The 55196-nt window shown below is 58.9% G+C and carries 58 protein-coding genes and 4 pseudogenes (1 of these 62 running past the window's edge); 26 read left to right on the forward strand and 36 right to left on the reverse strand.

Features of this window, described 5'->3' with window-relative positions; all coding sequences use genetic code 11:
• Positions 1-350 (reverse strand): annotated as a pseudogene (locus tag AC5I5B_RS11375) (hypothetical protein); the annotation flags it as partial.
• A 121-nt stretch (positions 351-471) separates the two neighbouring features.
• Between AC5I5B_RS11375 and AC5I5B_RS11380 the strand changes: the two are divergent.
• Complete coding sequence (locus AC5I5B_RS11380) at positions 472-717, forward strand: helix-turn-helix domain-containing protein (protein WP_495752667.1); 246 nt, start codon at positions 472-474, stop codon at positions 715-717.
• 67 nt (positions 718-784) lie between these two features.
• On the opposite strand, the pseudogene vapC reads toward AC5I5B_RS11380, so the two are convergent.
• Together vapC and vapB are read right to left on the reverse strand one after the other, a co-directional pair.
• Positions 785-1184 (reverse strand): annotated as a pseudogene (vapC, locus tag AC5I5B_RS11385) (type II toxin-antitoxin system tRNA(fMet)-specific endonuclease VapC).
• Positions 1184-1414, reverse strand: a complete 231-nt coding sequence (gene vapB, locus AC5I5B_RS11390; protein ID WP_495752730.1) for a type II toxin-antitoxin system VapB family antitoxin — start codon at positions 1412-1414, stop codon at positions 1184-1186. Before vapB ends, vapC begins: the two are co-directional and overlap by 1 nt.
• Positions 1415-1920: 506 nt before the next feature.
• Here vapB and AC5I5B_RS11395 point away from each other — a divergent pair.
• The 4 genes and pseudogenes from AC5I5B_RS11395 to AC5I5B_RS11410 form a co-directional block, all read left to right on the forward strand.
• Entirely contained in the window at positions 1921-2097 is a 177-nt protein-coding gene (locus AC5I5B_RS11395; RefSeq protein ID WP_495752668.1) for a hypothetical protein, read from the forward strand.
• A 35-nt stretch (positions 2098-2132) separates the two neighbouring features.
• Complete coding sequence (locus tag AC5I5B_RS11400; protein ID WP_495752669.1) at positions 2133-3206, forward strand: DUF3991 and toprim domain-containing protein; 1074 nt, start codon at positions 2133-2135, stop codon at positions 3204-3206.
• Between the two features lie 192 nt (positions 3207-3398).
• On the forward strand, positions 3399-4004 hold the full coding sequence (locus AC5I5B_RS11405) for a DUF1419 domain-containing protein (protein ID WP_495752670.1): 606 nt from the start codon (positions 3399-3401) through the stop codon (positions 4002-4004).
• Positions 4005-4103: 99 nt separating this feature from the next.
• A pseudogene (locus AC5I5B_RS11410) lies at positions 4104-5759 on the forward strand (lactate dehydrogenase); the annotation flags it as partial.
• Between the two features lie 494 nt (positions 5760-6253).
• On the opposite strand, the gene AC5I5B_RS11415 reads toward AC5I5B_RS11410, so the two are convergent.
• A complete protein-coding gene (locus AC5I5B_RS11415) occupies positions 6254-6589 on the reverse strand; it encodes a hypothetical protein (RefSeq protein ID WP_495752671.1) in 336 nt (111 codons plus the stop codon).
• Between AC5I5B_RS11415 and AC5I5B_RS11420 the strand changes: the two genes are divergently transcribed.
• Together AC5I5B_RS11420 and AC5I5B_RS11425 are read left to right on the forward strand one after the other, a co-directional pair.
• Complete coding sequence (locus tag AC5I5B_RS11420) at positions 6588-8345, forward strand: ParB N-terminal domain-containing protein (protein WP_495752672.1); 1758 nt, start codon at positions 6588-6590, stop codon at positions 8343-8345. The genes AC5I5B_RS11415 and AC5I5B_RS11420 overlap by 2 nt on opposite strands.
• Positions 8342-9236: pseudogene (locus AC5I5B_RS11425) on the forward strand (DUF7007 domain-containing protein). The gene AC5I5B_RS11420 and the pseudogene AC5I5B_RS11425 overlap by 4 nt, the downstream one beginning before the upstream one ends.
• A gap of 539 nt (positions 9237-9775) precedes the next feature.
• On the opposite strand, the gene AC5I5B_RS11430 reads toward AC5I5B_RS11425, so the two are convergent.
• Positions 9776-9937 carry a hypothetical protein gene (locus AC5I5B_RS11430; RefSeq protein WP_162693438.1) on the reverse strand — a complete coding sequence of 54 codons (162 nt, stop codon included), beginning with the start codon at positions 9935-9937 and terminating at the stop codon, positions 9776-9778.
• Here AC5I5B_RS11430 and AC5I5B_RS11435 point away from each other — a divergent pair.
• From AC5I5B_RS11435 to AC5I5B_RS11445, 3 genes are all read left to right on the forward strand, one after another.
• A complete protein-coding gene (locus tag AC5I5B_RS11435) occupies positions 9930-10517 on the forward strand; it encodes a hypothetical protein (RefSeq protein ID WP_495752673.1) in 588 nt (195 codons plus the stop codon). The two genes, AC5I5B_RS11430 and AC5I5B_RS11435, sit on opposite strands and share 8 nt — an antisense overlap.
• A gap of 270 nt (positions 10518-10787) precedes the next feature.
• On the forward strand, positions 10788-11774 hold the full coding sequence (locus AC5I5B_RS11440) for an ArdC family protein (protein WP_495752674.1): 987 nt from the start codon (positions 10788-10790) through the stop codon (positions 11772-11774).
• 588 nt (positions 11775-12362) lie between these two features.
• Positions 12363-12671 (forward strand): DUF736 domain-containing protein, encoded by a 309-nt coding sequence (locus AC5I5B_RS11445; protein WP_495752675.1) that lies wholly within the window; start codon positions 12363-12365, stop codon positions 12669-12671.
• A gap of 145 nt (positions 12672-12816) precedes the next feature.
• Here the strand turns inward: AC5I5B_RS11445 and AC5I5B_RS11450 are convergent, their stop codons facing one another.
• On the reverse strand, positions 12817-13911 hold the full coding sequence (locus AC5I5B_RS11450) for a phosphonopyruvate hydrolase (RefSeq protein ID WP_495752676.1): 1095 nt from the start codon (positions 13909-13911) through the stop codon (positions 12817-12819).
• A gap of 147 nt (positions 13912-14058) precedes the next feature.
• Here AC5I5B_RS11450 and AC5I5B_RS11455 point away from each other — a divergent pair, with 147 nt between their 5' ends.
• Positions 14059-14373 carry a hypothetical protein gene (locus AC5I5B_RS11455; protein WP_495752677.1) on the forward strand — a complete coding sequence of 105 codons (315 nt, stop codon included), beginning with the start codon at positions 14059-14061 and terminating at the stop codon, positions 14371-14373.
• A 144-nt stretch (positions 14374-14517) separates the two neighbouring features.
• Here the strand turns inward: AC5I5B_RS11455 and AC5I5B_RS11460 are convergent, their stop codons facing one another.
• The 3 genes from AC5I5B_RS11460 to AC5I5B_RS11470 form a co-directional block, all read right to left on the reverse strand.
• Positions 14518-14802 carry a helix-turn-helix transcriptional regulator gene (locus tag AC5I5B_RS11460; protein WP_495752678.1) on the reverse strand — a complete coding sequence of 95 codons (285 nt, stop codon included), beginning with the start codon at positions 14800-14802 and terminating at the stop codon, positions 14518-14520.
• Positions 14803-14819: 17 nt separating this feature from the next.
• Positions 14820-15050: a hypothetical protein gene (locus tag AC5I5B_RS11465; protein ID WP_495752679.1), complete on the reverse strand. Its 231-nt coding sequence runs from the start codon at positions 15048-15050 to the stop codon at positions 14820-14822.
• Positions 15051-15263: 213 nt separating this feature from the next.
• Positions 15264-16169 carry a LysR family transcriptional regulator gene (locus tag AC5I5B_RS11470; protein ID WP_495752680.1) on the reverse strand — a complete coding sequence of 302 codons (906 nt, stop codon included), beginning with the start codon at positions 16167-16169 and terminating at the stop codon, positions 15264-15266.
• Positions 16170-16363: 194 nt separating this feature from the next.
• On the opposite strand from AC5I5B_RS11470, the gene AC5I5B_RS11475 reads away from it, so the two are divergent.
• Positions 16364-16576, forward strand: a complete 213-nt coding sequence (locus tag AC5I5B_RS11475; RefSeq protein ID WP_495752681.1) for a helix-turn-helix domain-containing protein — start codon at positions 16364-16366, stop codon at positions 16574-16576.
• Positions 16577-16837: 261 nt separating this feature from the next.
• Complete coding sequence (locus tag AC5I5B_RS11480; protein ID WP_495752682.1) at positions 16838-17524, forward strand: XRE family transcriptional regulator; 687 nt, start codon at positions 16838-16840, stop codon at positions 17522-17524.
• A gap of 102 nt (positions 17525-17626) precedes the next feature.
• Here AC5I5B_RS11480 and AC5I5B_RS11485 read toward each other — a convergent pair whose 3' ends face one another.
• Complete coding sequence (locus tag AC5I5B_RS11485; protein WP_495752683.1) at positions 17627-18898, reverse strand: type II toxin-antitoxin system HipA family toxin; 1272 nt, start codon at positions 18896-18898, stop codon at positions 17627-17629.
• Positions 18895-19122, reverse strand: coding sequence for a helix-turn-helix transcriptional regulator (locus AC5I5B_RS11490; protein ID WP_495752684.1), 228 nt, complete (start codon positions 19120-19122; stop codon positions 18895-18897). The genes AC5I5B_RS11485 and AC5I5B_RS11490 overlap by 4 nt, the downstream gene beginning before the upstream one ends.
• Positions 19123-19439: 317 nt before the next feature.
• On the opposite strand from AC5I5B_RS11490, the gene AC5I5B_RS11495 reads away from it, so the two are divergent.
• Genes AC5I5B_RS11495 through AC5I5B_RS11515 form a run of 5 tightly spaced genes read left to right on the forward strand, consistent with a single transcriptional unit; the run spans position 19440 to position 24521 of the window.
• Positions 19440-20657, forward strand: coding sequence for an ABC transporter ATP-binding protein (locus AC5I5B_RS11495; RefSeq protein ID WP_495752685.1), 1218 nt, complete (start codon positions 19440-19442; stop codon positions 20655-20657).
• Positions 20654-21571, forward strand: coding sequence for a carbohydrate ABC transporter permease (locus tag AC5I5B_RS11500; RefSeq protein ID WP_495752686.1), 918 nt, complete (start codon positions 20654-20656; stop codon positions 21569-21571). The genes AC5I5B_RS11495 and AC5I5B_RS11500 overlap by 4 nt, the downstream gene beginning before the upstream one ends.
• A complete protein-coding gene (locus AC5I5B_RS11505; protein WP_495752687.1) occupies positions 21568-22413 on the forward strand; it encodes a carbohydrate ABC transporter permease in 846 nt (281 codons plus the stop codon). Before AC5I5B_RS11500 ends, AC5I5B_RS11505 begins: the two co-directional genes overlap by 4 nt.
• 54 nt (positions 22414-22467) lie before the next feature.
• Positions 22468-23733 carry an extracellular solute-binding protein gene (locus AC5I5B_RS11510; RefSeq protein ID WP_495752688.1) on the forward strand — a complete coding sequence of 422 codons (1266 nt, stop codon included), beginning with the start codon at positions 22468-22470 and terminating at the stop codon, positions 23731-23733.
• 20 nt (positions 23734-23753) lie between these two features.
• Positions 23754-24521, forward strand: coding sequence for an HpcH/HpaI aldolase family protein (locus AC5I5B_RS11515; RefSeq protein WP_495752689.1), 768 nt, complete (start codon positions 23754-23756; stop codon positions 24519-24521).
• A gap of 19 nt (positions 24522-24540) precedes the next feature.
• Here AC5I5B_RS11515 and AC5I5B_RS11520 read toward each other — a convergent pair whose 3' ends face one another.
• From AC5I5B_RS11520 to traC, 11 genes are all read right to left on the reverse strand, one after another.
• Positions 24541-25368, reverse strand: coding sequence for a class I SAM-dependent methyltransferase (locus AC5I5B_RS11520; RefSeq protein ID WP_495752690.1), 828 nt, complete (start codon positions 25366-25368; stop codon positions 24541-24543).
• Positions 25365-26507, reverse strand: a complete 1143-nt coding sequence (locus AC5I5B_RS11525) for an aminotransferase-like domain-containing protein (protein WP_495752691.1) — start codon at positions 26505-26507, stop codon at positions 25365-25367. The genes AC5I5B_RS11520 and AC5I5B_RS11525 overlap by 4 nt, the downstream gene beginning before the upstream one ends.
• A gap of 58 nt (positions 26508-26565) precedes the next feature.
• Positions 26566-27168, reverse strand: a complete 603-nt coding sequence (locus tag AC5I5B_RS11530) for a CDP-alcohol phosphatidyltransferase family protein (protein WP_495752692.1) — start codon at positions 27166-27168, stop codon at positions 26566-26568.
• Positions 27168-27953: a phosphocholine cytidylyltransferase family protein gene (locus AC5I5B_RS11535; protein ID WP_495752693.1), complete on the reverse strand. Its 786-nt coding sequence runs from the start codon at positions 27951-27953 to the stop codon at positions 27168-27170. The genes AC5I5B_RS11530 and AC5I5B_RS11535 overlap by 1 nt, the downstream gene beginning before the upstream one ends.
• The gene (locus AC5I5B_RS11540) at positions 27950-29182 is read right to left on the reverse strand and encodes an aminotransferase class I/II-fold pyridoxal phosphate-dependent enzyme (RefSeq protein WP_495752694.1); all 1233 of its coding nucleotides are present in this window, start codon (positions 29180-29182) and stop codon (positions 27950-27952) included. The genes AC5I5B_RS11535 and AC5I5B_RS11540 overlap by 4 nt, the downstream gene beginning before the upstream one ends.
• Before the next feature lie 43 nt (positions 29183-29225).
• A complete protein-coding gene (aepX, locus tag AC5I5B_RS11545) occupies positions 29226-30119 on the reverse strand; it encodes a phosphoenolpyruvate mutase (RefSeq protein ID WP_495752695.1) in 894 nt (297 codons plus the stop codon).
• 167 nt (positions 30120-30286) lie between these two features.
• Positions 30287-30994, reverse strand: a complete 708-nt coding sequence (locus AC5I5B_RS11550; protein ID WP_495752696.1) for a GntR family transcriptional regulator — start codon at positions 30992-30994, stop codon at positions 30287-30289.
• Positions 30995-31244: 250 nt separating this feature from the next.
• Positions 31245-31511, reverse strand: coding sequence for a WGR domain-containing protein (locus AC5I5B_RS11555; protein WP_495752697.1), 267 nt, complete (start codon positions 31509-31511; stop codon positions 31245-31247).
• 213 nt (positions 31512-31724) lie between these two features.
• Positions 31725-33641: a Ti-type conjugative transfer system protein TraG gene (gene traG / locus AC5I5B_RS11560; RefSeq protein WP_495752698.1), complete on the reverse strand. Its 1917-nt coding sequence runs from the start codon at positions 33639-33641 to the stop codon at positions 31725-31727.
• Positions 33628-33843: a type IV conjugative transfer system coupling protein TraD gene (gene traD, locus AC5I5B_RS11565; protein WP_495752699.1), complete on the reverse strand. Its 216-nt coding sequence runs from the start codon at positions 33841-33843 to the stop codon at positions 33628-33630. Before traD ends, traG begins: the two co-directional genes overlap by 14 nt.
• 4 nt (positions 33844-33847) lie before the next feature.
• Positions 33848-34144 (reverse strand): conjugal transfer protein TraC, encoded by a 297-nt coding sequence (gene traC, locus AC5I5B_RS11570; protein ID WP_495752700.1) that lies wholly within the window; start codon positions 34142-34144, stop codon positions 33848-33850.
• Between the two features lie 254 nt (positions 34145-34398).
• Between traC and traA the strand changes: the two genes are divergently transcribed.
• From traA to AC5I5B_RS11590, 4 genes are read left to right on the forward strand one after another with little or no spacing between them, the layout of a single operon-like run.
• The gene (traA, locus tag AC5I5B_RS11575; protein WP_495752701.1) at positions 34399-37707 is read left to right on the forward strand and encodes a Ti-type conjugative transfer relaxase TraA; all 3309 of its coding nucleotides are present in this window, start codon (positions 34399-34401) and stop codon (positions 37705-37707) included.
• Positions 37704-38270 carry a conjugative transfer signal peptidase TraF gene (gene traF, locus AC5I5B_RS11580; protein ID WP_495752702.1) on the forward strand — a complete coding sequence of 189 codons (567 nt, stop codon included), beginning with the start codon at positions 37704-37706 and terminating at the stop codon, positions 38268-38270. The genes traA and traF overlap by 4 nt, the downstream gene beginning before the upstream one ends.
• On the forward strand, positions 38260-39420 hold the full coding sequence (locus AC5I5B_RS11585) for a conjugal transfer protein TraB (protein WP_495752703.1): 1161 nt from the start codon (positions 38260-38262) through the stop codon (positions 39418-39420). The genes traF and AC5I5B_RS11585 overlap by 11 nt, the downstream gene beginning before the upstream one ends.
• Positions 39421-39434: 14 nt before the next feature.
• On the forward strand, positions 39435-40034 hold the full coding sequence (locus AC5I5B_RS11590; protein ID WP_495752704.1) for a TraH family protein: 600 nt from the start codon (positions 39435-39437) through the stop codon (positions 40032-40034).
• Between the two features lie 203 nt (positions 40035-40237).
• Here AC5I5B_RS11590 and AC5I5B_RS11595 read toward each other — a convergent pair whose 3' ends face one another.
• Complete coding sequence (locus AC5I5B_RS11595; RefSeq protein WP_495752705.1) at positions 40238-40450, reverse strand: helix-turn-helix domain-containing protein; 213 nt, start codon at positions 40448-40450, stop codon at positions 40238-40240.
• 98 nt (positions 40451-40548) lie between these two features.
• Here AC5I5B_RS11595 and AC5I5B_RS11600 point away from each other — a divergent pair, with 98 nt between their 5' ends.
• Positions 40549-40911: a transcriptional repressor TraM gene (locus tag AC5I5B_RS11600; protein ID WP_495752706.1), complete on the forward strand. Its 363-nt coding sequence runs from the start codon at positions 40549-40551 to the stop codon at positions 40909-40911.
• Position 40912: 1 nt separating this feature from the next.
• On the opposite strand, the gene AC5I5B_RS11605 is transcribed toward AC5I5B_RS11600, so the two are convergent.
• The 13 genes from AC5I5B_RS11605 to traI form a co-directional block, all read right to left on the reverse strand.
• Entirely contained in the window at positions 40913-41614 is a 702-nt protein-coding gene (locus AC5I5B_RS11605; protein ID WP_495752707.1) for an autoinducer binding domain-containing protein, read from the reverse strand.
• Between the two features lie 219 nt (positions 41615-41833).
• A complete protein-coding gene (gene trbI / locus AC5I5B_RS11610; RefSeq protein WP_495752708.1) occupies positions 41834-43132 on the reverse strand; it encodes an IncP-type conjugal transfer protein TrbI in 1299 nt (432 codons plus the stop codon).
• A gap of 13 nt (positions 43133-43145) precedes the next feature.
• Positions 43146-43583, reverse strand: a complete 438-nt coding sequence (gene trbH / locus AC5I5B_RS11615) for a conjugal transfer protein TrbH (RefSeq protein WP_495752709.1) — start codon at positions 43581-43583, stop codon at positions 43146-43148.
• A gap of 3 nt (positions 43584-43586) precedes the next feature.
• Positions 43587-44399: a P-type conjugative transfer protein TrbG gene (gene trbG, locus AC5I5B_RS11620; RefSeq protein WP_495752710.1), complete on the reverse strand. Its 813-nt coding sequence runs from the start codon at positions 44397-44399 to the stop codon at positions 43587-43589.
• A 17-nt stretch (positions 44400-44416) separates the two neighbouring features.
• Positions 44417-45079, reverse strand: a complete 663-nt coding sequence (locus AC5I5B_RS11625) for a conjugal transfer protein TrbF (protein WP_495752711.1) — start codon at positions 45077-45079, stop codon at positions 44417-44419.
• An 18-nt stretch (positions 45080-45097) separates the two neighbouring features.
• On the reverse strand, positions 45098-46279 hold the full coding sequence (gene trbL, locus AC5I5B_RS11630) for a P-type conjugative transfer protein TrbL (protein ID WP_495752712.1): 1182 nt from the start codon (positions 46277-46279) through the stop codon (positions 45098-45100).
• Positions 46276-46419, reverse strand: a complete 144-nt coding sequence (locus AC5I5B_RS11635) for a hypothetical protein (RefSeq protein ID WP_495752713.1) — start codon at positions 46417-46419, stop codon at positions 46276-46278. The genes trbL and AC5I5B_RS11635 overlap by 4 nt, the downstream gene beginning before the upstream one ends.
• Positions 46413-47219: a P-type conjugative transfer protein TrbJ gene (gene trbJ, locus AC5I5B_RS11640; protein WP_495752714.1), complete on the reverse strand. Its 807-nt coding sequence runs from the start codon at positions 47217-47219 to the stop codon at positions 46413-46415. Before trbJ ends, AC5I5B_RS11635 begins: the two co-directional genes overlap by 7 nt.
• A complete protein-coding gene (locus tag AC5I5B_RS11645) occupies positions 47191-49647 on the reverse strand; it encodes a conjugal transfer protein TrbE (RefSeq protein ID WP_495752715.1) in 2457 nt (818 codons plus the stop codon). The genes trbJ and AC5I5B_RS11645 overlap by 29 nt, the downstream gene beginning before the upstream one ends.
• A 10-nt stretch (positions 49648-49657) precedes the next feature.
• The gene (locus AC5I5B_RS11650; RefSeq protein WP_495752716.1) at positions 49658-49942 is read right to left on the reverse strand and encodes a conjugal transfer protein TrbD; all 285 of its coding nucleotides are present in this window, start codon (positions 49940-49942) and stop codon (positions 49658-49660) included.
• Positions 49942-50316: a TrbC/VirB2 family protein gene (locus AC5I5B_RS11655; RefSeq protein WP_495752717.1), complete on the reverse strand. Its 375-nt coding sequence runs from the start codon at positions 50314-50316 to the stop codon at positions 49942-49944. Before AC5I5B_RS11655 ends, AC5I5B_RS11650 begins: the two co-directional genes overlap by 1 nt.
• On the reverse strand, positions 50306-51277 hold the full coding sequence (gene trbB / locus AC5I5B_RS11660) for a P-type conjugative transfer ATPase TrbB (RefSeq protein WP_495752718.1): 972 nt from the start codon (positions 51275-51277) through the stop codon (positions 50306-50308). Before trbB ends, AC5I5B_RS11655 begins: the two co-directional genes overlap by 11 nt.
• Positions 51278-51279: 2 nt before the next feature.
• Entirely contained in the window at positions 51280-51906 is a 627-nt protein-coding gene (traI, locus tag AC5I5B_RS11665; RefSeq protein ID WP_495752719.1) for an acyl-homoserine-lactone synthase, read from the reverse strand.
• A gap of 323 nt (positions 51907-52229) precedes the next feature.
• Here traI and repA point away from each other — a divergent pair, with 323 nt between their 5' ends.
• The 3 genes from repA to repC form a co-directional block, all read left to right on the forward strand.
• Entirely contained in the window at positions 52230-53483 is a 1254-nt protein-coding gene (gene repA / locus AC5I5B_RS11670) for a plasmid partitioning protein RepA (RefSeq protein ID WP_495752720.1), read from the forward strand.
• Positions 53484-53577: 94 nt separating this feature from the next.
• Positions 53578-54585, forward strand: coding sequence for a plasmid partitioning protein RepB (gene repB, locus AC5I5B_RS11675; RefSeq protein WP_495752721.1), 1008 nt, complete (start codon positions 53578-53580; stop codon positions 54583-54585).
• A gap of 167 nt (positions 54586-54752) precedes the next feature.
• A protein-coding gene (gene repC / locus AC5I5B_RS11680; RefSeq protein WP_495752722.1) for a plasmid replication protein RepC crosses the window boundary here: on the forward strand, positions 54753-55196 show its beginning. 768 nt of this gene lie beyond the right edge of the window; only the first 444 of its 1212 coding nucleotides appear in the window; its start codon is at positions 54753-54755; its stop codon lies beyond the right edge, outside the window.

Below are 55196 nucleotides of genomic sequence, written 5' to 3' on the forward strand. Positions count from 1 at the left end.
AAAATGGCCGCGTGAATTCTACGACCAAGCCCCGCTAAGAACGGGGGGATTACCGGACGTCCCCCGGTTTCTTTCAGCAATCGCGCTTCAAGATCGCGGCTTTCCCGCTCGGCGGCGAGACGCCGCTGATAACGGTCAAACCAGCGCGGCCAGAGTTCCTTGATGTGGAATGGCTCGGCAACCGTCCGCAACGGAACCTCATCGAGCAATATCGGCAGAATACGGGCTGCCGCCGGTAGAAGATTGCGCCTGTTGATCGCACTTGACTGATTTTCGACGATGGTCTCATCAGGGAATTCACGTGCGCGCAAAAATTTGGGTAAAGTTCTGCTATTCTCAGAATCAGCCATGATCCAAGCTCCAGCTAGCTAGATTGTGGTCAGGTCAGGGAAGGTGTGCCTAGCACCTCCTTGACCGTCATAATTTACAAACTCGAGTCTGACCTCGCGCATAGATTAAGTCAAGGTGTTAATGTTAACTGCAGATCAAGTCCGCATGGCTAGGGCAGCACTGAAGTGGGGCGTAAGGGATCTTGCGGTTCGCGCCAACATAACGCCCACAACCGTTACTCGGATAGAAACTGGAAAACCGAGCTATCCATCGACTCTTCTCGCGATTCGGACTGCTTTCGAGGAAGCCGGACTTACATTTATCGATGAAAACGGCGGTGGCGTCGGCGTGCGCTTCGCAAAACCCGCATCAGAGACAAATCTGTAAAACAGCTCGCCTCATCGCGCGATGCGAGCCGTCCCAATGCTCAACGGTGTATCCGTAGGCATCACAATCATCCGGTCCAGTCTTCGACCCTTAACCCTGGTACGCGATCAAATTCACGACGGTTGTTTGTGACCAGAATCAGCCCTCGGGAGCGAGCGTGTCCCGCGATCAACTGATCATAAAGACCGATCGGAGTTCCGCTGCGCGCTAACTCGGCCCGGAGTTGGCCCGTGTGGCTTGCTGCCATTTCGTCGTATGACAGCACCTCGAGCCGGGCAGCGAACCCCTCTACAACGGCCAGATTTTTTTCCGGACTGGCTGACTTTTCCGCCCCATAGACCAACTCCATCAGGCTGACCGAGCTCACATAGCTGGACATGATGACGGTTGAACGCTTCGCGCACCTGCTGCGGCCGGTTCTTGATCGTAAAGATGTAGATGTTGGTATCCAACATGTACTTCGGCATTAGAACGCTTCGCGTTCCTGTAAAGCAGGCTGATCACGCTCACTCATGAAGTCGGATGTTACCGTTGCTCCTTCAAACCAGCTGTCCCATATCTCGCCAGCAGGCGCAATGATACGAGTGCGTCCCAAGGTGACAATATCGACGCGCTTGACGTCATCCGGAAGAGCGACCGCCTTTGGCAGACGGATAGCCTGGCTTCGGTTGCTCCGAAATACTGCGCCCTGCTCCATTTGCGTTCCTCCGAGTTCCATTGGCAGCGACATATCTAGTGCGCCAGATGGGATATGCCAATTGGATATACCCGCAAACGCGGTTCTATACACAAGGTCGATTTGTTTCACCGGACGGCAGCCCTTGTTATAAGGAATTTTCTTTTTCCTTGTAACGCTCTCTCCACCCAAGCGCGGCACCCGGCAAGCGCGGCCCCTCTTTCCCGTTGTCTCATTTTGAATCGATGCCGCCGGATCGCTGGCAATCTTCTTTCCTGAAGATGGATGCTTGTCGGACAGGCGCAATCCGTATCCATTCTCTTCGTGGCACACCAGGGAGCAGCCCAATCCCGCTCTTTTTTGATGGTCTCCTGGCCCGGAACCGGATCTTCCACGATCAACCCGCAAGGGGTCCGCTAGCAGGCTGCGGCCGCTTGTCTGCGCCTGCGCGGTGATCGCGCCCGTCTCCGGGCCTTGTTTGGAGCCATCGAGCGGGAATTGGCCCGCTCCCGGATGGAGCCTCTCAGATGTCGCACGATCTTTCCCTCGCACAGTCCCACGCCTTCCAACTCTCCCGCGACCTGATGGTCCCGGTCACTGTCTTCAAAGTCGACGGGGAGTACGGCGTTCTCCCCTCTGACGAAATCGACGCGAACGACGATCTCGACATCGTCCACGAATTTTTCCCCTGGCCGGCGCATTGAGCCGGCCATGCCGTTCCGGCTGGCACCGGTGCCGCTTGCGAACGGGCGCCCGCAAGGGAGGCTTCGCCGCGGCTGGCAACTACCAGTTCTGGCAGTTGTCAGCCGCGCCCTTGCGTCCTCCGCTCTTCGCGGCTGCGGGAGTGTCGTCCGCATTCCGTGGAAAAGGAAGGAAAGGCGATCGTGATGCGATCGGAGCTAAAATGAAACGAGAAGAGATAGAGGCGCTACGCGCCAAGGTCAGTTGCGAGGCCATTCTGGAGCAAGCTGGCTACCAAATCGACATGAAGGAAAGCACACGGCGCGCCGTCAAATACCGCCGAGGCGGCGAACTCGTGATCGTGACCCACGAAGGAAGTGGATGGTTCAATCCATTAGGAGACGAAAAGGGCGATATCTTTCGGCTCGTCATGTTTCTTGATGGGACATTCTTTCCGGAGGCTGCCCGGCGGGTTGCCTCCCTCGCGGGTTTTGAGTTGTCCCGGCCGGAATGGACGAGGCCGAGACGGGGTGCGTCTTCTGACAATCTCCATGATCGCTGGATCGGGCGGCGCATTCCAGGACCTCGGACGGGAGCCTGGCGCTATCTGTGTTGGGCGCGCTCCATTCCTGAACATGTCGTCAGGGATGCGATCCACCAGAGCCTGCTCCGGGAAGGTCCGCGTGGCAGCATGTGGGCTGCCCATTCGAACTGCGACGGCAAGGTCGTGGGTTGGGAGGAACGTGGACCGGATTGGCGTGGTTTTGCCACCGGAGGATCAAAAATCCTCTTTCGGTTCGGGAGCCCGAACGCCAACCGGGTCTGCGTTGCCGAAGCGGCGATCGATGCGATGAGCCTTGCGGCGATCGAGGGCCTACGTGACGACACCCTCTATCTCAGCACCGGTGGCGGCTGGTCGCCGGCAACCGATGCTGCCCTTCTCACACTTGCGGAAAGGCCGGGCGCACAGATTGTCGCTGCCACAGATGCCAATCCGCAGGGGGAAATCTACGCAGACCGGCTGCGCGCGATTGCGGACACTGTGGGCAGTGACTGGCAGCGTCGCCGGCCGCCGGCAGACGATTGGAACGCGGTTCTCCAGATCAGGAAAAAGAAAGACAGGGAAAAATGAGAGGAAGGAAGGGAGAGGCGTGCCGCATGCGCGCCGTCCGCGTCAAGGGAGGCTTCGCCCGGCGAGCGCCGGCCCTTGACCCGGTCGGACACGAAGGCGGCCGGGCGGGAGGGGTCATGAAGGACTGAAGAGGATGGTGGGGTCGAGCCGACAATGCCGCCTTCGGTCCAAAATCCCGAAAGGATCAGGCTGATGACCCCGAAAACCCTTCCTCGCAAAGTCTTCCAGGGCGTGGCCACGCGCTCCGATATGTTCCGCATGTTCGACCGGCACGCGAAGCGCCCGAACCGCCACGACCATGATCAGTCCGCCGTCTATGCCGGCGAGTGGTTCGAGATCGATGAGGTATCCTACAGCTACATGCTCGAGATTCTGCCGCCGCTGTGGATGCGCGGGCCAGCTTTTGCGATGCGCGAGTTCCTGACCGGTCTGGTGACGTCGGTCTTCTTCGCAATCCGGATCAACGAAACGGTCCGCTACTTCCACAGCTATTGCGATCTCTCGGATTCAAATTCTGTAGAGGCAATGCGCTCTGCGATCGTCGCGCGTGAGACCCGGCCCGTCCGGGCCATGAGCCGCGAAGAACGCCTCGATCACATCTGGAGCACGACCGCCGACGATTATCGCGGCTATGCCGGTGAGCGCTGGCCAAAGCCACTGCACGGACATCGTATTCTCGTACTTTATAGCGGCAAGGAAGGCACCTTTCTGAAACTGCTCGACACGCTCACCGACGACGAGATCGCCGCCAAGCTGCCGGTGCATCTGCGCCACCTCCCATCAGCCCTGGCTGCCTGAGCCAGATCACCTCTCCCCCTGCACCCGCAACCTGCGCGATGGCGGTCAATTCTTCGGCCGGCGATGGCGTGCGCCGCCCTGATTTTAGGAGTTTTCCCGATGAGCAATGATCCTTTTACCCTCGATATGTTCGGCTCAAGCGCACTTTCCGTTGGCCTTGGGCTCGGCGTGACTGCCGTCGGCGGCAATTTGCCTGATGCCGCCAATGACGATGATCCGGATCCCTTGCCGCCGGCGCCGACCCCTGCCCTTCCCCGGGCACCCACACCTGCTCGGCGGGCGGAGCTGCGGGCAAATTTCTATCTTGACGGCGATCGCGGCCTCGCGGTGTCCTGGAAGGAGCGTGCTCGTGCCAATGTCGCTGCAATCCTGATCGCCGACGGTATCGTCAAAAAGGACCGGCCAGCAACGGCCAAGGAGCAGGCGCAATTGATCCGTTTCACCGGCTTCGGCGCCGGTGATCTCGCCAATGGCATTTTCCGCCGTCCGGGGACAGTCGATTTCCGCGACGGCTGGGATGCTCTCGGCTCTTCGCTCGAAATCGCGGTGTCCGAGAGTGACTATGCATCGCTTGCCCGCTGCACCCAATACGCCCATTTCACCCCCGAATTCATCATCCGCGCTATCTGGGCCGGGATTGAGAAGCTTGGTTGGCGCGGTGGCCGGGTGCTGGAGCCTGGCATCGGCACGGGGCTCTTCCCTGCCCTGATGCCGGAACCCTATCGCGACAAGGCCTTTGTCACGGGCATCGAGCTCGATCCGGTCACCGCCCGCATCGTCAACCTGCTGCAGCCGAAGGCGCGGATCATCAATGGTGATTTCGTTCGCACCGACCTGGCGCCGATCTATGATCTTGCCATCGGCAACCCACCCTTTTCCGATCGCATCGTCCGCTCGGACCGCGCTTATCGCGCGCTTGGCCTGCGCCTGCACGACTACTTCATCGCCCGGTCGATCGATCTGTTGAAGCCGGGGGCGCTCGCCGTCTTCGTCACATCGCATGGGACGATGGACAAGGCCGATACAACGGCACGGGAGTATATCGCCAGATCGGCCAATCTGATCGCGGCGATCAGGCTTCCCGAGGGCAGCTTTCGTCGCGATGCCGGCACGAATGTTGTCGTCGACATCCTGTTCTTTCGCAAACGCAAGATTGGTGAGCCTGAGGGCGATCAGATGTGGCTTGATTTCGATGAAATCAGGCCAGCGACCCAAGACGAGGGTGCCATCCGCATCAACAGGTGGTTCGCCCGCCATCCCGACTTCGTGCTCGGCACCCACGCGTTGACGTCCGGACAGTTCGGCGAGACCTATACCTGCCAGCCGCGTGGCGGTGACGATCTTCAAACCGCCCTTGTCGCCGCTATCAACCTACTGCCCGTCGATCTCTATGACGGTGAGCCAACGCCGATCAATATCGATCTTGAGGATGAGCTCGCAGAGATCGTCGATTTGCAGCCGAAGGGCAGCGCTGTCCGCGAGGGCAGTTTCTTCCTCGACCGGTCGAAGGGCCTCATGCAGATGCTCGACGGATCGGCCGCGCCTGTCACCGTGCGCAAGGGCCGATCGGGTGACGGCGTCACGGAGAAACATGTGCGGATCATTTCGAAGCTGATCCCGATCCGCGATGCGGTGCGCGAGGTTCTGAAGGCGCAGGAGAGCGATCGCCCGTGGCGCGACCTTCAGGTGCGGCTGCGCATCGCATGGTCGAGTTTCGTGCGGGATTTCGGGCCGATCAACCACACCACCGTCTCGGATAACGCGGCTGCTGCATAGCTGCCGTGCATAAAAAATGTTTTCCGAATGGTCAAAAATCAGGCATAACGCATGCAGTTGATGCACATGGCGGTCACCTCCCAGTTCCGCTGCATCAGCTGTTCCCCTCTGGAGGTTTTGAAATCTCCACACTTTATGGGCCGCGGCTTTTGCCGGCGGCCCTTCTTTTTTTGTCACGACGGGCATTTGCTTCCACAATCCCAGATCTATCGCCGGTAGCGGGCAGCTATATAAAAAAGAGCGATCAGCGTTAGAGCGACGATGGCAAACCTACCATCGGCTGAAGCCTCCATATCTAGAAGTTTGATACTCAAAAAATCCGCAGGCTCTTTCATGATACACCTCTCAACAAAAAATGAGTGGCGCTGCCTTGCTGCCGCATATCACCTGATGCGGTCTTTTATTCAAGAAATGCTATTTCGAGGGGAAATGCCGACCCCTCAAAGACCCCTTTAGAGGGGTTTAAGAGCACCTTAAAGGGCCTCAAAAGAAAAATGCGGCGCAAGTGATTTTTTGTGAAATATTTTTCTGCCTGATCCGTAAGGGTGGCGGAAAGATAAAAAAACAAAGATATATAGGTCGCCGATCGATCCTCCTGCCGACGCTGCGCTCAACCGCCGCCTGCGCCATCCCGGCTGCTCGGCCTTCGCAGGGCTGTTAGCCCCGCGTGTCCTTCGCAGCAGGGATGCTCGGCTGCAGTTGCGCCAGTCCGGCCGCTCGGCGGTCCAGGAGATGTCTTCGAGAAAAATGAAGACAGGAAGGGTCGGTAACGCGCCAGCCCAAAAAACTCCCGAAAGGACAAATGTCATGCATCTCATCAAGGTCGATCCGCGTGCGCTGAAGGAAAACCCCGTCCGGATGCGCCAGTCTAAATCCTCGCCGCAGGCTGATGCGCTGATGCTGGCCACGATCAAAGCCGTCGGCATTGTTCAGCCGCCCGTGGTTGCCCCGGAAACGGATGGTGGAAACGGCTACATCATCGACACGGGTCATCGCCGTGTCCGGCTCGCCATCGCTGCCGGTCTTGAGGAAATCGAGGTCCTCGTCGCGGATGCCGCCAACGATAACGGCGCTATGCGTTCGATGGTCGAAAACAGCGTTCGCGAAGCGCTCAATCCGGTCGACCAATGGCGCGGCATCGAACGCCTCGTTGCGCTGGGCTGGACCGAGGAAGCGATTGCCGTCGCTCTTGCTCTTCCCGTTCGTCAGATCCGCAAGCTGCGCCTGCTTGCCAATGTCCTGCCGGCCATGCTCGAACAAATGGCGCTCGGCGACATGCCCTCCGAGCAGCAGTTGCGGGTGATCGCGGCCGCTGGTCAAGTGGATCAGAAAGAGGTCTGGAAGGCGCATAAGCCGAAGAAGGGCGACACCGCAGCCTGGTGGCAGATCGCCAATGCGCTGACGAAAAAGCGCATGTATGCCAGGGACGCGAGCTTCGGCGACGATCTGGCACAGGCCTATGGAATCGAATGGGTTGAGGACCTCTTCGCACCGGCCGATGAGGATGGCCGTTATACCACCAATGTCGAGGGCTTTCTCGGAGCCCAGCACGAATGGATGACCGGTAACCTGCCGAAGCGCGGCGCCATCGTCGAGGTCAATAGCTGGGGGCAGCCGGAGCTGCCGAAAAAGGCAACCCAGGTCTATGGTAAGCCATCCAAGTCCGACCGTGCGGCGCTCTATCTCGATCGTGACGGCAAGGTGCAGACCGTCCATTACCGCATGCCCGACGTGGCGAAGCCAAAGGGCGCTGGTGGTGAGGGAGTTGTCGGCAACCGCGATGGTGGCGACATGGTCGAAACACCGAAGGTTCGGCCCGATGTGACCCAGAAGGGCCACGATGTGATCGGTGATTTCCGCACCGACGCCTTGCACGATGCGCTTGGCCGCGCACCGATCGAGGACGATATGCTGATGGCGCTGATGGTGCTGGCCTTTGCCGGGCAGAACGTTCGGGTCGACTCTGGCGCAGACGGGACCTTCTACGGGTGCAAGCGCTTCTCGCGCCATGCGGTCGACCTGTTTGACGAGCATGGCAAGCTCGCCTTCGATCAGGATACGCTTCGGGTCGCCGTTCGCTCCGTGCTGATTGATGTTCTCTCGTGCCGCCGGGGCATGTCGAACAGTGGTATGGTCTCGCGCGTCGCCGGCGACGCGATCGGGGCCGACGAGTTCTTGCCCAACATGGGCACGGAGGACTTCCTCTTATGTTTGTCGCGTCAGGCGCTGGAAGCCACTTGCGCCGAGGCGGCCGTCCAGCCGCGACAGAAAGTGCGCGAAACCCGTACGGCACTCGCCGAGCATTTTGCCAACGAGCACTTCATCCATCCGTCGGGCCGTTTCGCGCCGCCGGCTGAGGAACTGCTCGCCTGGATACGGGCTGGCGCCGTCATGGATGTTACCGGTGCGTCCTCGCACGAGGACGACAGTGGTGATGTTGACAATCCCGCTGACGAAGAGCAGGGGCAGATCAACGAGGATGCGGATCAGGACGATCTGCAGGATATGGATCTTTCTGACGACGAAGAGCACCACCAGGACGTCGACCAGAGGATTGCAGCATGACCGCTGCTCCCCAGTCGACCATGACAGGCGCCACCCCCGATTTTTCGGGGGTGGAGTTTGCCACCAGCGTGGATGGCCTGCCCATCGCCCGCATCGGGGACCTGGTCCTTGCCATAATCACATCGCGCAGCGGCTTTGCGTTCCTCGCGAGCGCTGTCGCTGTCAGACGACCGCTTGCAGAACTGGTGCGGGCCGATTTCGTCGGGCATGACGGCCGGGTCGCCGATGAAGCCGAATTTCGGATGCGGGTCGCCGAGACCGCCGGGCATATGCGCGATCTTGCCAGCCTCAACCGTGTGCAGAGCCACATGTCCGCGAGTACTCCCTGGGGCGGATCGCAGATGGCAGTGATTTATGCGGAAGGCGTCGTCGCCCACATGACAGCAGGCCATGGTGGCTTCCATCTGTCGGCAGATCGCAATGCAAAGGTCCATCCCCTGCTGCGGAAGGACACGCCCTGGTACGAGGAGGACTGCGAGTGGGCGATCGTAGCAGTCACCTTCCCGAACCTGTTCACCGCCTATGAGCGGTCGACGGCCAAGAAGACCATTCGCAACACCTGGCCCGACGCCTGGGAAACGATCCATCGATGCGTGCTGGCCGAAGGTGAGAGCTGGGCAAAAGGATCGCCGGGCATCCGAGCAACGGCACGACAATGACTTCGTCGTCACGTCTGCGATCCGGTCGGACCAACACGATGGTATGACGGAGGTCGTGGCGAAGGTCGGCGGGGCCCATCTCCGTGTCGGCGAGGAGCGTCGGTTCCTGGTGCCAAGCGATGAGTATGCGGAGCGCGGCAAGTTTGGCTTTGTCATCGATCTCACGCGTCACGCTGAATATGACGGGCCGTCGTCATTCGTCGGCTGGCGAAGGCGAGAAGATGGGACATGATCAACGCACTCGTCCCCATGCCGCCGGCGAAATCAATTGGCGCCCGGCGCGAGGACCCAGCGGCACCTCGATTGCCTGACCCGGCAGATTGTGGCGTGCGCCGGAAGACAGGCGATGACGGTGAGGGTTCAGGGCCGGACAAGGCGCCGATCCAATCCCCGATTATCGCATTTCGAGTTTGTGGACTGCCTGACCTTCGAACGGTGGAGGGAACTCGACACTGTTGTCAGAACGCTCGCGCTACAGGTGCAAGTTATCGATGAGCTTGCGCATTGCGATCATGCGGGTGTGGGATAAAGACGGGAATAGGTGGACCCTACGCGGGGTGGCTTGCGGGATTCCATATCACTCCCAATCTTCGCAGGGGCAGTGGGCTTGGCCATATCGCCTTCTCTCGGGCTGTGAGTGATATCGGGGCCGTGCCGGACTGCCCTTCTTGTTCGCTGCGGTCTGAACCGGCGGCCGGTCGTTTCAAGGCCGCTTCGCGCCGCGGGGCGGCCGGTCCAGCCTCTCTGCGCGAGGGCAGGCTCGCGGTCTGCTCAGGTCAAAACCTGCTTGTCCGCAACCCTGCCCTGCTGGTTCAGCCAGATCGGACCTGTGAAGCCGCCCGTCCATTGCCGGTTCTGGTCGTCCGCATCGAAGGGCAGACCGGCACGGGCCGGAACCGCTTCGGCAGCCAAGGAAGGAAAAGATATGGCCAAGCCCGCCACTCCAAACCGCTCAATTGCCAGATCGTCGCAACTCCGCAAGGGGGCAACACTCGAAATGGTCCGCCTCTCCTGCCCTGACGCCGCTCAGGCGTTCAAGATCGCCGAAAGCTTCGGCACAGCAATCGTCGACAGCGATGGCATCCGCAGCCTGCATGAACGGCTGATCGTCGAGACCGCGGACAGCCTCTCCGAAGGCTTAGCGAGCAAGGCCATGCAGATACACCTGCAGCGAATCGTCGGGGCTTTTGTCGGGTCGGCGCATGGTGCCGGCCAGTTCTACTCCCGCGCCGTCACCGAAGTGCGCGACGCAACGGCCAAGGCGTCGAACGACGCCCGCGACGAGGACCTCGACGGTCCGGTCGGCTATGACAGCGCCGCCCAGCGCAAGCGGGAATTCGCGGCAGACATGGGTGTCCAATCCCACGCACTTCGCATGGCCGCAGAAGGCGCGGTTGCCGCCTACGAACACGTCGTGGGGGAGACCTGGAAGCCATTCGATCGACCAGTCGAAAACGCAGGTGCTTCGCTCGATCGCAAGGCAGCGGAAGCCCAGATGGCGGCGTTGGGATAACACCATAGGCGGGGTACACGCCGCCTTTTCCTTCTCTTCATGGTCGGCGCCTACGGGCGCCAGCCATTTACTGTAGCAACCCGAAATGGTGGTGCGCCCTGCACGGTCCGTCCCGGTCGGTGGTCCTGCAGGAGTCGGGTTTCCCTGCAACGGCTTCGCCGTCCTCCATCTTGTTGCGGCCGTTCCGGTGCATGGTCTCCCTTCAGGCTCCTGTCTTCGGACCTCCGTGACAGACCGCGATAGGCGTGGTTCTGAGAATGGAGAAAAATCATGAGCAGGAAGACGTATACGGATCGCACCGACATTTACACACGGATCACACAGCAAATTGTCGACGATCTCGAGCGAGGCGTGCGCCCCTGGATGAAGCCATGGAGCGGCGCCACCACCCATGGCCGCATCACGCGGCCGATGCGACACAACGGCCAACCCTATTCAGGCATGAACGTGCTCCTTCTCTGGTCGGAGCAGGTGTCGCGCGGTTATTCCGCGGCGATGTGGATGACATTCAAGCAGGCTGTGGAGCTTGGCGCCTGCGTACGCAAAGGCGAGACGGGCTCGACCGTTGTCTACGCCAGCCGTTTCACCAAGTCGCAATCCGACGGAAACGGCAACGAGGTCGACCGGGAAATCCCATTTCTGAAGGCCTATACCGTCTTCAATATTGAGCAGATCGATCGTCTGCCGGAACACTATCATCACCGACCGGAACCCGCCCTTGATCGGGTTGCACGCATCGAAGAGGCCGATCACTTTTTCCGGAGCACGGGCTCCGTGGTTCGCCATGGCGGCAATCAGGCTTTCTACGCTCCCGGTACCGATATTATCCAGATGCCAGCGTTCGAGACGTTCAAGGATCCGGCAAGCTATTATGCTGTCCTCGGACACGAGCATGTGCACTGGACGGCGGATAAAACCCGCGTCGGCCGAGACCTCTCACGCTACGCCAAGGATCGCAGCGACCGTGCACGGGAAGAGTTGATCGCCGAGCTCGGCGGTTGCTTCCTCTGCGCCGATATCGGCATCGTTCCCGAACTCGAACCGCGGCCGGATCATGCGTCTTATCTGCAATCCTGGCTGTCGGTGCTCGCTAACGACCCGCGGGCGATCTTTCAGGCGGCGGCCCATGCGCAGCGCGCGGTTACCTTCCTGCACAGCCTGCAGCCGGGGGCGGAAAGCATTGGTTGCGGCCTGATCCCCAGCCCTCAGGCGTGGTCGTCACCGGCGGTGGCGACCGCGGAATCCCTCTCCCGCTGATCCTTGAGACCCTGTGCGATGTCGGCGTCGAGCCTTCCCCAGATGGAGGGTTTTTGCATATCGGGTTTAGGTTTGCGCGACGGTTTGCGTTCGATGATGAACGGCTTGGTCTCTCGGCGCATCGATCCTCCAGGCTATGATTCGCAGGCGCGACGATATCGCACGGGCGATTGCTGGCAAGCGGGCGAACAATAAGCAAAGCAGCTTTCCCCAGTTGATGGCCGGGCTCTAAACCATGCTGGCGGGGCGCGGTGACAGGTGGCAGCCCTTTTGTGGCCAGCGGATGCGGCGGCCAAACGCCATCGCCAGAATCCTTTTCGCCGCTTCAGGCCGCGCCCATTGGCGGGCTCGATGGGGCATGTCTGACCGAAGAACGGCTGCGCCTCGATCGATTTCCCGCAACGGCGACGTCCCCTTTTCTTACCCCTGCCGGCTGCGCCGCCATTCCTCTCCCACTAACAAAAGTGGCAGTTGCCGCCCTCCACTTTGTTCCGGCCTTATCAGGTGCGGTCCGATCGTCCCCGGTCTTTGCGACAGCCATCGAGGCCGCGATGGGCGCGGCCCGAAACAGCAAAAAGGATTATGACAATGGCAACCATCGGCACCTTCACCTCCAGCGAAAACGGCTTCACCGGCGCGATCCGCACACTCGCCCTCAACGTCAAGGCACGCATCATCCGGGTGGAGAACCCTTCTGACCGGGGCCCGCAGTTCCGCGTCTATGCGGGTAGCGTCGAGCTTGGCGCAGCCTGGCAGAAGACCTCCGGCGAGGGCCGCGACTACCTCTCGGTCAAGCTCGACGATCCGAGCTTCGCAGCACCGATCTACGCAACCCTGACCGAGGTCGAAGGCGAGGACGGGCTGCAGCTCATCTGGTCCCGCCCGAACCGGGATTAAGGGCCAGGGAGGCTCCGCCGCCGGCGGAGCCTCCTTTCAGGCCGGGGAAATGTCTCCGGCCTGAAGCTGAAACAGCTTCTTCGCCGCTTGGTCGGCGATGCCGGGGTCGCAAGCCCGGCGCGGCTGGATGGTTTCGCGTTCAATACTAGCGCAGATAGCGTTTTTCCCACTCCCCGGCCTCTTCCATGCCCTGCAGCCGGAAGATCTCGGAAACTGAAACGATGTCGCGGTCCGCTCTTGCGATACCACCGTCGCTGCGGATGCGTCTGAACACCTGCTGCATGGCGGTGACGCAGGCGCGGATCCCGTGGTTGGCATAGATGACCATGGCGATCGTCCCGAGATCGCGGATGCGCTTTTCGGAAAGTTCGGGATAGGAGGTTGGCACGATGACGAGTGGGACCTTTCCGTCCCATCGGCGCGCAAAGCTTTCGATCTCGGCCGGGCTCCTTTCCTTGGAATGGATCAGGATCATCTGCGCACCGGCCGCCTCATAGGCTTTGGCCCTGAGGATCGCCTCTTCTTCGCCAAGGCCGGCGATCAGCGCCTCGGTTCTTGCGATCACGCAAAAATCCGCGTCACGTCGAGCCTCAAGCGCGGCCTCCAGCTTGCCCTGGAATTCCTCGGTCCGGACAAGGTCATGACGCCCACCAGCGGCAAGGCTCGAGACCTTCGGAAACGTCTTGTCCTCGATGACGACGGCTGCGGCCCCCGCCGCCTCATAGGCGCGGACGACGTGACGGACATTGAGCGCATTGCCGAAACCGGTATCGATATCGGCAATGACCGGCAGCCCGGTTGCGGCGGCAATCGCCCGCACCATTTCGAGGTGTTGCGACATGCTGACGATGCTCATGTCCGGCACGCCGAAGAGAGCCGAGAGTTCAAAGCCCGAAGCCCAGACGGCGTCAAAGCCCCCTTCTTCCGCCAGGCGGGCCGATAGCGGGCTGTGGGCCGCCATGACATGGGCCAGTCCGGTTGTCTCGATCTGCGCCAACAGGCGTCTGCCGGGGCTGGCTACCGTTTCTTTTGCTGGGCTGATTGCCCGGTTGATTGCATGGCTCATGGCGAGGTTCCTCTTGTGGGGAAGGCATGAAACTGGCTTGCCGGTTTCAAAATGGCCGGCACGCGACACATGCACCCCCATGGCCCTGCCGGCAAACCGCGCCATCGCAAAATGCGGGGCCGTCCATGCAATCACTGCATGGTCGATATCGATCGCAGCCGGAAAAACTGTCATCCTCGCCGCCGGCGCCCTCCCCTGTCGTCACCATCATGCTCACCGTAACGCGGCGCGCCTTGCGCCTGATCGCGGGAACAAGATTTGGGCTTTACGAATCCGGGGACGATGCCAATTGGGCCGGTGGCGTGGAGACGGGATTAGACGATGGATGAAGTTTCGGGCGAGCTTTCCCGGCTTGTTGTACTGTTCCGGCATCAGCATCGGGCATGGCTTGCGACTGCCGGTCCGGGCGAGGATCTCGACGCCGGGCTTCCGGAATTCGACCGGATGGAGGAGACGGGCGACCGGATCCTGCGCCTTCCCTGCCGCAGTCAGGCGGATATTCGCGAGAAGATACGCGTCGTGCTGGAATTCGAGGCGTTGCGGCTGCCGCTCAAGGAGGATGCCGCAGGTGACGGGGATATGCTGCGGATTTTCCTTTTGTCCTTTTCCCTGCCAGCTAACGCAACCCCGGCTTAGGGGCGTTGGAAAATGGGCAATTGAGCTCAGACGCGGAAAATAAGATCGACGAAATTCGGCTTAAATAATTGGTCCTCTCCTCCTTGGAGTGCAATCCAGCAATCAGACGTTCTAGCAATCTGGTTCGCAATTCTGTGCGCGCTATCACGGTTTACTGTTCCGCGGAACGAAGCCAACTCCGAAACCGAATAGCCGCCCGATTTTGTCCAACGTTTCAAGCGTTGGATTTGCAGTGCCGGCTTCTATCTCCGCGACTTGTCTCCGAGTAATCGACAGCGTCCTGGCAAAGTCCTCCTGCGTCATGCCGAACCCCTTACGGATTTCCGCCACAGCACCGGGGAGCCTCAGATCCCCAGTTCGAGCACGTTCCGCCAGTGTTCGCCGGTTTTCAAGTACCTCCTCTTTTGTCGGCTTCTTCCATCGCGCCATTTAGCGGTCCTTCGCAATCATCGGAACGCCGCCAGAACGCTGTCTGCAATCGCAATGCCGCGTCCCATTGCACGATCCAGAATGTCCGGAGACGTTCCCATCTCTTTCGCCATCGCCGGAGCCCGGCGCAGGTGGCCGGCAAACTCGATGAGCCTAGCTGCGAGCGCTTTCTGCTCAGCAGGCTCAGGCATCAGTTCGTCGCAAATGCGCTTCCAATCGGAAAGATGATCGCGACCAGCGTCGCGCATCGTAATACCGCTCACCATAAAAATGGGTCTGAAGCGTTAGGCGCATTAATCGACCCTTTTAATGGTTCAAATAAAGCATTTTTAGAAGTTATTCGACCCATCACAGTGGGTTGAATAACTTCTGTTAGAGTAGCCACGACCGAAGCGGTCATGGAAACGTCCGCTCGGGCTGGCTTCGTCGAGAAGATGCGGCAGTACTGCACCGAAGCCGCCCTACTCCCGCAGCAACGCCATGGATTTGCAAAGCCGGATCAGCCAGCGGCAGAAGGCACGGGCCAGTTCCGGATTGCCGCTGCGGTCGAGCGCATAGGCGCGGTAATCCATACCGCTCGGCGCGCCCGTCTCGGGCACGGCCTTCAGCAAGCCGTTGCGGATGAAGCCGGAGACGATGATCTGTGGGGCAACCATCAGGCATTTCCCGGTCGTTGCGGCTGGCAGCGCCAGATAATGATGATCGACCCGGGCGCCGGCGGTAACATCGCTGCCCGAAAGCCCCATGGCCTTCAGCCAGGTCGGCAAGATGTCCGGACGCGAGGTGATCGCCAGGATCGGGATTGCCCTCACCATCTCGATCGTCCTGTCGCGCACCTGCCCGGGCGCGCCCACGCAGATGAGTTCTTCGCGGTGGATCAGCCATTCATCGGCCGGCTCGTCCACCCGCAGGTCACGGGTAATCAGGACATCGTAGCTGTCGGCGGCATCCGGTTGTGTGAGGGATGTGACGACATCGATCGTCGCGCCGCCCATTTCATTGGAAAAAAGCTGCAGGTTCGGCACGAGAACATGGGAGGCGAATGTCGAGAGCGAGGTGCGCACGACAAGCCTGTTGATCGCCGCAGGATCGCGGCGCTTCATCCGGTGGGTGGTGAAGCAGATCGTCTCGAGCGGTTCGGATATCGCCTCGGCGTAAAGCCGGCCGAATTCGGTCAGTCGACCGATCCGGCCGCGGCGATCGAACAGGCTTGCGCCGAGATAGCTCTCGAGCACCGCAAGATGCCGGCTGATCGAACTCTGCGTCGTTCCCATCATCGTAGCCGCCCGCGTCAGATTGCGTTCGCGCGCCACCGCTGCAAAGGCGCGGATGGCGTTCAGCGGCACGGGCTGCATGTCTCTCGTCAAGCTTGGTTCCTCCTGAATGGCGACGCAGATATGAATCGTCTGTTGATTATAGTCAACAATGCATTGCGAAAGAAGACATGTCGCGGTGGCTCGGCATTTGCTCTTTAGCCAGCTTCGCCAACGCCTCCTTCCAGCCATGAAATGTTGACTATAGTCAATGGCGCGTTTGGTCGTCCCACGGCATTGCATAGGATATGGATATCGGGACGCTGGTCGGCAGAAACATCGTGAAGATCCGCAACGAACGGCGCGTCAGCCAGGAAGAACTGGCGTTCCGGGCGAGCATCGATCGTTCCTATCTCAGCCAGATCGAGTCCGGCAAACGCAACCCCTCGCTCCGGCTGCTGGCGAAAATTGCCGACAGCCTCGGCGTCAAGGTGGCACGCTTTCTCATGGAAGACGAATAAGTCTTCAATACCGTATGGCTGAAGAAATCGCCCGTAAAACGTGAAGGTTTCACCTATCAATATCGGACCTCCATCAGGCAAGCCTACGGCGCTCGGCGCGGCTTGTCTTGCCGCCGTCAAAGACACGGTGCATAAAGGATTCCTTGAGAGCGAAGCCCCTGACTGGCCTTCTCTTTTGGGGTTATTTATTCTGCGACACAGAGAGGGATAGATCACAATTCGGATTTTGTAAATCGGAAATGTGACTTATGCGGTGGTTTATTGGCTAGACCTGAGATTCAGCCCAAGACAGCTCTTGGCGCGCGTCTTCGCGAGTTGCGGCGAATGCTTGGCGTTTCAGAGAGGAATGTTTTTGCCGCCCAGCTCGGCGTGAGCAAAACTACACTTGGGAACTATGAAAAAGGCGAGTCCGAACCCACAGCGTCGGTGCTGGATTCCTACCGTCGTAACTTTGGCGCGAACGTTCTTTGGTTAGTCGCGGGTGAAGGGGAAGTGTTTTCCAAGTCTGCTGTGGTAAATGAAGAAGTGGATATGATCCAAATTCCGCTTCATGATGTGCAATCGGTGGCGGGTTTTGGGTTGGCCCCAAAGAAAGATGACCTTCAGTATATCGCTGCTTTTAACCGCGCCTTCCTGCGAGGCATAGGCGCGACGCCCGGAAACTGCATCATGCTTGAAGCCAAGGGCGAAAACATGTGGCCGACTATTCCTGATGGCGCATTCATGATTGTCGATCAAAGCAAGACTGACATCATCGACGAAAAGGTCTTTGTCTTCCGGGTCGGACCGGGAATAAAGGTGAAGCGAGCGAATTGGCTCATGGACGGCTCGCTTGAGTTGCGATCGGACAATGAGCAGAATGGCTATCCGATGGAAATTATCGCGAAGGAAGCCGCAGCCGATCTCGTTGTCGTCGGACAGGTGCTATCTCTCATCAGAAAACCGTGATCGAAAGTTTTGTTTTCGATTAGCGCTGAAACGGGCTGACATCTGATCGTTTGTTTTTGCCCGGAGCGCACGTTCTCTGCGCAAGGCAGATTGATTGCGAACCTAGCGAGCTTTAGCGAATGTCAGAGAGGTTAGTTGCGCTCGGTCTTCGATTGCGCCCACTGCCTGCACCAATGCCTGGCTGTCTGATACGCTGGATAGACCATCTGCCACGCCGGCGCTTTGCTTCAAAACAGCTTCGCATAGCTCTGAAACACGGCGGCGAACGAGTGCAAAACCGACGCCGGCGTCTTTCGCGAACATCTGCCAAGCTTCTTCATCAATCTCAGCAAGCGTTGCGCGCTTTCCGATCCTCATGGCCAGTTTTGGTGAGAGTTCCGGATAGGCCACTGTGGAAAGCAGATCGTACAACGGAGCCATCCTTGGCCCATCGTTGTCATAGAGGATCGAGAAATTCTTGCCGTGAGCATCAGCATTCCCGACGATCAGGTTAAAAATCGCCGCGTCAACCAGTCTCAGCACATCAGTCGCTGGCCGCGCTGATATCCGCCGCAACAGCTCGAAACAGTCCTTGAAGGTCGGGCCACCTTCGCTGGCGTATTTCGTTTCCGGCGGCACGCCAAGCGCCTGGCAGAAATCTTCCTGATGAACGCGGTGCACAATGCCGCTGTCATCGCGGACACGGTCATACCTTTCGATCAAAAGGAATGAGCGGTCTTGCGCAGACCTGGGCTCGACGTATGCTGTGTTGAGGCCGATCGCTGCTGCGAGCCTCATCACAAAGGCTTCGTTCTCGGTCGTTCCCCTGAAGCGTGTGATAGGTGGCTTCAAAATATGCGTCGTCGCCTGGCCGGTAAGCGGAAGCGCGATCTGACCATCGATCAGGACCACCGGAACTTTTGACTGGGCGCCCGCAAGCGACAGCCTCAAGCCTTCCTGACCAGCCAATAGCGGCCGCGCCGGAAGTGCGTCCAATATCTGAACGATTCCTGCCTCATCCAGAGGTGTCGTTTGCTGATCCACAATCAGTCCTGCGCTGATCGGGTCGTCGTCTTCAGGCAAAAGCTGAAGCGCGCCGGCGACGTCCCCGCCCAAGCGATCGAGAAGCGCGAAGTCGTTGGCAGGTGAAACACCCAACGCCTGCGCCACGACAAGACGCTGGCTTTCCTCCGGTAGCAGGCCGCCGAAAAATGGTCTGCATTCACGACGGGAAAAGCGCTCCGGGCGCTTCGGCAGGGAGGTAGATAGCGGAAGCGTTTTTTCGTCATCAAGCCAAGATGCGACGTAGGCGAAGCCGATGTCGCCATGCTTGTCTTGGGTGAACTGTCCGACAAGGCGACCATCCCACCAGACGTTGAGAACCCTTGCGGTCATCTGCGTTCACCCGGCGCAAGGATCTCAACCGAACAACCGAGCGTTTGCAGAACCTGCAAAACCTTCCCTATTTGGGCGGTCGGCTTGCCGGCTTCGAGATCGACAATGAAACGGAGGCCAACTCCAGAAACGCCTGCAAGCTCGTCCTGTCGCAAGTTTTGTTCCTTGCGTGCGCTGCGTACCAGTGCGCCGATGTCGGCTATGCTTCTAACCAGTTTCGCCATTTTTATTTCCCGATCGGGAAAATAGCATCAAATCGACGGGCTTGTCGAGTAAATTTACCCGATCGGGAAGATTGGCGAGTTGGGGTATAATTTTTTTGAAAAATTTCCCGAGCGGGAAATTCATGTTGGGGGATGCGAGGCCGCAGTAGCTCGGCGTGCATTGAGGACATCGATGACCTTCGCTTCCAGTCAAAACTGAAGCGGCGTCATCGCATTTTGCGATAGCTGTCATTGGCCTGTGAAGTCACGCCCCGGTCGCCCTGATAGTCACCATCCCGTCAGGCAGACGGGCCTGGCCGACATCAGAGAAGCAAGCCATGGCGCATATATCCATCGATCGTATCGTCAAGCGATACGCCACATCGACCATCCTCGACGACGTTTCGCTTGAGGTCGCCGATGGCGAGTTCCTGACGCTGCTCGGTCCTTCGGGATGCGGCAAGTCTACGCTTCTGCGCCTTCTCGCCGGTCTAGACAGCCAGACCTCCGGTTCGATCTCGATCGGCGGGCGCAGCGTTGACGGGGTGCGTGCAAAGCAGCGCGACGTGGCGATGGTGTTCCAGTCCTATGCACTTTATCCCCATATGAGCGTTGCCGCCAATATGGCGCTTCCGCTGCGGATGCGACGCCTGTCCTTTTATCAGCGGCTTCCGCTCATCGGCGGTTTTCTGCCGGGCACGGCGAGAGCACTCTCCGGTATCAAGGACGATGTGACACAAACCGCCGAGGCCCTCGGCATTGGCCATCTCCTCGAGCGCAAACCCGCCCAGCTGTCGGGCGGCCAGCGGCAACGGGTCGCTGTCGGCCGCGCCATGGTGCGGCGGCCGGCCGTCTTTCTGATGGACGAACCATTGTCCAATCTCGATGCCAAGCTGCGTGTCGAGATGCGCGCCGAGATCAAGGCTTTGCATCGCCGTCTCGGTATCACCTTCATCTATGTCACGCATGATCAGTCGGAGGCCATGACCCTTTCCGACCGGGTTGCCGTGCTGCTGGACGGCAGGCTTATGCAGGTCGCCCCGCCGCAGGAAATCTATGCCGATCCGTGTGATCGCCGGGTGGCCGAGTTCATCGGTTCGCCGAAGATCGGCATGATCGATGCGATCGTGGAGGATCCCGGTCTCGCAAGGGCGGCGGGCACGGCGTTTTCGGTCAGCACGGGCATTCCGACAGGCGAGAGAGTGACGCTTGGCATCCGCCCGGAAGCCTTCCATCTTGTCGACCGCCGCGATGGCAGCACCTACGGCACCAACATAATCGCCGGCACCGTCACGCTGATCGAGCATATGGGCTCCGATCTTTTCGTCCATCTGGCCGTGCTCGGTTGCGCCAACCCTCTCATCGCAAGGCTGGCCGCCGAGCGCGCGCCGCCCATCAGGGGTGGCGAGAGCTTGTATTTCGGTGTCAGTCCGGAGCGCATCATCGTCTTTGATCGCGACGGTAAACGCATTCGCGCCGGGACCGAAGCAGCGGCGGGGACGCAGGGTATCCTTTCGGCAGCTCAGGTGCTGCCGCTGAAGGAGCGGGCAAGATGATCATGGGCCGCCGCTCTGCGACAACGAAAAATCCCGCCATGCGAAACGGCGAGGCCTTTGCGGCGTGGTCGCTCGCCGGTCCCGCCGCCGTCTTTCTCGTCACCCTGTTCTTCCTGCCGGTCCTTTCCGTCTTCGCCATCGCCCTGACCGACTGGAAGTTTGGCGAAGGCACGCTGTCCTTCGTCGGACTTGCCAATGTCAGGCAGGTCTTTTCCGACGCGGCGTTTCGCGCGTCCCTTGCCAATACGATCCTCTACGCGGCGATCGTCGTTCCCGGCTCCATCGTCATCGGGCTTTCCATCGCGCTGCTCATCGAGGCGGGCCGATCGATGCGCGCCTTTTATCGTGCCATCCACTTTCTGCCCTTCATGGCGACGCTCACCGCGATGGCGATTGCCTGGGAGGCGCTGCTGCATCCGACCATCGGTCTCGTCAACCAGACGCTGTCCGCCCTTCACTTTCCGACCGCCAACTGGCTGCGCGACGAAACCACCGTCCTGCCGACGCTCGCCGTCATCGGCATCTGGCAGAACCTCGGTTACGCCATGGTCCTGTTTCTGGCCGGTCTGAAATCGATCCCTGCCGATCTCTATGACGCCGCCGAAACAGATGGCGCTGATGGCTGGCTCGATCGCCTGCGCACCGTCACCCTGCCGATGCTTGGGCCGGTCACCATGTTCGTCTTCATCGTTGTTTCGCTGAAAGCCTTCGAGACATTCGACACGGTGGAAATCCTCACGGGCGGCGGTCCCGGCCATGCCTCGGAAATGCTGCTCTTCACCCTCTATCGCGAGAGCTTCCAGTATCTGCGCACCGGTTACGGCGCATCCGTCGCCGTCATCTTTCTCATCATGGTCGTTGTGCTCACCCTCGCCCAGGCCCGCCTCATGGACAGGAAGGTTCATTACCAATGAGTACCGCAAAACAAAGGGGCCTGGCCACATCCGCTGCCATCACGCGCCATGCGGCGCTTCTCATCACCGGGGCCTTGATGCTGTTGCCCTTCGTCTGGATGGTGTCGCTGTCGATCAAGCCGCCGGGGGAGATATTCGAAGCCTCCTTCTCCTTCTGGCCGCAGCAGTTCCACGGTCTCGAGAATTACGGCAGGGCGCTCACCGAGGCGCCGCTGCCGCGCTATATGCTGAACGGCATTCTCGTCTGCGCCATGATCCTCATTCTGCAGGTCGTCGTCTGCGCGCCCGCCGCCTATGCGCTCGCCAAGCTCGAATTTGCCGGCCGCGACCTGCTGTTCGGCATGGTGCTGATCGCCCTCATCCTGCCGCATGAGGTCCTGTCGCTGCCGCTGTTCATTCTCGGCTACCGGCTTGGCATCCTCAACAGCTATGCGGCGCTGGTCTTTCCATACATCGTTTCTCCCTTCGGCATTTTCCTGTTCCGCCAGTTCTTCAGGACCATTCCCGATGACGTCGTACATGCCGCCCGCCTCGATGGCCTCAGCGAGCTTGCCATCGTCTGGAAGATCATGGTGCCGATGGCCATGCCCGCGCTCATCGCCTTCGGCATCTTCTCCGTCGTCGGTCACTGGAACAGCCTGTTCTGGCCGCTGATCGCCGTCAGGGACCAGGGCCTCATGCCGCCGCCGCTCGGCATCCTGGCCTTCAAGAACGAGGAGGCCGGTAACGACTACGGCCCTCTCATGGCGGCCTCCACCATCGTCGTCGCGCCGCTCATCATCGCATTCCTCTGCGCCCAGAAATGGTTCGTCGAAGGGCTCACCGGAGGAGCCGTCAAATAACACCCGTCGACGACCACACCGACCAGTTTCAGTTTGATAAAAGGATCCCAGACAATGTTTACCTTGAAACGCCGTCATTTCATGGCGGGAGCATCGGCGACCCTGATCGCCACCACAACACTGGCGCGCGCTCAGCAAGCTGACGGGCTGCGCATCCTCGCCCTGCCCTCCATCTTTGCCGGCATGTACGGGGCGCTCAAGGACCAGTTCCTGCTGGGCAAGGATGAAAAGCTCGCCCTCGATACCTCGATCAGAGAAGACGAGGCCGCGGTAGCCGCAATCATGCGTGGCGCCCTGATCGGTGACCTGCCCGACCTGCTGTTCATCAGCCCGAATTATCTGCGCATCTTCGTCGATCGCAATCTCGCGCAGCCTCTCAATGGCCTGATTGCGGCTGAAACGGACTGGACGTCGCGTTATTCCGACACGATCACCCGGATCGGGGATTTTTCCGGCAAGACCTACGGCCTCGGTTTTGCCATCTCCATGCCGGTTCTCCTTTTCAACCGCGAGATCATGCGTCGGGCCGGAATCACGGAGCTTCCAGGCAACTGGAAAGAGGTGATCGAGGCCGGACGGCGGATGGATGCGCTTGGCGGCGGCGATACCGTCGGAGCCTTCATGGAATATGACAATGGCGGCAACTGGACCTTCCACGGGTTGCTCAACGGTTTCGGCGGGCGGATCCTCGACGCGACCGGCAAGGTTGGCTTTGCCGGGGAAGAAGGACGGCAGGCGCTCGAACTGTTGCGATCATTCGGCGAGGCCGGGCAGGCGCGCGCCGACATGTCGCGCGATCAGGCACGCCAGGCGTTTTCGGCGGGAAAACTCGGGATTCTCGGAACATCGAGCAGCGGTTTTTCCGCCATCGAAAGTCGCGCCGGCGGCCGGTTCGAGATATCGATGATGCCTTTCCCGGTCCCGTCGCCTGCCGGTAGACTGCCGGCAGCCGGTCCGGTCGGCATCCTGTTTGTGCGCGATCCGGCGCGCCAGCGCCGCGCCTTCGAGTTCATGAAGTTCGCTTCAGGCATTGCGGGCCAGACCATCATGGCCAGCAACACTGCCTATCTTCCGGCCAACGGTCTTGCCCTGAAATCCGACGAGCTTGCCCGTTATTATGCCGACAAACCAAGTGTGGCCTCCCTCATCCCCGCATTGTCGAAGATGGGACCCTGGGAGGCGTTTCCCGGCGAAAACTCGATCAAGATCACCGATGCAATCAAGCGGCATCTGGCGAGCGTCGCCCTGCTGAAAACCCCGGTCGAGACTGCGCTCGCCCAGATGGCCACCGATGTGAGCGCGCTTCTTCCCAAAGCCTGATGCCTTGAAAGGAATTTGAAATGGCAAGTTTTCTCAAACGCGACATGACCGCGCCACGGGCATTAAAGCAGAAACTCAAGTCAGGAGAGGTGGCGACGCTCGTCCATTCGAGCCACCCCTCGCCAAGTCTTGTCGAAAAGCTCGGCGAATGCGGCTTCGATGCCGTCCTGATCGATTGCGAGCACGGGACGGCCGGTCCCGAGCGTGTTGAAGACATGGCGCGGGCCGCGACATTGTCCGGCATCGTGTCGATCGTTCGTCCCGAAGACCCCCAGCCGTGGATGGTGACCAAATATCTCGAATGCGGCGTTGACGGATTGATGATCCCGTTGGTGTCGGACGCAAAAACCGCAAGGAGCCTCGTTGACCGCTTCCGGTTTTCGGCTCCTTTCGATCATCAGGACAGGCTGATGATCCTGATGATCGAGACCGTCGAAGCCGTCGAGAACCTGCCGGAAATTCTTGGCGTCGACGGTGTCGATGCCTATCTGGTGGCGCCCGGCGATCTTGCCCTGACGATGGGGGCGACGCCGTTCAGCTATGAATGGCATGGCGGCGAACGGCCGAAGGAGGTCGCCGCCATGATCGACAGGGCCATCAACACCATCATCGATGCCGGCAAACCCTGCGGCACGCTGGTCAATCACAAGGACGCGGCCGATTTCATAGCCAAGGGTGTGACGCTTCTTTACGATCACACCAACCATATGCTCAGCTACGGCGCGCGCGACTTCATGACGCGCGTGAAAGATGCGCAGGCATCGAAACCGGGCGTGCCCGCCGGCTGATCTGCGGGGTCGGCGTCGCTTAGCCTCGATCGCTGCGCGACGCCAGAAGCAGGACAACACGCCCACGTTCGACGAATTCCCGCGAAGGCGACATGGCTATGAGATGCTGACGCAGGCCCGCTTCGAATTCCTCGCGACGTGTGCCGAGAATGTTGGGGTTCGCCTTCGATGTCGAAAATGCATATCCCATGAAATCGTCAAGGTTCCAGTGGTGCTCATAAGGAAATTCGATTTCCTCGACGAGATTGAACGGCGATGCGAGAAGCATCTGCATGTCCGTTTTTTCCAGCCGCGGCGATTTTTCGGTTTTTCCGGCCGGGAAATGTCCGCCCCAGAAACGCCTTGTGAAATCGATCTGCGCCTCCCACCAGCCTTCAGGCTCGCAATTGGCGCGGCGCCGCGGCAGGATGATGGCGACGGCGCCGTCCTCTTCGATATGACGATCGAGAAGCGTCAGCACATGCGCCCTGTCCATCCAGTGGAATGCGCCGGCAATCGTCGCAAGCGCAAAGCGACCAAGGTCGGGCGGGATATCTTCGGAGGGCCCCTCGACATAGGCGATGTTGGTTGCCCCTTGCGCCTCGCCGAATAATCTCGCCTGTTCGAGCATGTCGCGGTTAGGATCGACCGCGACGACATCGCAGGCGTATCGAGAAAGGGGAACCGCGAACTGGCCCGTCCCGCAGCCAAGATCGAGAAGCCGGTCGCGGCCGGAATCCCTGAGGCACTGGTGGCCGAGCAATTCGAAGATGGCTGCCGGATATTCGAGTTGATAGCGGCTGTAATAGGGCGCAGCACTGTCGAACAGATCCTGCGGCGAGCGATAAGGTTGATCTGCCAGGGTCATGGAAAAGCTCCGTTTTGGGGTTGATTGATCAGGAGACCTTTTGTCCGGCTTTTCGGCGGGTGGCACAGGAGATCCGAAACGGTCCGAAGACCGCGCGTGAGTTCCTCAAGCGTCTTCGGTGCCGTGATCGCGACACGAAGTGCGTTTGGTGCCGGCCGGTCATCGACGCTGAACATGCTCGCAGCTCTCAAGGCTACGCCGCGATTGAAGGCCTCACCTGCGATCAGCTCGGCGGTCACCTGGTCCCCGACCGGCAGCCAGACATGAAGGGCGCCGTCGGCAAAACGGGGATGGAAGCTGCCGAGAATTTCACGCGCGATTTTTTGCCGCTCCTCGATATCGAGCCGAGCGCTTCGAAGGATCGCATCGAACCTGCCGGTTTCGACAAGGTCGCTTGCGAGCTCGCAGGAAAGCGCATTTGGAAACATCCAGGAGGCGCGCGCAAACCCGTCGCCCGGGTCTGAGGCGGTCAGATAGGAAGGCAGCGCCACATAGGCGATACGCAGCCCCATGGCGAGCGATTTTGAGAGGCTCAGAATATAATATGACCTCTGCGGTGCGAAGCTGTGAAGCGGTGGCGGCGCATCGGGATGCAGCATGCCGAGAACATCATCCTCGATGATCAGGAGGTCGCGGGCCTTTGCGATCCCGGCGACTTCCCGTCTGCGAGCGGCACTCATGACCGCGAGCGTGGGATTCTGCAAGGTGGGCGTACAGAACAGGACCTTTGGTCCGGACTGTCTGCAAACCGCCTCCAGTGCGGCCGGAACAATACCCTCCCTGTCCATGTCGACCCCGACGACTCGCAGACCCAGCGCGTTTGCCAGGGGCTTGAGGCAAAGGTAAGCGAGTTGCTCGGCAACGATGATATCTCCCGGTTTCGTTTCCGATCGCAGAATCCACAATAGCGATGACTGCGTTCCATTGGTGAGGACGATGCCCGTTGGACGCCAAGCGCTGCCGAAACGCCGGGACAACAGCAACGTCCCTGAAAGCCTGTCTTTCTCGGAACCGAACGGACGATTTTCGCGGAGGCGGTCCGCGATATCCGCGCTCCTGCTTAATCTCGACAGGCCATCGCTGAAGGCTTGAGAGAGACAAGGCGTGGTTGTCGGAAGCGCGGTTGACAGATCAATCATGAATGCCTCCGGACTGTCGGGTATTTGTGATTATCATTGCAGCCGGCTTGCCGGCTGCTCATAAAGTGAGTGCGAGCAGAGCGATGGATAGTCCACAGGCACCCAGGATGATCGCCAGGTAACCGCGACGATCGGGTACTGGAACCTTGATGCAGGTGACATGAAGGATCGCAAGCGTCGCACAAGTCGCCGCAATGGTAAGCGTGAAGGGATATGGCGACAGCCATGGCCGCATCAAAAACATGAGGGCGAGGACAGGCAAGTCGTAGGAGAGTGGAAGACCGGTGAAGGATCCGCTCCGGGCGCCGTATAAGCTGAAAGAGCTCAGACGCAGCGCGCCAGCGACAATCATCCCGATCGCAATGGGATAGACGGCAAGCTCATCACGGGCAACGGCTACCAGCACCATGGCGGGAAGGATCGCTCCGTAGATCAGATCGCCGAAACCATCGAGGCTTTTGCCGATCGCCGCTGCTGCTTCGTTTCGCTTTTTTGTTCGTCTGGCGACTATGCCGTCCAACTGGTCGGCGATCATTGCCCATAGCCCGAGCCCCAGGGCGATCTCCAGTCGCCCGCTCATCGCCTGGACAAGCGCCGTCGCGGACAGGGTAATGCCAAAAGCGGTGATTGCATTGGCCGGATCGCGAAGGTGATTGAGCATTATAGTGAGCCCCGGGGTCCATTGTCGGCGAAAATCGCTACGGCTTTTTCAAGGTCGTCTACGCTGTCGATTTCGATCCATTTGAGATCGTCGCAATGCACGGCGATGAGGTCGAGCTTCCCGGCTCTGGCGAGGCGCTGTAGCAACTGTTCGACAAACAGGCCCCGCTCATTGGACGCCACGGAAGACCGCAGAAGCGGCAGCAGACTTCCACTCGCCATCCCGTGCGACAGGCGGTAAATATTGACTGTCTTGTAAAATTGCGGGCCGGCCGGCTCCATGTCGGATCCTGTCCGACCTGTTTCCACATCTTCGATACGATCTGTTTCGTCGAGGGTAACAACAGATCCCTGCATCGACATGTCGAAACGGGCAACGGCGGCTACATTTTCGGCCGGATGTTCGGCAAGCCGCGACAACAGCGCGGGCTCGAAGAACACGTCGGCTTCAAGCAGGAACACGCTTTGGGTTGCCAGCACATCTTCGGCAAGCCTGAGCGACCAGGCACTTCCGGTGGTTTCGTAGACGGGCGACTCCACATATCGAATATGCATTGTCCCGAAGCGGTCCCCCACTGCAGTCCTGATGGTATCCTTCCGATAGCCGACAACGATCGTCACGTCCTCGATACCCACCGCGGCAAGGTGCGCCAGGGCGTTGAAAAGGATCGGCGTGCCGTTGACCTCCACCAGTGGCTTTGGTCGATCCTGCGTATGTGGTCTGAGCCGCGTCCCCATTCCTGCGGCGAGGATAATCGCATGGTGTGTCCTGGTCGGCCGTGTCATCTGTGCTCTCCTTCTTCAGGCCCAGGTAACGGTCGTTCCTGAGAGGCCCAGGCATTGAGGCGGGCGACGACGCGGTCGCATCCTTCTCGCACGAGCGCCGGATCGATGCCGTATGACAGTCTGAGACCCTGGGGGTCACCGAAGGCAGATCCGGGTACCGTTGCCACACCTGTCTCCTCAAGGAGGACGCGGTGAACATTGTCCGCATCGCCGTTGGCTTCCTGCTCCGAGCCTCGCCGCCAGGGGCCGAGATCAAGGTAAAAATAGAAGCCGCCCTGTGATCGGGGGACAGGCAGGCTGCGCAGCCGCGAAAGCGCAGCAAGACCCTCCTGCCGGGACTGCTGCAGTCTTGAACGCAGACCGTCCTCGTATTGGCGAGCTCGATTGTTCAGATAATGGAGTATGGCTGACTGTGCGATGATGTTCGGATTTGAGGTGATATGGCTCTGCAGCGTGTTCACCGCCTGCACCAGTCTTGCTGGTGCGGCCAGGTAACCGATCCTCCAACCCGTCAGCGCAAGGCTCTTGGAGAAGGCATTGATGATCACCAGGCGTTCGCGCAGCTCCGGGACCAAAGAGACAATAGGGTAATGGACCGATCCATCATGGACGAAGGTTCCGTAACATTCATCGAAAATGACCCATAACCTGTGCTTGACGGCGAGCATCGCGATCCGGGTCAGCGTCTCGCGGTCATACACGGCTCCCGTCGGATTGTTGGGCGTGTTGACGATGATGGCGCGGGTCTTTGCGGTGAGAACCCTTTCTATATCTTCAATACGCGGGATGAAAGCGTTCCATCGTGTTTCGACAAAGACCGGCGTGGCGCCCGCCAGTTTGGCTTGCACCGGAAACGTGCCCCAATAAGGAGCTGGAATGATCACCTGGTCACCCGGATCAAACAGGCACATCGCGGTATTGTAGAGCGCCTGCTTGGCCCCAGCCGTGATCGCCACTTCGTCGCGCAACCAGATCTCGCCGGTCTCGAAAGATATTTTTTCGGCCACGGCCTCGCGCAACGCCGGCGTACCGATCGTCGGAGTATAACGCGTTGCGTTGTCGGCGATTGCCTGCAATGCGCCCTCGCGGATCGGCTCGATCAGTTCGGCCCAGATTTCTCCTCCGCTCATGTCGATCAATTCAAGGGCTCGCGATCGAGCCTCGGTGGCGGCCAGCCGCGCCTTCGCCGTCGCGGACACAGGCAGAAGGGACATGCGATGAGACAACATCGGACGACCTCATTTGAAACCGTGATAATGATGAAATGCTTGCCTATTGCGGCAGGTATCGCTGCTCGGCTTCGCCAAGCTCGCCGTAGTCGAGCAGTTCGAAGATATCCTCGAGTGTGCTGATCCCGCCTTCAATGCCGGATACGCTCCTGTCGCGAAAGATGCGGGAGGAGACCTGCCGCATCGCCCGGACTGAGGCGCGAAGGCTGTGATTGGCCCAGATCACCGTGGCGATCCCTGCCTCCTGATAGGTGCAGACGGGTGTCGTATGATATCGTGTAGGCACGATGATCACGGGCAATCGGTTTTTCCAGCGCGAGGCAAAGTCAACGATCTCGCCCGCGTCGCTCCTGCGTGAATGGATGAGGATCCCGTCGACGCCGGCTTCCGCATAGGCGTGGGCACGATCGAGCGCCTCCTCCATGGAGGCCCCGGCGATCAGCGCCTCGGTTCTTGCGATCAGAACGAGATCGGGACAGGCATCCTTTATGGCGCGAAGGCGGCCTGAAAACTCCTTTGTGTCGGCAAGGTAATGCCTGTCCCCGATAAAGCTGTTGAGTTTTGGAAACTGTTTATCCTCAATGCAGACGCCCCTTGCGCCACGCCGTGCGATGGATCTTGCAAAGATGCGGGCATTGTTGAAATTACCGAAGCCAGTATCTCCGTCGACCAGGACCGGCAGGCGGCTTGCCTCGGCCATTCGCTCGACGACATCCGCGACGCTGGACCATGATGCTTCATTGCTGTCGCGATAGCCGAGCGATGTGGATATCCCAAGACCTGACGCCCAGAGACCCAAGAACCCCGCTTTTCGCGCAATGATCGCGGACAGACCATCATGCGCTTCCATCACGAAACGCGGCTCAACCGTTCCGAACAGCCATTCGGATGGTTCTTGGAGGTGGTGGTATGCGGCATTCTGCGGCGAGGCTGTCATCGTGGAGCTTCCTGTCGATCAACTGCCACCATAAGAGGCGAAATCATGTTTCCGGGCAATCTATATCGGAAAAATAGAAGCGATATATCATTGATTTTTTTGAGATAAATACGTTTTCTGTTGTCTGGCGATGCGCTTGAGGTTGTGCAGAATGATTGCAACCCTTGTCACAAGAGATCTTCCAGATTGGCCCTCATTGTCTGGGCGCTCAGATTGAGCTCCCTGACGAGTTCGGGGATCGCCTCCGAGACAAGGCGGGTATGTTTGGCGGTAATACGATTGGCCAAAACGCGGTTCCCGGACAAAACGGCGTCTTCCAACGCGTTCAAGGACCACAGGGCTTCGTGAATCGCCGGCTCGGAGATAAGGCCGAATTGCCGGATATGACCTGTGCGAGCGCAAAAGCACCCGATGCTGGCGATCAGCCGTCGATTTCCCGACATCCTCGCAATGCGTTCATAGATCGTCTCAACGCAGTTTGCGATCGTCGTCGCATGCCGCTTGTCAATGACGGGTTCTCCCCGCCAGATGTCCCGAAGCCCGGTCGGCTGCGGCTCGTGAATTGCATTGTTACGGCCATCGATCGACGATTTGAGCATGATCGTCGCAAGCTCATAGTCGGAAACGAGATCGTCCGGATCCAGCATTTTGGTGTAGTAGCCGCGGCCCTTGATAAAGCCGATGACCTCTTCATGGGAGAGGCGTATCAACGCCTCCCGAACCGGCGTTGCACTCACCTTGAGCCGTTCGGCGACCGTTCGGATGTTCAGGAAAACACCCGGGGCCGCACAGTTGGAGTTCAGCGCCGCCCTGATGCGTTTGTACGCCTCATGCGTCTTGTCCGGGCTTGCCGGTTGGGGAGCGATCTCCTGCATCTATGGTTTCACCATTCACAAACATTGCCTCCAACGATATCGCGGCTGCACCGCACATTCTCGCCTGCAATGGGATTTCTATCATGCCGACGCTGTGGGTGATGTTATTTCGCCGTTATAGAGCCGATATAGCGGGAGATCCGACAGTCCCATTTGTGGCAGCAACTGCCGAAACCGGCCCTGCTTGCGGCAAGCGGCCCTCGAGCCCTTGCGTCCAGGCGTGCGGCACTCAAGTCGGTGCGGCGTTGTCTCAAATAGTGGCGTTGGGATTGTGCAGGACGGTCGAATATCCCCGTCCCCTCTTGCGCCGCAGGAGCTCCAAAAATAGCTCGACTGCGTCGTCTTCAGCTTCGAACGAGTGAACCATCATCTTCCCGTTCGTCCCGATGCGCCCCCACCGGCGTATCAGGCAGGCATTACCGAACAGGTCCGGCTCAATGGACATCGCGTAAAAGCGCGCCATGTTCTTCGTCCTGTCGGTCCTCTCAATGTAAAGCTGGTAGCGCTGCGTCATCATGCGCGTATGATCTTATGTCGCGGCAATCACGTCCAATGACTGTTTTGAATCGATAAGGCACGACCGATTCATCCGGTTGATACGAGAGGTGCGGACGTCCATTTCGGATTGGCGATCCTATCTGGCCGGAACGAACGAAATCCACGGCCGGGTTTCGCCTTGGATGATGATCCCTTTGCGGGAAAGACCTCGCTGCTTGAGTGAATGGTCGCTTCAGAAGCGCGTTTCCAAGGCACTCTTCCCGATAGATGCTTTCATATCTTCCCGTCGGAACCAGATAGCGCGACCGCATCTCAGCGGCGGATTGCCGGCAGTGAACACGATCTGTTCGTCCGCTCTCATGCGCAGGACCTCATGAGGCTGGATAAGGGGCCGGGCGGCCAGCTGCTTTGAACGCGTGCGAGACGATCCGCGCGACTGAAAGCTCCGGCTGACCTGATCGACCTCAACCGTTGTCATGCCGCACCGCCGGGAAATGTAGTCGGCGGTTTCCGGATCATTGATCGCGGCGAAACTGATCCAGCTCGCGCTTTCAAACCATTTGCTGGATGCATCGCGTCCGCCATAGGTTTCTCGGAGCTGGCCAATCGACTGGTAGATCATTGTCAGGGTGATGCCGTATTTGCGACCTGCGTCTCGTGCAGTCTCGAGAATTCGCATGTAGCCGAGCCGCGCGATCTCATCGAGAAGGAACAGCGCGCGCCCTTCCGTGCCTCCGTCGCGATTGTAGATCGCGTTCAAAAACGAACCGATGACAACGCGCGCCAGTCCGGCATGGGTCTCCAGTGTCTTCAAGTCGATATTGATGAAGACGTCGATCCTGCCCGAGGCGACATCCTCCGTCCTGAAGGTCGAACCTGAGACCAGAGCCGCATAATTCTGATAGGAGAGCCAATGTGTCTCCTTGATTGCATTGGCGTAGACTCCGCTGAATGTTTCCGGCGTCATGTTGACGAAGGCTGCCACGTTTTCCTTCACGAAGTCGGATGCCGAGTTATCGTAGATATCTTGGAGGCGCTGGCGAAGTTTCGGTTCGGGCTCGGCAAGATTGCCGCGCACCTGGCGAAGCGTCTGCTGCTCTTTCGGTGTATGGCCGGAGAGGCAGACGTCGGCGATCATGGCAATCAACAGCTGGAGCGCCGATGCGTGGAAAAAGTTGTCGCGCGCACCGCTTGCACGTCCGTTATCACTCATGATCCAGGACGCGACCGCAGCGATATCCTCCTCCTTCGTGCCACCATGCTGTCCGACCCAATCGAGCGCGTTGAAGCCGGTTGCGGGTTTGCGGGGATCGAGGATGCGAACGCGCCGACCAGCGCTCTGCCGGTGCTTCGACACCATTGGTGCGACCTCGCTGGAGGGATCGAGCACGATGAGGGAGCCACCCCATTTGAGCGCCGTCGGGATCGTGACCGAGGTCGTCTTGAAACCACCCGATCCGGCAAAGACGATACCATGCGACGACCCGAACGAGCCATCGAAGCAGAGGAGTGACGATCTGCCCCCTGCACCCCATGTCTCTTTCATGTCGGCACGGAACGAAACGTCCGAAACACGATCCCGGTCGACGCGATATCTTTCACCAATCACGACGCCGCCGGAATCCGAAAACAGCTGCGCAGCGTCGGCCAGTTTCATCCAGTCGGCCTCACCGTGCAGCGCCCGTCTGCCGGTGATCCGCCTGGGCGTCGAGCGTGCGAAGGCGCGATTGCCGATCATCGCGACACGTATTGAAAAGCAGGACGACATCAACGCTGTGGCCGCGCCGCACGCTGCCGCAGGATCGATATGGTAAAACGCCGGTTGCCCAGCCGGCGCCGCATCGGATAATGCTCCAAGCCGCGCAGTTTCCCTTGCGCCAGCTATCAGCATGACCCCGATGTTTCCAATCACCGTGCCCCAGCCGGCGGCGCGAATGCTGCCCGATCCCGCTGACGCGAAGAGATAGGTCGCGCCCAGCACTGCTGCGGCAACGTAGGGCGCTGCACGCCCGGCCATGCCCAGAGCGAGTTCGGCCGCTCTCGTTTTCGCAGTATCGGCCAGCCACATTTCCATACCCGTCAAGCCAAATAGGGTGACGATCATCATCGCGGCGGGTGGGATAGCGAGCAAGATCCTACTCGCTTTCATGACCGAACGCTCCTGCTCCGATTGCCTTCAATCGGGTTCGCTCGTTTGCGTCCGACTGCAGGCGTTGCTGAAGCTCAACCAGCGCTCCGAGCAAAACCGCCCGTTTCTCAAAGCGAAGGCCTGCTTTGACGATCAGGCCGCCGAGCTCGATCTTTTCGCGGGTGTCCTTTTTCCGCGCATCGGTACTGGCATTTCTGCTCATCCGCTCAAACCTTGCCAACGCCGCCCGGAACCGAGCCAGACGCGAGCGCTTCGGGGTGGGCGATGGCCGGGACGGTTTCCCCTGCCCCCTTCTTTCCGTCTGTCCCCGGTATGCCCGCGCGAAAGCGTTTCGCCAACTCCTCAAGCGCCGCCAGGAGATCCATGTCTTCAATCTCGAATTCGCCAATGCCTGCCCGCAGCGCAATGCGGCCGATGCGTTCGGCTTCTCTTGTCTCCGCATGCTTCAACTGCTCCTGCAGCCTGGCGATTTCATTGCGGATTTTGGAGGATGGTTTCTTCATCCGTGGATTGTCCCCTGCTGATGCTCATCGTGGTTTGCGACAACAGGGTCGTTCAGATCGGTGCGCCGATCTACTGACAGAAATGCGAGTAGGCGTAGCCTACGCTTTTGAGCATCATCCCGACCGCTCGAGGAGAGCGGATCCGAAGGGCGCAATTATACGTCGCTGATGCGACGTTTTGCTTTTGCCTCCGGCGGAGGCCGCGCTCCCGACGGGCCTGCTGAATTCATTCGATCGAAGGAGCCTTTGCCGCAATGGCTATCCCGCATTTCTCCGTCAGCATCGTTGCCCGCGGTTCCGGCCGCAGCGCCGTGCTGTCGGCAGCTTATCGGCATTGCGCGAGAATGGATTACGAGCGGGAAGCCCGCACAATAGACTACACCCGCAAGCAGGGGCTGCTGCATGAGGAGTTTGCCATTCCGGTCAATGCGCCGGAATGGCTGCAATCGATCATTGCCGGCCGCTCCGTATCCGGCGCGTCGGAAGTCTTCTGGAACAGGGTCGAGGACTTCGAGAAGCGGCCCGACGCGCAGCTTGCCAAGGATGTAACCGTTGCCCTTCCAATCGAGCTTACGGCCGATGAGAATATCGAGCTCGTGCGGGATTTCGTGGCGCGGCATATCACCGCGCGGGGCATGGTGGCCGACTGGGTCTTCCATGATGCGCCCGGCAATCCGCATATCCACCTGATGACCACATTGCGGCCGCTGACCGAAAAGGGCTTCGGATCGAAGAAGGTCGCGGTAACCGGCCCCGATGGCATGGCGCTCCGTAACGACGCCGGCAAGATCGTCTATGAGCTTTGGGCCGGTGGGCTCAGTGACTTCAATGCCTTCCGTGAGGGTTGGTTCGCCTGCCAGAACCAGCACCTGGCACTCGCCGGTTTCGATCTGCGCGTCGATGGCCGGTCGTTCGAGAAGCAGGGTATCGAGCTGACACCGACAATCCATCTCGGCGTCGCAACCAAGGCGATAGAACGCAAAGCGGACGGGATGGGAGAGGCTGCGGCGCTGGAGCGGCTGGAGTTGCAGGAAGAGCGACGCGCGGAGAATACACGCCGCATCCAGCGTAATCCGGCAATCGTGCTTGGCCTGATAACTCGGGAGAAGAGTGTCTTCGACGAGCGTGATGTCGCCAAGATCCTGCATCGTTACATCGATGATGCCGACCTTTTCCGAAACCTCCTGACCCGCATCCTGCAGAACCCGCAGACGCTGCGGCTTGATCGGGAGAGGATCGACTTCGCCACAGGCGTGCGTTCCCCTGAAAAATATACGACGCGTGAACTGATCCGGCTGGAGGCGGAGATGGCCAATCGGGCGATCTGGCTCGCGCAGCGAGCCTCCCACGGCGTTCGTCAGGCAGTCATTGATGAGACCTTCAGGCGGCATGTCCGGCTGTCGGATGAACAGAAGGCGGCAGTTGAGCACGTTGCTGGCAAGGCGCGCATTGCTACCGTGATCGGTCGGGCAGGCGCTGGCAAGACAACGATGATGAAGGCGGCACGCGAGGCGTGGGAAGCGGCCGGTTATCGCGTTATCGGCGGCGCGCTGGCCGGAAAGGCTGCCGAGGGCCTGGAGAAGGAAGCAGGCATATCCTCGCGCACGCTTTCATCCTGGGAGCATCGCTGGAACGAAGGTCGCAGCCAGCTCGATGACCGGACCGTTTTTGTTCTCGACGAGGCGGGGATGGTGCCCTCGCGGCAAATGGCACTGTTCGTGGAAAGCGTCACCCGGTCTGGTGCCAAGCTTGTTCTCGTCGGCGATCCCGAACAATTGCAGCCGATCGAAGCGGGCGCCGCCTTCCGCGCCATTGCCGATCGCATCGGCTATGCCGAGCTTGAGACCATCTATCGTCAACGCGAGCAATGGATGCGTGATGCATCACTCGATCTCGCCCGCGGCAATGTCGGGAGGGCAGTCGAAGTCTATCGCAGCAACGGCAGGATGATTGGCGCCGAGCTCAAGGCTGACGCGATCTCGAACCTCATCTCGGATTGGGACCGTGATTACGATCCAGGCAAATCAACGTTGATCCTTGCCCATCTGCGTCGTGATGTCCGGATACTGAATGAGCTGGCGCGCGCCAGGCTCATCGAACGTGGTATCATAGAGCCTGGTTCGCCTTTCAAGACGGTGGATGGCAACCGCAGTTTCGCCGTCGGGGACCAGGTCGTCTTCCTCAGGAACGAAGGCTCTCTCGGCGTCAGGAACGGCATGCTGGCCAAGGTGGTTGACGCCGCTGCAGGTCGCTTTGTTGCCGAAATCGGCGACGGCGAACATCGTCGTCAGGTGCAGGTCGAGCAGCGCTTCTACAACAACGTCGATCATGGTTATGCCACCACGGTCCACAAGGCGCAGGGCGCGACTGTCGACCGGGTGAAGGTGCTCGCGTCGTTGTCGCTTGACCGTCACCTCACCTATGTGGCGATGACCCGTCATCGAGAGGATCTCAGTATCTATTATGGCCGCCGGTCCTTTGAGCAGGCCGGAGGGTTGATGCAGATCCTGTCACGGAAGAACCTGAAGGAGACGACACTCGATTACGCCAGCGGGAGCGTCTACCGCCAGGCACTTTGTTTCGCCGAAGCGCGCGGACTTCATATCGTCAATGTCGCACGAACGATTGCCCGAGATCGCCTTGAATGGACCGTCCGCCAGAAACAGGCGCTTGCGGCTCTTGCCGGTCGGCTCGCCTCAATTGGTCGCAGGATTGGCCTTTCCTCGAGCGACACGAAGATCACTTCAGATAAAATTGAGGAGGCAAAACCCATGGTGGCTGGCATCACCACATTCCCAAAATCGATTGACCAGGCCGTGGAGGACAAGCTTGCGGCTGATCCGGCTCTGAAAAGACAATGGGAGGAAGTGTCGATGCGTTTCCATCATGTTTATGCACAGCCGGCATCCGCGTTCAAGGCGGTCAATATTGATGCCACGTTGCATGATCAGGCGACCGCGGCAAAGACGATTGTGAAGATATCCAATCAACCCGAAACCTTTGGCGCGCTCAAGGGCAAGGCCGGTTTGCTTGCCAGCCGTGCAGACCGGTCGGATCGAAATCAGGCGGAGAAGAATGTCGCTCCACTCGCCGACGCTATCCGGGACTATCTGCGTCAGCGTGGTGAGGCCGAACGCCGAAATCATGCCGAGGAACTTGCTGACCGCAGGCAACTCGCCCTCGAGATCCCCGGCCTCTCGGCCAATGCGGGACAGGTGCTTCAACGGGTCCGTGACGCCATCGATCGCAACGACTTGCCGTCCGGCCTGGAATATGTGCGTACCGACAGACAAGTGAAGGCGGAACTCGAAGGTTTCGCGACGGCCGTCTCGGAGCGTTTTGGCGAGCGGACCTTTCTTCCGCTGGCCGCCAGAGAGGCGAATGGCGAGCTGTTCCACCGTCTGACCGCGGAAATGAACGCCACGCAGAAGAACGAAGTGCAGCAGGCCTGGCAACCAATGCGAACGATGCAGCAGATCCGGGCTTATGAGCGCACAGTCGCGGCGCAGAAACAGATGGGGACGATGGTCCAGACCAGGAGCCGGGGGCTCACTCTCAAATGACGGTGCCGGAACATATTTCAGTCCGGATCGCAATGCGCCGCGGTATGGTGTTGAAGTGCCTCGTTGGTTTAATGTTCATTGCATGCGCTGTGACTGCCGCATTTTGTTTGGGGGGCTTCCGGGTCAATGTTACACCAAGCGAACCTATGGGACTGTGGCGCATCCGACCCCTTGATCGCTCCGTCCAGATCGGTGATCTCGTCTTCGTCTGCCCACCGGTAAACGAGGTCATGCGTGAGGCTCGCAGCCGGGGTTATCTCCGGCGGGGGCTGTGTGCCGGCGGTATCGCTCCCCTGATCAAGACCGTGGCGGCGACGGCCGGTCAACGCCTCGAGATCACCGCAAGTGTCCGCATCGACGGGTGTTCCCTGCCTCATTCCGAGGTCGCGCTGGCGGATGGGCAAGGCCGCGCGATGGTGCCTTTCGCAGATGGCATCGTTCCGGCTGGTACCATCTACCTGCATTCCGATTTTCCCGGGTCGTTCGACTCCAGATATTTCGGGCCCCTCCCGATCGATGGTGTTCTCGGACTGGCGCAGGAGGTCTGGACCTATGCGCCGTGAATTTCTCGAGACGGGCACACTCATTGTTTCCGCTGCCATGATCGGATGGATCGCCTGGAGCGGCCATGTGCTTCTCCTTCCTGCAGCGACAGCCTTTCCCGCATTATGGTCCATGGCGAAAGGACGATGGCAGGCCGCCATCATTTCGGCGGCCTATTTTCTGGCAGCTTCGCGTGGGCTCCCGCAGGGTGTCGCGAATTTCTATGGGGCGGATCTGTGGCCGGGCGTCCTGCTGTGGCTGATCGCTTCGGCATCATTCGTGATGGTCCACTGCGTGCTCTGGACAGGCCGCGATGACTGGCAGATGCCGGTTCGCTATCTTCTCGCCTGCCTTGTCATGGCCGTCCCACCATTCGGCATCCTGGGATGGGCGCACCCGATCACGGCGGCAGGCGTTCTGTTTCCGTCCTGGGGATGGTTGGGCCTCACGGTGATGGCAGCCGGCCTGGGCATCATGACAACGCGCCATCGGCCGGCTGCAGCCATTACCATGACAGGCCTATGGCTTTGGTCCGCCGCTCAGTGGACGGTGCCCGTTCTACCTGCATCTTGGGCCGGTGTCGACCTCCAAATGGGGGCGTCCCTTGGCCGCGACGCCAGCCTTGAACGGCAAAAGTCGCTCATTGACATTGTGCGGCCTCACTCGACCGGAATGACGGTTATTCTGCCTGAAAGCACTCTCGGCTTCTGGACGCCGACGGTTGGCCGCTTCTGGCGCGCGGAGCTCGCGCAAACGGGCGTAACTGTCGTAGCCGGTGCGGCAATTATCAACGAGAGCGGTTACGACAACGTCCTTGTGGCCATCTCTGCGGAAGGCAGTGACGTTCTTTATCGTGAACGCATGCCGGTTCCGGGTTCGATGTGGCAGCCCTGGCGCAGTCTTATCGGAGAAGGTGGTGGTGCCAGGGCACATTTCTTCGAAAATCCGGTGGTCAATATCGCCGGTTTGAGAGCCGCCCCGCTGATCTGCTATGAGCAGCTTCTCGTCTGGCCAATCCTGCAGTCGGCCCTCCATCGTCCAGACGCAATCATCGCGGTTGGAAATGGCTGGTGGACGGCCGGATCGTCGATCATCGAGATCCAGCGCGCAAGCACCAAGGCCTGGGCGCGTCTGTTCAACTTTCCTCTCGTTATGTCATTCAACACCTGAAACATGGAGTTCGCATGCTCGATTCCATATTGATCAAGGAATGCGCCGATCCGACTTTAAAGCCCGCGATCGTCGAACAATTTGTCCAGGCGGTGGGATCAGACGATCCCTTGGCCATAACCGTGAAGTCCGGCGAACGCCTTATTCTCGTGCCCAAGCCGAAGACACCGCAGGAAGCGACCGAGATTGTCAGGGAGAACATTAAAGGATCGGTGGTGCGTGTCGGTCTAACGCAATTTCCAGCAAGGACCGTTGTCTCCGACCCTTCAAAGCTCAGCTCGGACCTGTTCGACCCCTGCGTCAATTTGCGCATGGGAACGGCAATGTTCGCCAAGATCCTGCGCATCGTTGCGAGGTGGTACGGAAATCCCGTAAGCAGCGAGGTCTTTCCGCAATTGTTCGATGACGCTATTTACGCGTGGCAGACTGGGCAGTTCGAGGGGCAAAACATCTTCCGGGCACAAGATCCCGGTGGCACGGTTGTTCAGTCGCACTCCAGTCCAGACAGGACGGTGAGCAAAACCGAAGATAGGTCGAGCGAGCCATCCGCGCTGGTCGACCAGGCTGGCAAGGCGGGTATACGTATCGATCTTTCGAAAATCGGGGGGCGATAAGGATACGGTCTCTCGTCCTCTGGTCGTGGTATGCGCTTACCCAGGCCAACCATCGCGGCGGATGGCGGCAATGATGAATGCGGCGATAGTGATCATCACTATTGGATCCCAACCTGCCTCGATGCCCTCGATACAAAAGCGTTGCGCGACCTATAACGGCAACGAGAAGCGACCCGTTTTCGTGGATTGTCCCATGCTCAGATTCATTCGTCGGGACGGATGAGATCGACGTGGCTCACGCCCAGCGCCTGGGCGATTTCGTAGAGCGTTATGATCGATGGATTTCGTCGGCCCCTCTCGAGTCCGCTCAGATATTGCTGGCTGTAGCCGCTGCGTACCTCGACCTCCTCCTGTGTCAGGCCTTTCTCCCGACGCAGGCGGGCAAAATTCCGACCGACCAGCTTGCGCATATCCATGCACGGAAGATCGCCGTTTACGGAATTCAAGTTTATCAACTATAATATGTAAATGAGGCTCCCGGTGATTTTGCGTTTGCGGGTCGCGGCGCTCAAAGATGGTTTACACCGTCATGGTTGGAACGTTAATTGGACTGGGAATGTTCACAAATAGCACCGATGGGCCATTGTCAGACGTCAAACTTATTCTGCGCCCACTTATCGGATTGATGAGTGATCAGCCGCCCGAGGAGATCGAACGCCACGTCGTTTGCGAGATTGAGAAGCACCGTCGTCTCCGCGGCGAGGCCGTGATCAGGGAAGCAGCAATCGATGCCGCAACCGACCCGGAATCGGCTCGGGATGCGACGCGGGCGTACATTGCCGCGATGATTGCGGTTCACGCGCAGCAGACGGTTGTGTCCACGCTACTCGATATTCTCGGATATATTCCGGACATGCCGAGGCCAAAGGAACACTGACCTAAATCAGCCCCAGCTCCTTTGCCATTGCTGTCGCTTGCGGCAGGGTTGTCGCACCGAGAGCAGACTTCGCATTCCGGAGAAAAAAGGCGACGTTCGCATAGCTCGTGTTTTCTATGATAGCGATTGCTTTCATTGATTTGCCCTCGGCTGACCAACGCAAGCAGGTCAATTCGTCAGACTTCATTCGAATGGGTGTATGATGGGTTGGTTTGGTGCCAAGGCGTTCGAGCCTTGAATGCAGCAGCGCAACAGCGGATGCGGCAAGCACCGGGTTGATTGCCGGGGCTTTCGCGCATTCTGTTTCTTTCGAAGCCAAGGTCAGCATGGCCATACGCCCAAAGCCGGTCCTGATCGGAATCGTGATGCCGGATCGGATCCCGAATTCAGCGGCCTCGCCATAGAAGGCGCGCCGCTCCTTGCTCATTCTGGTAGAGGCTTCGTTCGACCATGCAAATGCTTCAAGCTGATCCTTGGCATTGCGCACGACCGGATCGATTCCGGCATAGGACTTTTCAAAATATCGCTGTTGCCAGTCTGGATCATAGTTTGAAATGGCGATCTGCGTTCCCGCCTGCAGGCTCAAATACGCGTATGTGCAGAATCCCGCCTCGCGACTTAATTTTCCCAGGGTTGTCTTAACCGTGGTCTCATCATGCGCGAGGCTGACACGCTCCGTCAAACGCTCAAACCATTGGTCCAATTCAAGTCCTCCTTTGGTGAAGGTATGGACGCAAACAAGGCCGCAGTCCCAAGCGCGCCGGCCCTCTGTCGAGGGCGCACCGCTCCGAGACAAAGGCGAACAGCGTCACTGTCGCCAGCCTAGATTTACCTTGAGAGAGAGATATCACTCACGCAATATCGTATTATGTCAATGCGTTTCAATTATATAGCGCGAGGCAGCCTTGACGGAAGTCGATTGCTAATTTCGGTATGCACCGGGAAAAATCATGTCCTGATCGACCATGACGTTGAACTTGTATCCCGGGCGGATTTTGAGGGTGGGCTGGACGTTCAGGTTCTTCATTATCGTCTGCTCCGCAACCCGACCGAAGCTCTCGGCAAAATTCCGACGCGCCGCATCCGAAGCAGTATGCTGGGTGGCAAGGGTCGAGCTCTGTGGCATCGACAGGTCGATGCCCGTACCGATGATCGCGACAAGCGCTGCTGAGCCGAAGGTGCGCCAGAGGTGGCGGTCGACCCTGTCATTGAAGCCGCCATGTCCTTCGGCGTCGGTGCCGGCCATCCCGCCGATCTGCAGGGTTGCGCCATTGGGGAATATGAGATCGGTCCAGACCACGAGAACCCGCTCCTGCCCGAAAGAAACTTTGGAATCATAACGGCCGAACAGCTTCGCCCCCTGCGGGATCAAAAGCCGGTAACCCGTCGCGCTGTCATAGACGTTTTGGCTGACCTGTGCCGAAATTCGACCGGGAAGGTCGGAGTTCAGGCCTGTCATCAGCGTCGCCGGGATGATCGATCCGCGCTTCAATTCATAAGCAGAGAGCCCGGGCACCACGCGATTTGGCAGATACCCAAGATCCTTGATATCCTGGTTGAAGAAATCCTCCTTGGAAGACTGGGCGTTCGGATCGATATCCTGTCCAGGAAGCCCCAATTTCATTGCCGCGCCATAGAGATCCGATGCGCCGCTTGTCTTTTCATTTAGCGGTTGAGCGTGGCCGGTCCTGTTGTCCGCGTCGCTTTTCTCGACCTCAGACACATCAATCTTCAACGGTGATTCCAGGGCGGTCGCGCGCGCCTGCAGACTTGCCATCCTTTGACGTTGTGCCTCGCGAAGGGTCTGCTCGTCCTGTTCGCGTTTCAATCGGGCCTTCCACTCTTCTTCCGGTTCGAGGTGTGATCGCCGCTCAGGCAGGGTCGTGTTCTCGGGCATGACGACAGCTTCCTTTTCAGTCTCGCGTTCGACAATGACAGCCGCCGGCTGCAACATCTCTCGCTGTTCTGGCTCGCCGATAATTCCGTTTGTCACCCCCCGCTTCAACTGATCGCCGAAATTGGTCGCCGGCGAATTCGAGGCGCGGTCGGGTCCGTTGGCTCGATTGAACGACAGGCCGCGCCAGGAAAGGCCTGCGACGACGACCCCAAAGAAAAGAAGAATAATGACGATTGCCACGACGATGGGCAGGCGGTTGAGGCGCCGCATGCTATTTTGATCGTCTGCATTACCGGTCGTGCCGAGCTGGAGCGACTGAACCATGATGCCCCTCCCCTCAGTTTTTCCGAATGATCGAAAGCGGGCTGGCCGGTGTCGCACCCGTTGTCGTCGTGGCGTAGGCGCGGCCGATTGTCACCATCGGTGTGCTCAACCGCGCGAGCACCCGGCCGTCGACACTGTCGATCGCCCACGCAACGTCGATCGGCTTCTGGTTCTTGCCCGCCGTGTCATCGGTAACAACGGTATAGCCCCAACCTTTCAGCGCCGCCTCAAGCGCCGCCGCATATTCCGACGTGTCCTTGGCCATTTTCAAGGTCGTGGTGCTGGCCGTTCCCACCTGTTCGGCAAGTCGGCTCGCCATGTCGCCGGCAATCGCGCTTGCGGTGGGGCCGGTCAGCGTAGCGGGCATGGAACTTGGAGGCGGCACGTCATCTGTGGTCTGGCAACCGGATAGAACGGACATGGTGGTGACAGCGGCAATCGCCCACTTCATTGGTCAACCTCCCCGCTGGATGGTGATTTTCTCTTGGCGCCAGCCGACCCCGGATACGAGCAGGGCCTTGTCGAGCGCATAGTCGACGATCATCATGTCGTTCTTCATGCGATAATTGACGATGCGGTTCTGGCCACCGCTGACGACGAACAGCACCGGCGCATCCTGCCCTGAGATCGAGTGGGGAAACTGAATGTAGGTCTTCATGCCATCGGAATAGACCCGTTCCGGCCGCCAGAAGGCGCTGCCACTCACGGAATAGGAAAAGTTCAGCCTGTCGGGCGTTGAGCCAGATATACCGCCTGTTTCGAGCCGGGTATTAATATCCGAAAGCTTGGTCGACACATTTTCCGGATATTCGAAACCCACTCTGGCCATGTACTGGCTGGGGTGGGACTTCAGTTGGATGTGATAAGTCCGCCGTGACGTGGTCACCACCATCGAAGTCACCAGCCCAGCCTCGGAGGGTTTGACAATCAGATGGATTGCCTGCCCTGCAATTGCGCCCGACGTAGCCGGTTCGACCTTCCATCTGACCGTATCGCCAACGAGAACGTCGCGAACGATCTCGCCGCCCTGCAGTTCGATGTCACAGACCTGAAGCGGCGAGCATATGACGGAGGGCTGGGTTTCGCCAAACAGGAATACGACCTTCCCGTCAGGACCCGTCGTCACGAGCCCTGGCATTGCTCGCCACTTGCGCGAGATATTAGTGCCTTTCACCTCATTCGAGGTCATGTTTTGCGCTCTAGCGCAGTCCGCAAGGACGAGTGCGGCCACGCAGCCGGCGGCTGCGATCAGTCCTGCTCTATGCATGTGATTTCCCCTTACCCTTAAAGCTGTGCGGTCCAGTCGAAGTCCTGGAGATAAAGACCTATCGGGTTGAGGCGGATGATCGCCTCGTCCTGTGGTGCGGTCAGTGCAACGGTCGCGATCCCGCGAAATCTCCGGGTTCCGGTTTCCTTGCCCTTGCGGTCTCGCTCGTATTCGGTCCAGTCGATCTGGTAAGTCTGGTTTGAGAGGGCCACGATATTGTTGACCTCGATTGCGACCGTCGATGTCTTGGCTTTCTCGAACGGCGAACTACCACGGAACCAGGCATTGATCTTCTGGGTCGATGGATCGGAAATTCTGAGAAGTGCATAGGTCCGGTCGATATATTGCTTCTGCACAACGGCGTCCGGTGTGACCGATCGGAAGCTGGTCACAAAATTTCCAAGTGTCGCCCGTACCACCCGAACATCGGCATACTCGATTTGCTGAGGGAAGCCAGCCGCCACCGACGTGCCGAGTTTGTCGACCTCGATAATGTAGGGCACGAGCTTGACCTGCGTGCTGAGATACAGCGCATAGGTAAAGCCGATAAGGGCCATCGATAGTCCAAGAATGCCAACGACCCGCCATGCACGCGCTGCCTGGACGTAGGAACCGTATCGCTCCGTCCATTCCTGACGGGCTGCGAGATAAGGGCTTTCGGGCGACCGGTTTGAAGCCATCGTTATACGCCTTCCTGTTTATGATTTGTCGTTTCGTTCGAGAGGAGGTTGATGGCCGCTTTTCCCCAGGCGGCTCTGGTCGAGCTTGGCATTTGCCAACCCCATGATCGAACCTGCATAGGCACCCGGCGAACCGATCGCCTTTTCTTTCACCGCCGATCCAGCGGCCGTACCTGCGGAAACGATGCCAGCGCCAAAGCCGCGAAGCGCCGCGCCGGCCATAGAGGAACCCGCCGCCCTGGCGGATTGGGTAGCGGCGAAACCGGCGCTTGCCGCACCTGCTGTAAGAAAAGCGCCGCCGGCCGCGAATGATGCCGCCTGACCACCATGGCGAATGGCCTCCATTCCTCCCGAAACCGATACGCCCTGCACAACACCCTGGATGATGTTGGGTACATACATGGCGATGATGAAGACCACCACGGATATGCCAGCGATGGCCAGGGTGGTAATGAACTGGTCGGATATTGCCGTTTCAGCCTGCGCAAGACCTAGCAGGACTTCAGCCCCGATCCTCGCGATCATCACGAGCGCCATCAGTTTCATGCCAACTGCAAAGGCGTAGACAAGGTACCGGACGGCAAAGTCCTTGGTAAAGGATGAGCCCCCGAGCCCTAGCATAATCATGCCAGCGAGAAGGCCGACATACATTTCAACCATCACCGCAACGAAGATTGCCGCAACCAGCGAGAAACAAATCACGACGACGCCCATCGCAAGGACTGCGGCAATCGCCAGAGCGTTATCTTCGAAAACCCCGAACCTAGCCTGCTGTGACAGCTGGGATGCGACCCGAATGCCTGCGTCAAAGACCTCCGCAGGCGATGCAGACCCGCCACCCGCGCCAATTTGATAAAGGCTGTCAACGACCGCTTTCGCGAATGCCGGCCCCTGGGAGAGCACGAAGGCGAAGAAGCCGATGAACATGATCCGCCGAACAAGCTCGGCAAACCAGCTTTCCAGCGATGCTGCCTGTATCGCCAACCAGACCGCGGCGATCCCGACCTCTATACCCGCGAGAATCCAGAACAACGACCTAGCCGCGTCCATGATGGTGTTTTCCCAGCCCTTCGCTGACCTCGAAACCTGGTTTTCAAGTTCGGTCAGGACCTCGCCCTGCTGTGCAAAGGCGGGAACTGCAAGAAGCAGGCAGGCGATCGCACCAAGGACGGCAGCCCTCTCGATACTGCGTGTTATCATCGTGGCGACTCCTCTTGGCCTGCCGTGATCGAGGACAGCACTTCGCTGGCGCCCGGCTGGGTGACACGGAAGATGGCGCCAGAAGCAAAAGCGGCCACCATGACAGGGGCGATGACGATCGAAATCGAATGGGTCACCATCGTGGCTCCATCGTCTGACCTTTGCGGATCATCCCGACGTCGGCGTTGAAGAACTTTTCCCTGCGAGCTTGAGCGAGATCCTTCTCCGTCTGTTCGCTTTGCAGCCAGGTTCCCATCATCGTCATCTGCTGGGAGGCGAGCCCCCGAAGCTTCTGCATCTGGGCAACCTGCTGGGCGGCGATCTGGTGGCCGATCTCCAGCGCTTTCATCTGGCCGTCGGCGGTTTCAGACATTGAGCGAAGTTTGTCCATCGTCGCTTCTTCGCCTTCAAACTGGTCTGCCGTCAGGCTCGCTGCGCGTAGCGTACTTGCGATGGTGTCCCGGTTTGTCTCGGACCATCCCTGGTAGGTCGTTGAGAAACTTTCCGCGTGTGGCAGCTTCGATTTGAGTTCCGAATAGCTCTTGAAACGCTGCTTCAACACGTCGTCGAAGTTTCCAAGTGAGAATGAGACGCTCCGGCCCTGGTTAACTATGCCACGAAGCCGATCGAGATCGCCCATCACCTTACCCCAGTTGCGGTCGCCCAGCTTTGCGGTGTTCTGCGTCAGGTTTTTATAGATATTGAGCTGATGCTCGATCTGTTCGGCAAGCTGGGTGATTTCAGTCAACTGATTTTCGATCTGCTTGCCGGACTGGCCAACAAGCGCGACAAGTTCGCCATTGTTGAGAATCTGGGTTATCTCCGTGGCACCGGTGACTGCGCCGCCAGCTTGCGCTGGATGTGTTGATCCGCTCGCCATAACGGCAACTGTGCCGGCCAACACGCAAAGACTATTTAAAATCGAGTGGTGATGCGGCATCCTGAACTCCTCTCGTCTTGAGCCAGTGGGCGGGCCAGTCCGCACCGTGTTCGGATTTGAGTGCGCGAATGCGCTTCAGGTCATCTTTTCCGGATGCGCCGACGAAACTCAGCGTCAACGGTCCGAGCGACATGTCAAAGAGTCGCCGGCCGTCAGGCGTCGCAACGTAATATTCTCGCTTGGGTATGGCGCTTGAGACGATATCGATCTGGCGCTCGTTGAAACCAATCCGCTCGTAGAATTCACGGGTGCCGGTTTCTCGTGCCGCTCCGTTCGGCAGGCAGATCTTCGTTGGGCAGGACTCTTTCAGCACATCGATAATGCCGGACCGTTCGGCATCCGAGATCGACTGCGTCGCAAGGACGACGGCGCAGTTGGCCTTGCGAAGAACCTTCAACCATTCGCGAATCTTGTCACGAAAGACCGGATGTCCGAGCATCAGCCAGGCCTCATCGAGAAGGATCAGGCTGGGGGAACCATCAAGGCGCTTTTCGATACGGCGGAAGAGGTAGGTGAGAACAGGAACAAGATTGCGCTCCCCCATATTCATGAGTTGTTCGATCTCGAAGCACTGGAAAGCCCGTAGGGTCAGGCCGTCCTCTTCTGCATCGAAAAGCTGGCCCATTGGTCCGTCGACCGTGTAGTGGTGGAGCGCATCCTTGATGTCGCGCATCTGAACGCCGCTGACGAAATCCGACAGCGACTTTCCAGGTGCGGTCGTCATCAGCCCGATCTGGCGCGAAATGGCATTGCGGTGGTCAGGCGTGATCGTCACGCCCTGCAACGCGACGAGTATTTCTATCCATTCCGTAGCCCAGGCTCGATCGCCGTCGGTCGAAAGATCAAACAGCGGGCAGAATGCCAGCGCACTGCGCTCCCCATTTTGATCGCTGCCGATTTCATAGTGATCGCCGCCGGCGGCAAGCGTCAACGGAAGAAGGGAATTACCCTTGTCGAATGCAAAGATTTGGGCGAACGCATAGCGCCGGAACTGTGCGGCGATGAGCGCAAGCAGGGTTGACTTGCCGGAACCGGTTGGCCCGAAGATCAGCGTGTGACCAACATCATCGACATGCAGATTCAAGCGGAACGGCGTCGACCCCGAGGCCACTTGCATCAGCGGCGGCGAGTTTTGCGGATAAAATGGGCACGGTGCGACCGGATGGCCCGACCATACCGAGTTCAGCGGGATCAGGTCCGCCAGATTGCTCGTATTGATCAGCGGTTCGCGAATATTGGCGTACCAGTTGCCCGGAAGACTGCCAAGAAATGCATCCGTCGCGTTCAATGTCTCAATTCGGGCCCCGAACCCTTCTGCCTGGATAAGCCGGCGAATGGACTCCGCCTTCTCCTGCAAGACTTCACGGTTTTCATCGAAAAGGATGATGACCGGAGTGTAATAGCCGTAGGTGACAAGCTGCGAGGACGCCTGTGCGATGGCGTCCTCTGTCTCGGTGACCATCGTCACCGCATCCTGGTCGACCGATCGGCTCTGAGTTTGAAAAAGCTGGTCGAAAAAGGGGCGAACCTTTTGCTGCCATTTCTTGCGTGTGCGCTCGAGCCTATGTCGTGCCTCTTCCGCATCCAGGAAAATGAACCGGGAGGACCAGCGATAGCTCACCGGCATCAGATCGAGATTGTTGAGAATGCCGGGCCAACTCTCCGCAGGCAGACCGTCGATTGCGACGATACCGAGGAACCGGTTGTCGACTTTTGGTGTCAGGCCATGCTGAAGCTCCGCTGTCGCCAACCAGTCGAGGTACATTGGAATTTCAGGCAGTCGAACCGGATGGCTTTCGCCCGTGATGCAGAAGCGGACGAATTGCAGGAGCTCGTCATAGCGCGCGATCCTCTCCCCTCCCCTCTCGCGGATTTCTCGCGTCTGCATGCGCGCGATGGACAAGGTGTTTGCCAGATATTGCTCGAGTTCCCGGATTGCATTGCGAAAGACAAACAGGGTATTGTCCGCATAGGACTTCTTGCGGCCCTCCTTGTCCGAATAGATGTATTTGGTGAGCACGGTCTTCTTCGGCTCGAGCGGACGATAGGTCAGAATGATCGCGTGCTTGCTTTCGAAGTGACCCTGCTCGCGTCCAAAGTGCCTCCTGCGTTCAGCATCGATAGCGCGGGTGACAGGGTCGGGGAAATGGCACTTTTCCGGTGCGGGATAGTCGACTGTCGGCAAGCGGATCGCCTCCACCTGGATCATCCAGCCGGTTCCCAGGCGAGACAGGACCGCATTGATCTGACGCGATAGTTCGTTGCGTTCGAGATCGGTGGCGCTTTCGGAATCCGGGCCGGCAAAATACCAGCCAGCCATCAAGCTCCCGTCCTTCAGGAGCAGAACACCATTGTCAACGAGCCCGGCATAGGGAACCAGATCGGCGAAAGAAGGTCCGGTTGCGCGAAATCTCTTGAGAGCAGCCATCGGGTCCTCCTCAGTGTCTGCGCCAGGGTGAGGTGGTCGTCCGATAATGCGACCGATATGAAATGTGCCTGATATAGATCTGTCGCATAAGCGGATCGGACTTGGCCATTATGCGAAGCAGGCCGACAATGATGATCCAGACCGCTAACCCGAAGAGTGCCGAATAGGCCGTCAGCACGACGAAGATGAGGATCGCCGAGGCGAGCCCGGTAATGAGGACGAGCTCGCGGTCGGCCCCCATCAGCAGGTTCGGGCGAGACAAAGCTCGGTGAATGCGATTGCGACGAAGGCTCATCAGGCCCCCTCCCCCCGGCCGATCACCATGAGCCAACTGATCTGCTCGCTTGGCAATCCGATCGAGGCTCCGGTTGCGCCAAAAAGACCAACGATCGTCGTTGCGCCCAGCAGAATGCCGGCGACCAGGACCACATACATCAGTCTTCGGGCAAAATCGTTGAGTTCACCGCCGAAGATGAGCATGCCTCCGGCGATCGCGACGGCAGCCAGGGCAATATAGCCCGCCACGGGTCCGGTTATTGATTGCTGGATTTTTTCAAGCGGGCCTTCCCACGGCAGGCTTCCGCCAGAACCGGCAAGGGCAGGCGTTATTGAAACGATAGCGGCAATGGCAAGGATGATGGCTGTGTTGATCGGTGGCCTAAGCTGCATCGCGGCTCTCCTCTGCGTAGGGTTCAACCTGGTAATGACCGCCCGAGAAGCGGGTTACATGGAGAATCTCGTTGACCCGACGGGCCTTCGCTGTTCGTTCAATCGAGATGACAAGGTCGACGGCATCGCCGATCACCGCCTGCATCGGCTGATAACTGACTTCGGCGGTGAGTTGCTCGAGACGCTGGAGAGCAGAGTGCGCGTTATTGGAATGAATGGTTGCGACCCCGCCGGGATGGCCCGTATTCCAGGCTTTGAGCATGGTTAGAGCCGCGCCGTCGCGGACTTCGCCGACGATTATGCGATCTGGACGCAGGCGCATGGTGCTCTTAAGCAGACGCGACATGTCGACAGTATCGCTGGTGTGAAGGCTCACTGCGTTTTCAGCGATGCATTGAATTTCGGCAGTATCTTCAAGGATCACGAGGCGATCTTGTGGAGAGTGCGCCACGATTTCAGCAAGGATCGCGTTGGTCAACGTGGTTTTCCCGGAGCCGGTGCCACCAGCAACGAGAATATTGAATCTGGAGGCGACCGCACTGCGAATTATTTCCGCCTGCCGGGCCGTCATGGTCTTGCTGGCGACGTAGTCATCGAGCGGAACAAGCCGCGAAGCACGACGGCGGATCGTGAACGATGGACCAGATACCACTGGGGGAAGCAGTCCTTCAAAGCGATGCCCTCCGATGGGAAGCTCGCCGGATACTATGGGGTGGTCGTCGTCGACTTCGGAATTCAGCACGTGGGCAACACTGCCGATAACGGTCTCTGCTGCGGAACATGTCATCTCGCCTGCCGCGCATATTCCGTGACCCAGGCGTTCAATGAAAAGTTTGCCATCCGGGTTCAGCATGATCTCGACGACGCCCGGATCATCAAGTGCGATGCAGAGGTGATCGCCGAGGGCATTTTGTAGCTTGCTCACGAGCCTCGTTAGGGAGCGGTTCTGGGTGCCGATCATGATCAAGCCGCCTTCTCGTGAACGGTTGAAAAGTCTGATGAATAGGAGACTGGTCGAAGCAGATCGAAGCTCTTCCAGTCCGCAGGTAGGATGCCTGCAACGCTGCGGGTTTCATTGATCATCGTGGGTTCTCCCAGCCGGGAAAGGTGCCAGCCGGCTCTACGAAGGATCCGTTCAAACCGCACGTCGGTCGCCGTGACGATCTCGCTGTAACCGTTGAGAATGCTCCATTCGACAATCCCTGCAAACATGGTCAGGGTTGCTGGATGAAGCCTGCCCTGCTCTCGATCGGCGGTGCTGTCGGTGTCGACGCAGAAGCGCGAACTCTCGACCATTCTTCGGTGCGTTGTAAGTTGCCGCTGGTCGAGAAGCTGTGGGAACACTTCCCGCAGCATGGTGCGGTCGGTGGCGGGTAGAAGCCTGGCGCATCCGACAACCACCGAGGAGGTGCTTAAACACAGGATATATGTCGGCCGCATCTCATCGAACTGGTCCATTTCCATGCCGGAAGTGCAACTGACGTTCCATTGGAGGCGGCCTCGAAAAATTCTGGCTCGAAGCCGATGCATTTCAAGGATGAGGTGCTGTTCAGCTTTGCTTCTCGGGTCCCTGATGGCAATTACGCGCATCGCGCAAATCTCCTTAGTTTGAACTGCCGGGAGATTTGCCGGTGCGCAAAGGTTCGATCTACTGCCAAAAGTGTTAGCGGCTGATTCTGGGGATTGAGATTGGGAAGGTCTCAGGAAGTCTGCCGGTGCTGCTGGCCGACTGAGAAAAGTGTTAGTAGATGACTTGACACCTCACATCCAAAATTCAACCAACACGATGAAATTCCTTGTTAAAATGCATTTTCAAGAAAAACTGGTTCAACCGTTCTCCCTTAGCTTAAGCTCTTGTTCACCCTATTTCACTTGCGGTGAGGTGGGAATCATGGCTTACCTTTGAGACGGTAATGGCGCGTCTGACGCCAATAATCCGTCTGAAAACAGAGGTTAATGTGAACGTGATCGACAGACACATCGAAAGAGCATCGACTTCTGCCCATATCACGCAAAGGGCAGAAGCGCTTTCTGCTCGCCTGCGCGCAGTCGGCGAACGCGCATTCCCCCCGACAGCGCAGAAGTCGTTGCGTACCTTCACATCGGGAGAGGTCGCCGATATCGTCGGCGTTTCCGATGGCTATCTCCGCCAGCTGTCGCTGGACGGGCTGGGGCCGACCCCGGATCTTGGAAATGCAGGCCGGCGCTCGTATTCCCTGGAGCAGATCAACGAGTTGCGGCAATTTCTTGCAACCGCTCGCCCGAAAGAAGCTACCCGCTTCTTTCCAAGACGACGCCAAGGCGAGAAATTGCAGATCATTACAGTCGCAAATTTCAAAGGCGGCTCCGCAAAAACCACAACTTCAGTGTATCTTGCGCAAGGACTGGCCCTACAAGGCTATCGTGTGCTCGCCATCGATCTTGATCCTCAGGCATCATTGTCCGCAATGTTCGGGTATCAACCCGAATTTGATGTCGCCGAAAATACCACGCTTTACGGTGCAATCCGATACGACGATCAGCGCGTGACGATGCGGGACGTTGTTCGTCCAACCTATTTCACCGGGATCAGTATTGTTCCTGGAAATCTCGAGTTGATGGAGTTTGAGCATCAGACGCCACGTTTCATGCTTCAGAACCGTGGGCGGCCAGAGGATCTGTTCTTCCGTCGCGTCGCCGGAGCAATCGCGCAGGTCGAGGATGATTTCGATGTCGTCGTCGTGGATTGCCCTCCTCAACTGGGCTTTCTTACGATGGGCGCATTGAACGCTGCTACTGGCATGATCGTTACAATCCATCCCCAAATGGTCGACGTGGCGTCTATGAGCCAGTTTTTGCTGATGACCTCCGACCTCGTTTCCGTCATCGAAGAAGCAGGAGGTCGTCTTGACTACGACTTCCTGCGTTTCCTCGTGACCCGCCATGATCCGCGCGACGTTCCTGAACAGGAGATCGTCGGCCTGATGCGGGATGTCTTCGGATCGGATGTAATGGCGGCAAGCGCGTGGAAGTCGACGGCAATTGCAAACGCCGGGCTGACCAAGCAGTCGCTTTATGAACTGACGCGGGGCGCTGTCGGTCGCTCCACATATGACCGGGCAATGGAATCGATCAGTGCCGTCAACCAGGAGGTTGTCGACCTTCTGAATGAGGTCTGGCAGCGATGAAATCGAATGCAAGTCAATTAATTCAATCTCTTGAGTCGTTGTCAGCTGACGACATACTGATACCGGGCTCATCTTTTGGCAGGGAGATACGTACGTGAGCAAGCGAACGCAATCGATCCGCTCTCTATTTGCCGGTGGGACGGACGAGATACCGTCCGACGATGTCCGTCAGCCGGTTCACCGGGTCGCGTCCGGTGCTGTGCGGTCATTGAAGGACACATTCTCCGAAGTCGAGAGAGACTATGAAGAACTGAAGCGTCAGGTTGCCAGCGGCGCACTGCCTGTCGACCTCGACCCTGACTTGCTCGACCCCTCCCCCTTCTCTGACCGGTTTGCGGACCAGGATATGGCTGCAATCGAATCCATCAAGATATCCTTTAAGGAGCATGGGCAGGAAATACCAATCCTGGTCCGGGCTCACCCCGAGGCGCCAGGTCGCTATCAGATCGCTTATGGCCATCGTCGTGTGCGAGCGGCATCAGAGCTCGGCATGACGGTGAAGGCTTATGTCAGGGATCTGGACGACAACCGTCTTGTCGTGGCGCAGGGTGTAGAGAACTCTGCCCGCGAGGACCTGACTTTCATCGAACGCGCGATGTTCGCACTGAAACTTGAGGACGGCGGTTTCCATAGACCTCTTATCCAGACGGCTCTCTCAGTCGATCGTCAGGAGGCTTCCAAGCTTTTGGGAGTTGCAAGGGGAATTCCCCGCTGGCTCATAGACGTAATCGGTCGTGCACCTAAGGTCGGCCGGCCGAGATGGCAGGAATTGGCTGAACTGCTGAAGGATGAAGAAGCAGAAAAGAAAGCGCGCAAAGCGACAGAGGACAAGTCGTTCGGGCACAAAGACACTGATGAGCGGTTCGCCACGGTCCTTCGAGGCGTAAAATTCAGCGGTGTGGACACATCGACGCCGCGTCCCATGCAACATGTTGCCAAGTCACACGACGGTACTGAAATCGCAACCTTCGCCGTCGCCGGCAAACATTGCAAAATTCAGATTAGTCGAGATCGGGATGAAGCCTTTGCTCGGTTTGTAATGGAGAAGCTTCCCGAACTCTACGCGAGCTTCAGGAGTGAGACTCCGTCGTCAGAAGGATAATTGGAAAGGAAGCAGCAAAAGAAAAAGGCCCCCAAACGTCGCCGTCATGGAAGCCTCTCTCAATGGTGTAAGCAGCCAGAGAATCGCATTTTCATGAATCGTAGTCAAGAGTCTTTGGCGCCGTTTTGGTGAGCGGATTTCTTTTGTCTTTTGAAAGGTGAAAGAAAATGCACAGTGGAAATGTGACGACGCCCTTCGGGCGGCGGCCGATGACGCTTGCCCTTGTGAAGTCCCAGTTGCGGACGTCACAGGTACCTGAGGGAAAGTCGGCGGACAAATGGAAAGTCTACAGGGATGTCTGCGACGCTCGCTCGATGCTTGGCTTGCGCGATCGTGCGCTCGCGGTGCTGAATGCACTGCTGACCTTCTATCCTGATGCTGAGTTGCAGAACGATCGCAACCTCATTGTCTTCCCGTCGAATGCACAGTTGACGACGCGAGCCAACGGCATCGCCGGCACGACGCTCCGAGAAAATCTTGCAATCTTGGTCGATGCGGGATTGATCCAACGTTGCGACAGCCCGAATGGGAAGCGATATGCCCGTAAAGCAGCCGATGGTGGGATCGAGACAGCCTATGGGTTCAGTCTTTCTCCTTTGTTGGCGCGATCT

It is taken from the genome of Agrobacterium sp., from assembly GCF_059499945.1.

Bases quoted from the DNA above. Each gene is read 5' to 3' on its own strand.
- traD (WP_495752699.1), bottom strand. From the start codon at position 33,843: ATGAGCAGAAATGCCAGTACCGATGCGCGGAAAAAGGACACCCGCGAA.
- trbB (WP_495752718.1), bottom strand. From the start codon at position 51,277: ATGATCGGCACCCAGAACCGCTCCCTAACGAGGCTCGTGAGCAAGCTA.
- traA (WP_495752701.1), top strand. From the start codon at position 34,399: ATGGCTATCCCGCATTTCTCCGTCAGCATCGTTGCCCGCGGTTCCGGC.
- trbI (WP_495752708.1), bottom strand. From the start codon at position 43,132: ATGGTTCAGTCGCTCCAGCTCGGCACGACCGGTAATGCAGACGATCAA.
- AC5I5B_RS11440 (WP_495752674.1), top strand. From the start codon at position 10,788: ATGAGCAGGAAGACGTATACGGATCGCACCGACATTTACACACGGATC.
- AC5I5B_RS11520 (WP_495752690.1), bottom strand. From the start codon at position 25,368: ATGACCCTGGCAGATCAACCTTATCGCTCGCCGCAGGATCTGTTCGAC.
- trbH (WP_495752709.1), bottom strand. From the start codon at position 43,583: ATGAAGTGGGCGATTGCCGCTGTCACCACCATGTCCGTTCTATCCGGT.
- trbJ (WP_495752714.1), bottom strand. From the start codon at position 47,219: ATGCCGCATCACCACTCGATTTTAAATAGTCTTTGCGTGTTGGCCGGC.
- AC5I5B_RS11550 (WP_495752696.1), bottom strand. From the start codon at position 30,994: ATGCAGGAGATCGCTCCCCAACCGGCAAGCCCGGACAAGACGCATGAG.
- AC5I5B_RS11445 (WP_495752675.1), top strand. From the start codon at position 12,363: ATGGCAACCATCGGCACCTTCACCTCCAGCGAAAACGGCTTCACCGGC.
- AC5I5B_RS11415 (WP_495752671.1), bottom strand. From the start codon at position 6,589: ATGACATTTGTCCTTTCGGGAGTTTTTTGGGCTGGCGCGTTACCGACC.
- AC5I5B_RS11465 (WP_495752679.1), bottom strand. From the start codon at position 15,050: ATGCGCGACGCTGGTCGCGATCATCTTTCCGATTGGAAGCGCATTTGC.
- trbG (WP_495752710.1), bottom strand. From the start codon at position 44,399: ATGCATAGAGCAGGACTGATCGCAGCCGCCGGCTGCGTGGCCGCACTC.
- AC5I5B_RS11535 (WP_495752693.1), bottom strand. From the start codon at position 27,953: ATGACACGGCCGACCAGGACACACCATGCGATTATCCTCGCCGCAGGA.
- AC5I5B_RS11405 (WP_495752670.1), top strand. From the start codon at position 3,399: ATGACCCCGAAAACCCTTCCTCGCAAAGTCTTCCAGGGCGTGGCCACG.
- AC5I5B_RS11395 (WP_495752668.1), top strand. From the start codon at position 1,921: ATGTCGCACGATCTTTCCCTCGCACAGTCCCACGCCTTCCAACTCTCC.
- traC (WP_495752700.1), bottom strand. From the start codon at position 34,144: ATGAAGAAACCATCCTCCAAAATCCGCAATGAAATCGCCAGGCTGCAG.
- repA (WP_495752720.1), top strand. From the start codon at position 52,230: ATGGCGCGTCTGACGCCAATAATCCGTCTGAAAACAGAGGTTAATGTG.
- AC5I5B_RS11485 (WP_495752683.1), bottom strand. From the start codon at position 18,898: ATGACCGCAAGGGTTCTCAACGTCTGGTGGGATGGTCGCCTTGTCGGA.
- AC5I5B_RS11625 (WP_495752711.1), bottom strand. From the start codon at position 45,079: ATGGCTTCAAACCGGTCGCCCGAAAGCCCTTATCTCGCAGCCCGTCAG.
- AC5I5B_RS11435 (WP_495752673.1), top strand. From the start codon at position 9,930: ATGGCCAAGCCCGCCACTCCAAACCGCTCAATTGCCAGATCGTCGCAA.
- trbL (WP_495752712.1), bottom strand. From the start codon at position 46,279: ATGATAACACGCAGTATCGAGAGGGCTGCCGTCCTTGGTGCGATCGCC.
- traF (WP_495752702.1), top strand. From the start codon at position 37,704: ATGACGGTGCCGGAACATATTTCAGTCCGGATCGCAATGCGCCGCGGT.
- AC5I5B_RS11540 (WP_495752694.1), bottom strand. From the start codon at position 29,182: ATGTTGTCTCATCGCATGTCCCTTCTGCCTGTGTCCGCGACGGCGAAG.
- AC5I5B_RS11500 (WP_495752686.1), top strand. From the start codon at position 20,654: ATGATCATGGGCCGCCGCTCTGCGACAACGAAAAATCCCGCCATGCGA.
- AC5I5B_RS11475 (WP_495752681.1), top strand. From the start codon at position 16,364: ATGGATATCGGGACGCTGGTCGGCAGAAACATCGTGAAGATCCGCAAC.
- AC5I5B_RS11510 (WP_495752688.1), top strand. From the start codon at position 22,468: ATGTTTACCTTGAAACGCCGTCATTTCATGGCGGGAGCATCGGCGACC.
- traG (WP_495752698.1), bottom strand. From the start codon at position 33,641: ATGAAAGCGAGTAGGATCTTGCTCGCTATCCCACCCGCCGCGATGATG.
- AC5I5B_RS11655 (WP_495752717.1), bottom strand. From the start codon at position 50,316: ATGCAGCTTAGGCCACCGATCAACACAGCCATCATCCTTGCCATTGCC.
- vapB (WP_495752730.1), bottom strand. From the start codon at position 1,414: ATGGAGCAGGGCGCAGTATTTCGGAGCAACCGAAGCCAGGCTATCCGT.
- AC5I5B_RS11555 (WP_495752697.1), bottom strand. From the start codon at position 31,511: ATGATGACGCAGCGCTACCAGCTTTACATTGAGAGGACCGACAGGACG.
- AC5I5B_RS11530 (WP_495752692.1), bottom strand. From the start codon at position 27,168: ATGCTCAATCACCTTCGCGATCCGGCCAATGCAATCACCGCTTTTGGC.
- AC5I5B_RS11455 (WP_495752677.1), top strand. From the start codon at position 14,059: ATGGATGAAGTTTCGGGCGAGCTTTCCCGGCTTGTTGTACTGTTCCGG.
- AC5I5B_RS11595 (WP_495752705.1), bottom strand. From the start codon at position 40,450: ATGGATATGCGCAAGCTGGTCGGTCGGAATTTTGCCCGCCTGCGTCGG.
- AC5I5B_RS11645 (WP_495752715.1), bottom strand. From the start codon at position 49,647: ATGGCTGCTCTCAAGAGATTTCGCGCAACCGGACCTTCTTTCGCCGAT.
- AC5I5B_RS11525 (WP_495752691.1), bottom strand. From the start codon at position 26,507: ATGATTGATCTGTCAACCGCGCTTCCGACAACCACGCCTTGTCTCTCT.
- AC5I5B_RS11505 (WP_495752687.1), top strand. From the start codon at position 21,568: ATGAGTACCGCAAAACAAAGGGGCCTGGCCACATCCGCTGCCATCACG.
- AC5I5B_RS11635 (WP_495752713.1), bottom strand. From the start codon at position 46,419: ATGGTGACCCATTCGATTTCGATCGTCATCGCCCCTGTCATGGTGGCC.
- traI (WP_495752719.1), bottom strand. From the start codon at position 51,906: ATGCGCGTAATTGCCATCAGGGACCCGAGAAGCAAAGCTGAACAGCAC.
- aepX (WP_495752695.1), bottom strand. From the start codon at position 30,119: ATGACAGCCTCGCCGCAGAATGCCGCATACCACCACCTCCAAGAACCA.
- AC5I5B_RS11585 (WP_495752703.1), top strand. From the start codon at position 38,260: ATGCGCCGTGAATTTCTCGAGACGGGCACACTCATTGTTTCCGCTGCC.
- AC5I5B_RS11600 (WP_495752706.1), top strand. From the start codon at position 40,549: ATGGTTTACACCGTCATGGTTGGAACGTTAATTGGACTGGGAATGTTC.
- AC5I5B_RS11515 (WP_495752689.1), top strand. From the start codon at position 23,754: ATGGCAAGTTTTCTCAAACGCGACATGACCGCGCCACGGGCATTAAAG.
- AC5I5B_RS11380 (WP_495752667.1), top strand. From the start codon at position 472: ATGTTAACTGCAGATCAAGTCCGCATGGCTAGGGCAGCACTGAAGTGG.
- AC5I5B_RS11490 (WP_495752684.1), bottom strand. From the start codon at position 19,122: ATGGCGAAACTGGTTAGAAGCATAGCCGACATCGGCGCACTGGTACGC.
- AC5I5B_RS11450 (WP_495752676.1), bottom strand. From the start codon at position 13,911: ATGACAGTTTTTCCGGCTGCGATCGATATCGACCATGCAGTGATTGCA.
- AC5I5B_RS11420 (WP_495752672.1), top strand. From the start codon at position 6,588: ATGCATCTCATCAAGGTCGATCCGCGTGCGCTGAAGGAAAACCCCGTC.
- AC5I5B_RS11460 (WP_495752678.1), bottom strand. From the start codon at position 14,802: ATGGCGCGATGGAAGAAGCCGACAAAAGAGGAGGTACTTGAAAACCGG.
- AC5I5B_RS11650 (WP_495752716.1), bottom strand. From the start codon at position 49,942: ATGAGCCTTCGTCGCAATCGCATTCACCGAGCTTTGTCTCGCCCGAAC.
- AC5I5B_RS11495 (WP_495752685.1), top strand. From the start codon at position 19,440: ATGGCGCATATATCCATCGATCGTATCGTCAAGCGATACGCCACATCG.
- AC5I5B_RS11590 (WP_495752704.1), top strand. From the start codon at position 39,435: ATGCTCGATTCCATATTGATCAAGGAATGCGCCGATCCGACTTTAAAG.